Source organism: Aromatoleum aromaticum EbN1, from assembly GCF_000025965.1.
Classification (GTDB): domain Bacteria; phylum Pseudomonadota; class Gammaproteobacteria; order Burkholderiales; family Rhodocyclaceae; genus Aromatoleum; species Aromatoleum aromaticum.
Window position 1 is genome coordinate 1929397 of the sequence record NC_006513.1, and the last position, 55960, is coordinate 1985356.

Here is a 55960-nt window from a genome sequence, read left to right on the forward strand (position 1 = left end):
TTGCCCGTTTCTATTTGTCAAAATATACACAAGCTTCATGGCGGTGATAGGTACATTTAGAGCCTCACGAATAACGCCGGATTCAGCGGCTAAGACTCCAAATTTCAATGCTTTATATAATGATAACTTTTTACCATCATGACTATCTGTTTTGCCGGCTGCCATTATGAACCACTGGGAAACGAACTCTTGACTAGGCACATTCCCACAAATGGCAAGATTTTCTAGAGCCGCCATATATTCGCGCGCATTTTCTTTTTTTGACCATAACTGAAAAATATCAGGCTGGCACAAATCCTCCGTAGTCGCGGAATTTTGCAGAATACTCTCCTTGAATTTCAAGGGGGTAGATGTGTCAATTTTTTTTCTCTTAAATATCGAAAACAAAATAGCCCTCGCAATGCATTGGAAAGAAAACTAGGAGGTTCTGAAATGTTACGGATCGCCATTTAAAGAATAGCGTTCATCCACCGCTGGCAGAGGACGGGGTCAAACTCGGGGCCCCGGAATCGGCTTCGCGAGCAGCGCATTCTGCCCGCCGCTGGCGAAGTCCGCCAGCTACCGGAAGACGCTGCGCACGTTTACGCCAAAGGCGGCGGCCACGCTTTGCACCGTCTGCCCCTCGCGGACCGCCTTGATGGCCTATTGGCGCATCACCTGAAGCGAGTGGTGGTCGATTGCCCGGCCGTCCGAGTTCCGTTTGCATTTCATGCACGGATTATCTCATGCCGTGACAATACTTACGAGAAGGTTGGTAATAGCCATCATTTAGCTCATTCCATGGCGAATGTTTGTAATGTTCGGAAAACCCCGAATAGGCACAGCTTCGATGTTGATAAAGCATTTTGCAACGGGCGAAATAATCTCGAGAAGCGTCTTGTCGAGGTCGCTGAGACTCTCTTTTACGCGAAGTAGCTGCCAGCGATTCATTACGAATGCCGCAAAATCGGCTAGCTGAATTGGGTGAACCAAGTGCGAACTGGCGAACAGAATTACCCCGGCGCAGAAGGTCGGCGCCAGACCTGGAATTACGATTGATTTTCCACTGGCAAGTCGCCCTTCGTCCACCACGACACAGGCCGTCGCGGACTCACCGTCAATCGCTTTGAGATGCATGCGAACCCGCAGCAGTGCAAAGATCAATGCAAGGTCTTCGTGATTGGAAAATTTCAATGGGCCGAAAGTCTCTGGCCAAACGGCACGACCCAGTATGTCAGAAGCGTTGTCGGGGTCGAAGGTCTGCACAAGCACTTGAAATCGGTACGTCGCAAATATATAGGACATGAACCGAAATATACCCAGGCGCTGCTGTAAGTTTAGCTTTTGGAACTCTCCTTTTCCTGCCCATATCTCCGTGAAGTGAAACTCGGGTTCGTTGAGCCCAAGCTGTTCAAGAAAGGACAATGCATTCGGCAGTTGATCCATTACCTCGGACGTTAGGTGAGGTGGAACGATTACCGCAACCCAAGACTTGCGCTGCTCATTCAGTCCGGGAGTCTTCAAGCCTGGCGATCCCGTGTCGTCAATGAAGACGCCATAGTGGCGGCCAGATCTGAGTTCGGCTGCAAAATTGACAGTTGGATGTTGTGGCGAATTCATTACGGCTAACGAATAGCGCTGATCCGCAGCTGAAGGCATGTGGGATGAGTGCAGGCGATCATGGCAACATTTGAGTAGGCAGAATGGGCTGGCGGGTCGATAGACGGAATCGGTCTATTGCACTGGCCGAACGTCATGCGATCCTGTGCTTTAAGGCATGGAAATGTCATCGAAGACGACGCTAGCCGACGTTCCTGTGCGGTGTCAAACGAGCAGGTCAATATTTCCCTTATGTCGCGCAACTCGTTCATGGCCAATGAGCAATCCGTCACGCTGGCGCGTACGAGCCGCGTGTGTTGGCGCGAGTCACCTGGGAGCGCTGTGGGGCGAGGTCAATCGTGTCACAGGCAGTTGGGCCGGCCGCCGCGGGCCGGTAGTTGCGGGCAGGTGCGCGGTCGGTGATTCAGTAGAGCAGGTATGAGGCGCGCTCCGCACCCCACACCGCCTCGTCGGCCGCCGCCAGCGCATTGAGGTCGCCCGGCGCCGCAGCCGGGTCATCCACCCACTCCCGCAGCAGCGCACTCCCGTTAATGAGGTCGATCGCGAGGCGATCGTGCTCGTATTCGTATGCGAAGTCGCGCCACAGCGGGTAATCCGGCTGCAGCAGACGCAGCGCCTTGAATGCGAGCGCCTGCACGCGCCACGGGCGGAACGCGCCGTGGTCGTAATGTGCGGCGTCCTCGACGTGGATCTGCAGGCCGTTGCACAGCAGGCCGGCGTGCTTGTGGAAGGTCGGCTCGAACCAGCATTCACGCAGCACGCAGCCGGCGAGCCAGTCGGGCGCGAGCGCGCGCATCGCGGCGAGCAGCGCGCGGGCGTCGATGTCCGGCGCGCCGAAGAGTTCGAGCGGGCGCGTCGTGCCGCGGCCTTCCGACAGCGTCGTGCCTTCGAGCATCACCGTGCCGGCGTACGCGCGCGCCATCGACAGGTTCGGCGCGTTCGGGCTCGGGTTGATCCAGCTGCGCTCGCCCGCCGGCCAGCCGTAGCCGGGCGCTGCGTCCGGCTCCCAGCCTTGCATCGGGATCACTTGGCAATCGACGTCGAGTCGCAGCGTCGCGATGAACCAGCGCGCGAGCTCGCCCATCGTCAGGCCGTGGCGCATCGGCAGCGGCCCGGCACCGACGAAGCTTTCCCAGCCCGCTCGCAGCAGCAGGCCTTCGACCGGCCGGCCGGCAGGATTCGGGCGATCGAGCACCCACACCGTCTTGCCGTGCTCGGCCGCGGCTTCGAGCACGTAGCGCAGCGTCGTGATGAACGTGTAGATGCGGCAGCCGAGGTCCTGCAGGTCGACGAGCAGCACGTCGAAGCTGTCCATCATCGCGTCGGTCGGTCGGCGTACCTCGCCGTACAGGCTGAACACCGGGATGTGATGCAGCGGGTCGATGAAATCAGGCGACTCGACCATGTTGTCCTGCTTGTCGCCGCGCAGCCCGTGCTGCGGCCCGAAGGCGGCGGTCAGCTGCAGGTCCGGCAACGCGGCGAGCGCGTCGAGCGAATGGACGAGGCTGCGGGTCACGGAAGCGGGATGCGCGAGCAGCGCGACACGGCGTCCGGCGAGCGGGCGGCGCAGCGCCGCGGTGTCGAGCAGGCGGTCGAGGCCGAACTGAATCGAGGAGGTCATGAGGTCCTTTGCCGAAGCCGCGGAATCTTTGCGACGTATCCGGTCGTGAGCGCGAAGCCGTCGCGGAGGTGAAAGTCGGGGGCCGGGCCGGGGTGGCGCAGGGCCCAGTACGAGCGCTTGCCGTCGATGTCTTCGATGACCGCCGTCAGCCCGAGTTGCAGGTCGTCGAGGCTGCCCGCAGGCAGCGCGGCGGCGTGAAGGCGGACGTCGACATCGAGGCGTCTGCCGGCGGCGTGCGTGACGATGCGCGGCGCGACTGCCGCCAGTGCGGGCGCAGCTTCGTCGTCGTGCTCGCGGTAGGCGCGAAACGCATACGCTGCCCATTCGCCGGACGGCGAAAAATTGAATTCACGGTAAGCGCCGGTGCCGGGCGCAGCAACGAAAAATTCGAAGCACGTGTGCGCCCACAGTCCGTCTGCACGGCTGGCCGGACGCGGCGACGGAATGCGCAGTCGCGCCAAGTCACCGTGCAGCCGGTAGCGCAGGCCGAGCGTGCCGCCGGGGGCGACGTCGACCCGCACTTCGAGCGCTTCGACCGCCGGGCACGGCGTCCGCGGATGAGGGAGCAGCGCAATGGAATCGCTGGCGCCGATCATCGCGGGAGTCAGTCGAGCGCCAGCGCGACCGAGAGATAGACCTGACGCGTCGCCGGATTGATCATGTGCCTGCCCTGCAGCATCTGTTCGCTGCCGTTCGCGATCTCCTGGTGGCGCCGCCCGAGATTGAGCGCGCTCAGCGCGAATCGCAGCGGTTTTCCGCCGAATCGCGTCTCGTAGCTGAGGTTCGCATCCACTGTGGTATAGGACCGCGCGAGGTAGCGAAAGCGCGGCACGTAGCCTTCGCTGCCGGCGAGCGGGCCCATGCGCAGTACGCTGATCATGCTTTTCCAGCCCGCGCCGTAATCCTGCAGCCAGCTCAGGCTGACGGTGTAGGGTGCCGTACGGGCTTCGAGGCCGCGGTTCCCCGCGTCGCGGTCGATGAGGCTGTGCGCGAGACGCAGTTCGGTTCCGCTGCGCGGGCGTGCGACGAGCTGGTATTCGATGCCGCGCAGCGTGACCGGCCGGTTGAGGTTCTCGTAGCGTGTCGAGCCGAGAAAGCCGGCGAGGACCGGCGCCGGCCGCAGGTCGGGCTGTGGCACGCGCACGACGAAGTCGTGGATGCGCTCGTTGAAGAGACGCACGTCGAGGGTCGTGTTCCACGCCGCAAAGCGGCCGAAGTAACCGAATTCGACGGTATCGATGCGCGCCTGCCGCAGATCCCGATGCGGCAGGAACGGGCGGGCCAGGAGTTCTCCGCTGGCCGGGTCGATGGCGCGGATGTCGCCATCGCGTTCGAAGAGATTGTGCTGGCGCCAGGCGCGCGAATAGCCGCCGCGCAGCGTGTCGGTGTCGGTCGCCTGCCAGTTGGCGAACGCGCGCGGGCTGAAATGCGCGGGCGCAGTCGAATATTTCTCGTGGGCGCCGCCAAGGTTCAGCGTCAGGCGCGCCAGCGGGCGCCATTCCGCGTTGCCGAACAGGCGGTACAGGCGCTGCGCAGCGGGGTTGCCGGTGGAGAACAGGAACGGCGCGTCGACCTCGTCGCGCCGCGCCCCGATGCCCCACACCGCTTGCATGGTCGGTGCCGGCCTGCTGCGATGTTGCAATTCGAGGTGGTTGCGCACGCTGTGCCGGTTGCGGTCGAGCGGCACGAACGGGTAACCCGGCGCGCTCGCGATCCATTCGTCCCGCACCCGTTCGGGCGCCTCGAAAAACCTCGCCTCTCCCGCTCTTGGTAAAATTACATCCTCCTGAATCTCGCCACAGCCGACATCGATGAAACCGCGCAGCGCCATCAAGACCGACCTGTTTGCCTTTGATGCCCACCGACAGAAGATCGACGCGCTGGGCGACCCGCTGGCCGAGATCGAGTCGCACATCGACTTTGCGGCGTTGGCGGCCGAGGTTGATCGGGTGGCGCCCCGTCCGGTGAGTGCGCAAGGCGGGCGCCCGCCGTACCCGACCGAGACGATGGTGCGCATCCTGGTGGTGAAGCGCCTGTACAACCTCTCGGACGAGCAGATGGAATACCAGTTGCTCGACCGCATGAGCTACAAGCGCTTCTGCGGCCTGGCGAACGCGACGAACGTCCCGGACCGCACCACGGTGTGGACCTTCGAGAACCGGATCGGTGAGGCGGGGGCGAAGGCCTTGTTCGACGGGGTCTCGGCGCAGCTGCTCCAGAAGGGCTTCATCGCGCGCGGCGGTCAGATCATCGACGCCACCTTGGTGCCGGCGCCCAAGCAGCACAACAGGCGCGGCGAGAAGGAACTGATCGAGCAAGGCGCAATGCCCGCCTCGTGGCGCCCGGCGAAGCGGCGCCAGAAGGATCTCGATGCGACCTGGACGAAGAAGCACGGCAAGAGCCACTTCGGCTACAAGCTCTCGATCAACGCAGACAAGAAATACAAGATCATCCGCAGACTCGAGACCGACACGGCCAGCACGCACGACAGCCAGCACTTCGACAACGTCTTCGACACGCGCAACACGAGCCGCGATGTTTATGCCGACCGGGGCTACCCGTCCGAGCAGCGTGAAGCCTGGCTGAAGGAGAACGGGTTTCGGAATCGGATCCAGCGCAAGGGCAAGCGCAACAAGCCGCTGTCCGAGTGCCAGCAACGGCGCAACAAACGCATCGCCAAGACGCGCGCGCGGGTCGAGCACGTATTCGGGGCCATCGAGCAGATGGGTGGCAAGCTGCTGCGTACCATCGGTCAGGAGCGGGCGAACTTTGCGATGACGATGATGGCGGCCTGCTACAACTTGAAGCGGCTGGTCTATTTCAGGAAGGCCGGAATCGAGGCCTTCTGACGCCCGAAATGGGTCGAATCGCCGCTGCCTCAGGCGATTCGAAGCGAAAACGGGGCGACACCGCCGGGAAAAAGCGGTGATTCATCAGAGAAATTGGACCGGATTCGCTCGCGGTCATAGATGCGCGGCAGGATTCATTGAAGACCTCGGGTTATTCGAGGTGCCCGTTCGTGAGTGTGGTAATAATTCAGCATCCATTCCTCGCCGTCGCCCACGGCGTGGCGTCCTTTCAGGTGCAGCGTCGTGGTGTGACTGCGCGTGTCGCGTGGTCCATTGTTGCCGAACACCGACTCGGTGTAGCCCTCGCCGCGCCGTCCGGCACTCGCGCCGGCGCGCAGGGTCACGCTGTCCTGTGACGACAGTTGCCAGTCGCCGCGTAGCGTCGCGATATCCATGTGGTGCGCGTCGTGCACTCCATCAAAGCCGTCGTCGCGCCGTGAAGCGGCGTTGACCCGCAGCGAAACCGGCGAGCCTCCGCTGTTCGTCCAGCTCGCTTCGGCATCGCGCACGCCGCCGCTGCCGACCCGCAGTGCGCCGCCGGTGCCTGCGCCTTCGGCGCTGTGGCGCGTGATGATGTTGATGACACCGAGAAACGCGTTGGCGCCGAAGCTCGCCGCGTTGGTGCCGCGCACGATCTCGATGCGGTCGATTTCGTCGAGGGTCAGCGGCAGCGCGCTCCAGTCGACACCGCCGAACGCGCTCGGCGTGATCACCGAGCGTCCGTCGATCAGCACCTGCATTTCGGTCGGGAAATCGTTCGACAGGCCGTGGTACGTGACCCACTGGGCGTGGCCGCGCTCTTGACCGATCTGCATCCCGGGCACGAGCCGGAACACCCTGGCGAGATCGCGGTAACCGGTGGCGGTGAGCAGTTCGTGGTCGATCACCGTGACGGCGCCGGGCGCCTCGTGCAGCGGCTGGGGCAGCCGCGAGGCGCTGAGCACGTGAGGCAGTTCTTCGAGATACGGCACTTCGCCGGCACCTGCGCACGTCGCGATTGTGCAACTTGCGAACGGCACCCACAGGCATCGGGCAGTACGGGAAATCGTCATCGTGGTCGGGCGGAGGGCTGCGCAGCCGGCGGCAGCACGGCGCGAAGGATACCGCTTCTCCTACGTCGAGGGTATGGCCAGCCGCCTCCGCGTCATGCAGGCGCGAGTGGCCCGACGTGACAAAGACAATGTAAATGTTGATTTCAGAGGCCGGATTCCGCGCGCTGCCCGGAGGCGCATCCAGGGTGCGGTATGCCGCCAGTCCAGGCGTCATTCCGGGAATTCCTTGTAACAGGATGGACTGGAAAACGGGAACGGTGTGTTTCCGGATTCCGTCCGAAAATCGAGTGGCGCGGAGTATTCGGCCGACCCTCGCCGCGCGGAAACCTGTTTATGCAGTCAGGAGGTCATCATGAACATCCGGACCGGTGTTTCGGCAATAGTGCTGGCGATCGCTGCCAGCGGTTGTGCAACGTGGGACGACATGTCGTCGCGCGAAAGGAGTGCCGTGATCGGGGCGGGCGTCGGCGGCACGGCCGGCGCTGTCGTGAGTGACGGCGGAGTGCTCGGCACGGTCGGAGGCGCGGCGATCGGCGGCGTGATCGGCGACCAGATCGGCAAGCGGCGCCATCCTTGAGGTGTTTACAGCTTGCGGGAAGGTGGTTCCTCCGCCGAACCGCGGGTGTCCGGCGACAGGCACTCACGGTTCGATATTTTCGACGATGGCGTGTTGTATAGTCGGGCGCCATTGCTTCCGCATGACACACCATGATCGAACTCCTCACCGACCCGCAGCTGATATTCGCTTTCCTCACCCTCACTGTTCTCGAGCTGGTGCTCGGGATCGACAACATCATCTTCATCTCGATCCTCGTCGACAAGCTCCCGCCCGAGCGACGTGCTTTTGCCCGGCGGCTCGGCCTGTTCCTCGCGATGTTCATGCGCCTCGCGCTGCTGTCGCTCCTCGCCTGGCTCGCCAGCCTGAACAGGGCGCTGTTCGAGGTGTTCGGGCACGGATTCTCGGCGCGCGACCTGATCCTGTTGCTCGGCGGCCTGTTCCTCGTGTGGAAGAGCACCGGCGAGATCCACCAGTTGATGGAAGGGGAGGAAGGCGAAGCGTCGAGCGCCGTCAAGGCGACGTTCGCGGCAGTGATCACGCAGATCATCGTCATCGACTTGGTGTTCTCGCTCGACTCGATCATCACCGCGATCGGCATGGTGGACAACCTCGCCGTGATGATCGCGGCGGTCGTCGCCTCGGTCGGGCTGATGATGGTCGCCTCCGGGCCGATCGGCGACTTCGTCTCGGCGCACCCGACGGTGAAGATGCTGGCGCTGTCGTTCCTGATGGTCATCGGCGTCGTGCTGCTCGCCGAAGGCTTCGGCCATCACGTGCCGAAAGGCTACATTTATTCGGCGATGGCGTTCTCGGTCGTCGTCGAGATGCTCAACATCCGCATGCGCAAGCGTGCCGCTCACCCGGTGGACCTGCGCGAACCGTATGTTGCCGAGAAGGTGGCCGCCAAACGCGCCTGAAGAGACGGGTCGCGCGCCGGGGAAGCTCTCCCCGGCGCGGTTCGGGCTGCCGCTACCGGCTTTTGTCTGTCCCGCCCCCTTCGCGCTCCTCGCGGGCGACTGCCGACAGCTCGCGCAGATACCACGCCGCGTACGCGAATCCGGCGGCCGAGACCAGCGCCGTGAACAGCAGCGTGCGGTCGAATGGCAGTCCCGCCGCGAGATTGGCGACGACGACATAGCCGAGGTAGCACGCGGCGACGAGGCCGGCGAGGATGCGGGTGAGGGCGAAGATCTTGCGCTGGCGCAGCGTCGGAGTGGCTCGGGACATGACGATATCGTCGAATTGCGGGAGGGCTGCATCATCGCAGATTTCCGTCTGATCGCGCCAATCTGCTGCGATCCGGTAATTACTTGATAGAATTGGGCTTGTCCCGCCCGGCCGCTCGGCTCGGCGGCTTTGTTTTTTGCGAACCGATCATGGCCGATATTCCCGCCGCCACGCCTTCAGCAACCCCGTTCCCCCCTGAATTGCTGCGCGACGTCGAGCGCCGCCGCACTTTCGGCATCATCTCCCACCCCGACGCCGGCAAGACGACGCTGACCGAGAAGCTCTTGCTGTTCGGCGGCGCGATCCAGCTCGCCGGCACCGTCAAGGCGAGGAAGAGCGCGCGCCATGCGACTTCCGACTGGATGGAAGTGGAAAAGCAGCGCGGCATCTCGGTGAGCAGCTCGGTGATGCAGTTCGAGTACGCGGGGCACACCATCAACCTGCTCGACACGCCGGGCCACCAGGACTTCTCCGAGGACACTTACCGCGTGCTGACCGCGGTCGACGCCGCGGTGATGGTCATCGACGCGGCGAAAGGCGTCGAAACGCAGACGATCAAGCTGCTCGAAGTGTGCCGACTGCGCAACACGCCGATCATCACCTTCATCAACAAGATGGACCGTGAAGTGCGCGAATCCTTCGATCTGCTGCAGGAGATCGAGGAGGTGCTGAAAATCGACTGCGCGCCGATCACTTGGCCGATCGGCATGGGCAAGACGTTCCGCGGCGTCTATCACCTGCTCGAAGACCGCGTGCTGCGCTTCACACCGGGCGAGGAAAAGCGCAGCGAGGCCGAAGTCATCAAGGGCATCGCGAACGCGCAGCTCGACGAGCTGTTCCCGCTCGAAGTCGGCAAGCTGCGCGAGGAAGTCGACCTTATCCAGGGCGCGTCGAACCCGTTCTCGCTCGGCGACTTCCTCGCCGGCAAGCAGACGCCGGTGTTCTTCGGCTCCGGCATCAACAACTTCGGCGTGCAGGAGATCCTGCAGGCACTGCTCGACTGGGCGCCGCCGCCGCAGCCGCGAGTGGCAGGTGTCACTGTGGCGGACACCCGCCTCGTGATGCCGGCCGAAGCGCCGTTTTCGGGCTTCGTGTTCAAGATCCAGGCCAACATGGACCCGAAGCACCGCGACCGCATCGCGTTCTTCCGCATCTGCTCGGGCCGCTACAGCTCGGGCATGAAAGTGAAGCACGTGCGCATGGGGCGCGAGATGAAGCTCGCGAACGCGCTGACTTTCATGGCCAACGAGCGCGTGCTGATGGAAGACGGCGTCGCCGGCGACATCATCGGCATCCACAACCACGGCCAGTTGCACATCGGCGATACGCTGACCGAAGGCGAAAACCTCGGCTACAAGGGCATCCCGTATTTCTCGCCGGAACTCTTCAGCGCCGCGCGCCTGCGCGACCCGCTCAAGTCCAAGCAATTGCAGAAAGGCCTGCAGGAGCTCGGCGAGGAAGGCGCGATCCAGGTGTTCGAGCAGGAAGGCGGCAACATGCTGCTCGGCGCAGTCGGCCAGCTGCAGTTCGAAGTCGTCGCGCAGCGCCTGAAGGACGAGTACAAAGTCGACGCGATCTTCGAATCCGCCGACATTTACACCGCGCGGTGGCTGGTCTTCCCGGACGAGGTCACGCGCCGCAACTTCGAGCGCGAACAGGGGATCCGCGTCGGCAAGGATGTCGACGGCAACCCGGTGTATCTCGCGACGAGCCGCTACAACCTCGAAGTGACGATGGAAAAGTGGCCGAAAGTCGGCTTCCACGCGACGCGGGAACACGGCGAGAAGCTGAGCTGAAATCCGCGGCACGCCGCACGCGCGCTGCATCGCGACTTCTGTCAGCGCCCCGCGCCGAGGCACGCGGCGAGACCGGTCGCGATCTCGCCGGCCATCAGCGCCTGGCGCTGCGGATCGCGCAGCAGCAGCTCCTCGTCGCGGTGCTTGATGACCCCGGCTTCGAACAGCACCGCCGGCTGCCGCGCGCGATACAGTACGACCAGGTTGTCGTAGAAATGCACCGCATGTTGCCGGTCCGCATATTCCCGCCGGCGCCCGTTCTTCTCCGTCGGCACGAAACCCGCCCGCTGCAGCCGCGCCCCGATCGTCACCGCGCACAGCACGCTGCGTTCGAGATCCGGATTGCGGCGCGACACGAACAGCGAATGCCCCGCCCAGCGGTCGCTGTAGCGCTGCGTCTCGCCCTGCCATTCCCAGTATTCGAGTTCGGACTCGCCGACCGAATCGTGGTGGATCGACAGGAAGAAATCGGCGGTCGGCACCTGCGCCGGGCGCGCTGCGAGCGATTCGATCGTGCCCTCGGCGTTGACCAGTTCCGTTCTCACGTCCAGTCGTTCGAGCGCCGCGCTCACCTGCAGCGCAAGGTCGCGGTTGAACTCGAACTCCGCGCGCCCCCGCGCGCTCGTAGCGCCGGGTGCTGCGAGCGTGTGGCCGATGTCGACGGCGACAAACGGCGCCTTACCCGTGCCGGCATGCGCCGACAGGGTGATCGCCAGCGCAGCGGCGCCCATCAGGCCCGTCATGCTCGCGACCGGGAGCGCCTCACGCCGGTACGCGGTCATGAGGCCAAGCGAGCAGCCGGCGCGTATGAGCGGGGCGGTGACCCGGCGCAGGGGGATTGTTCTCCAAGTGAGAGAACGAACTTTGGATTGCTTTTCTCACGTGTCCCCCAGGGAAATTCCTTTGCTGTCCGGCAGCCTATCGAGGATAGCTGCACGCGGAGATCTGCCGATATCCGAGCGGCGGTTAATCTCAGGGGCGTGAGGAACACTTCCTGAGTGAAGACGATTCATCATCGCCCCGGATTACCCCATTCGAGGGCGAGTGACGTCAGGCTTTCCCGGCTTGGCAGGCCGTCGCAGCGCGGTCGATCATCTCCTCGACGGCGCCCCCTGCAAACCTCGCCGCCTGTCCGAGCGTGAGCTTGCCGTCGTCGAAGAGCCTGATCGCCAGCGATGTCCGTACCCCGCTTTCCAGCAACGCCTCATCGAAGGGTACCGCGACGAAAGCTGGCTTGCCGCGCTTGGTCACGACAGACATCTTGCCTTCCTCTGCAACGCGGACCACTTGCGCAGTGCGCTCGCGAAGATCTCGGGCGGTAAAGGCCTTCATGGACCCTCCTGGTGGACTTGCCATCAAATGATAGTTTCAATCCACACCCCCCGTCACCGAGGGGCGATGCGGCTGCGCCTCGTCGGCGAGCAGGGTCCGGAACTGGTTTCAATCCACGCCCCCCGTCACCGAGGGGCGATGCACCAAGATCAAGACGATCGGCAAGCTGCTGGACGAGTTTCAATCCACGCCCCCCGTCACCGAGGGGCGATGCCGTCGCAAAAGAGGACGACAACGGGCTGTACGTCGTTTCAATCCACGCCCCCCGTCACCGAGGGGCGATGCCAAGCGCGAGTTTTACCGGAGGTACGGCAGCGAAGCGGTTTCAATCCACGCCCCCCGTCACCGAGGGGCGATGCGGTTCGGGTGGTTAGGCATCTCAGCGGTTGGCCGAAGTTTCAATCCACGCCCCCCGTCACCGAGGGGCGATGCCGATCAGTTCGGCGGGGGGTTCATCCGCGAACTAGAGCGTTTCAATCCACGCCCCCCGTCACCGAGGGGCGATGCTTCCTGAGCTTCCCTCCCACACGCTTACGCACGTAGTTTCAATCCACGCCCCCCGTCACCGAGGGGCGATGCTGTTGACGCAGTCCCACTGCACGCCATGCAGCACGTTTCAATCCACGCCCCCCGTCACCGAGGGGCGATGCATGTTCCCCGAGGGGCAGGTGGTCAAGTTCGACCTCGTTTCAATCCACGCCCCCCGTCACCGAGGGGCGATGCCTCACGGATGTCGCGGTAGTCGAACACCGGCAGGGGGTTTCAATCCACGCCCCCCGTCACCGAGGGGCGATGCTCAATGCCGGCTGGGACAACCGCGGCGAACAGCTTGTTTCAATCCACGCCCCCCGTCACCGAGGGGCGATGCGCTGGAACGCCTACCAGCAGATCAAGGACAACCTGTTTCAATCCACGCCCCCCGTCACCGAGGGGCGATGCATCGTTCGAGTTCGTTCTGCGGCGTAGTCATATTGTTTCAATCCACGCCCCCCGTCACCGAGGGGCGATGCCAAGCTGGCGCCCGCCTCTTTGCGCCTCAAGTCGCAAATGTTTCAATCCACGCCCCCCGTCACCGAGGGGCGATGCCTGAGTGATGGCTGACAAAGACAAGAACGAATACCTTGTTTCAATCCACGCCCCCCGTCACCGAGGGGCGATGCCATGCACACGGTATTCACGGCATCCTCCCTGTCTCGTTTCAATCCACGCCCCCCGTCACCGAGGGGCGATGCGCGGCAGGCCGGGCGGTGCGCATCGTCGAGCGGGTTTCAATCCACGCCCCCCGTCACCGAGGGGCGATGCGTCCTGAACCCGGCTGACTGGGCGACGATGGAAACGGTTTCAATCCACGCCCCCCGTCACCGAGGGGCGATGCCGGCGGCAGCAGTAAAAAGTCGAGCACGAATACGACGTTTCAATCCACGCCCCCCGTCACCGAGGGGCGATGCGGCTGCCTCGCCGCGGTGAAGCAGGCGATCAGGGAGTTTCAATCCACGCCCCCCGTCACCGAGGGGCGATGCCCGGACTGCGACGGAAAGGGGCGGACTGAGAAGATGTTTCAATCCACGCCCCCCGTCACCGAGGGGCGATGCCGCGGATCAGCTTGATGTAGGCGTCGGTCCATCCCGTTTCAATCCACGCCCCCCGTCACCGAGGGGCGATGCGCGCCCGGCGAGCTTCGCCGACGCGGCGAACTTCGTTTCAATCCACGCCCCCCGTCACCGAGGGGCGATGCCACGGTCACCAATGCCGGCGTTGCCGGGTAACCACTGTTTCAATCCACGCCCCCCGTCACCGAGGGGCGATGCCGCGAGGCTAAGGCGTATCTCGGCGTGCAGGACGTGTTTCAATCCACGCCCCCCGTCACCGAGGGGCGATGCCTTGGCGCTTACGCCGTGATCGTGATTGCCGTCATGTTTCAATCCACGCCCCCCGTCACCGAGGGGCGATGCGTGGGATCGGGCGCTCGACGACCTGCAACTGATGGTTTCAATCCACGCCCCCCGTCACCGAGGGGCGATGCGCGTCGGTCCATCCGGCGTCGGCGAGCACGAGCTTGTTTCAATCCACGCCCCCCGTCACCGAGGGGCGATGCCACGTGAGTTGTGCGTCGAGTTCGCTTGGCAGGTTGTTTCAATCCACGCCCCCCGTCACCGAGGGGCGATGCCCGGCAGATCGCCGAGCACCGCGCCAAGCTCGAAGTTTCAATCCACGCCCCCCGTCACCGAGGGGCGATGCATTAGTTGCACCGACGCGAGCGCCGAGTCGACGTAGTTTCAATCCACGCCCCCCGTCACCGAGGGGCGATGCACGGCGACCCGCTGCGGCCGGACCTCGATTACCTGTTTCAATCCACGCCCCCCGTCACCGAGGGGCGATGCTTCGAGCAGTCCGGACGACACGCACGACCAGACCGGTTTCAATCCACGCCCCCCGTCACCGAGGGGCGATGCATGCGAGCGCCAGCGCCTTCACGGCCGAAGACGCCGTTTCAATCCACGCCCCCCGTCACCGAGGGGCGATGCTCGACTGCCGAGCACCAGGCGCTGAAGACCGCCCACGACAAGCTGTTTCAATCCACGCCCCCCGTCACCGAGGGGCGATGCCCCGAGATCCTCGCCGCGGACCTGATCGTCAGCCAGTTTCAATCCACGCCCCCCGTCACCGAGGGGCGATGCGGCTGCCCCGTGAGCGTGAAAACCTCGATCCATGCCGTTTCAATCCACGCCCCCCGTCACCGAGGGGCGATGCCTCGCCAGGGCGCGACCGGCCGCCGTGCTCATGTCGTTTCAATCCACGCCCCCCGTCACCGAGGGGCGATGCCTTCGCCGGTGCCTACCAGCGCGACGACACAGGCGTTTCAATCCACGCCCCCCGTCACCGAGGGGCGATGCCATGGCGAGGCGCGCCGCAGCGGGGTCGATGTCGGGGTTTCAATCCACGCCCCCCGTCACCGAGGGGCGATGCGGGTGAGCGCGTCGGCGATGAAAATCGACTCGGGGTTTCAATCCACGCCCCCCGTCACCGAGGGGCGATGCCGCACCTGTTCGTTCCAACCCCTCATGACCCACCTGTTTCAATCCACGCCCCCCGTCACCGAGGGGCGATGCCGTTCGACTTGATGACCGACGCCGCTTATCACGGCGTTTCAATCCACGCCCCCCGTCACCGAGGGGCGATGCCGTCACCACGGTCACGCTCGACCCGGTGCTGCGCGTTTCAATCCACGCCCCCCGTCACCGAGGGGCGATGCGCCCCACACTTGCCCGGCGAGCGCGACGGCCGTATCGTTTCAATCCACGCCCCCCGTCACCGAGGGGCGATGCCGGCGCTGCGCGATGCGTGCTGCGAACTCGCGCTGTTTCAATCCACGCCCCCCGTCACCGAGGGGCGATGCGCCGCAATCCGCAACGGTGCGGAGAACGTCACCGAGTTTCAATCCACGCCCCCCGTCACCGAGGGGCGATGCCGCTCGGCGCTCACGCCTCACCCTCGATCGGCGCGTTTCAATCCACGCCCCCCGTCACCGAGGGGCGATGCGATGGCCCGACGCGTCGGGTGCGGCACGCTGTCGATGTTTCAATCCACGCCCCCCGTCACCGAGGGGCGATGCACGATCGTCGGCCACGACAACCACGGCAACTACACGTTTCAATCCACGCCCCCCGTCACCGAGGGGCGATGCGAAGCCTTTTTGCGGGTCGTGGTTGTACTTGCGCGCGTTTCAATCCACGCCCCCCGTCACCGAGGGGCGATGCGCGGCGTGGTCGTGGGCGGGAGGGTTCGGTCAGGCGTTTCAATCCACGCCCCCCGTCACCGAGGGGCGATGCTTCAGCTTCTCGGCCTGCTCATAGAGATAGGTGTCGTTTCAATCCACGCCCCCCGTCACCGAGGGGCGATGCGCTGGCGACGGGTCGGTGGGAAGGGGGATCACATGTTTCAATCCACGCCCCCCGTCACCGAGGGGCGATGCGTGGCTGGGGCGGATTTTTTGCGGCTGTTGAGAGCGTTTCAATCCACGCCCCCCGTCACCGAGGGGCGATGCACAGTGATCGCCTGCACGTCGACGAAGGTTTTGTTGTTTCAATCCACGCCCCCCGTCACCGAGGGGCGATGCGATCCAGGAGGCAGTTGAGGTCTGGATAGAGGGCGTTTCAATCCACGCCCCCCGTCACCGAGGGGCGATGCCGGAATTGGAGCGATCAGCACCGTAGCGCCCGACAGTTTCAATCCACGCCCCCCGTCACCGAGGGGCGATGCTGGACCAAGATTGGCGGGGGCGATTCGGTTCGGCGGTTTCAATCCACGCCCCCCGTCACCGAGGGGCGATGCGGTCATCAAGGCGGTGGTGCACCGGCAGATCGAGGTTTCAATCCACGCCCCCCGTCACCGAGGGGCGATGCCAGGCGACGATTGATGCCGCAGACGCAGCCCAACAGGTTTCAATCCACGCCCCCCGTCACCGAGGGGCGATGCGCGCACCGATTCCGCGGTCGTCTTGCTGATCGACGCGTTTCAATCCACGCCCCCCGTCACCGAGGGGCGATGCCGATTCTCGGCTGCCTCAAGTTGCGCGGGGCTAAGGTTTCAATCCACGCCCCCCGTCACCGAGGGGCGATGCCCCGGACGTACTGGCTCAGCGGCGCACGGTCGACGTTTCAATCCACGCCCCCCGTCACCGAGGGGCGATGCGGGCATGAGCGACGCCGAGTGGGATTACCTGTACCGTTTCAATCCACGCCCCCCGTCACCGAGGGGCGATGCGGCTCGTCCATGTCCATGCACAGGACGATGTCGGAGTTTCAATCCACGCCCCCCGTCACCGAGGGGCGATGCGGTGAGGTCCAGGATGTGCCGCACGTTGCGCGGTGCGTTTCAATCCACGCCCCCCGTCACCGAGGGGCGATGCTCTCGTCCGTGGTGTCGAGCCGGTACAGCAAGAGGTTTCAATCCACGCCCCCCGTCACCGAGGGGCGATGCCGCATCAAAACGGCGCTGCTGTCGCGGCTGTCGGAAATCGTTTCAATCCACGCCCCCCGTCACCGAGGGGCGATGCTCGATAAGTACGACAAGGCGACGAAGCAGCGCAAGTTTCAATCCACGCCCCCCGTCACCGAGGGGCGATGCGCATCTTTGTTACCACTAAGAGCGAGGACAGAAAGTTTCAATCCACGCCCCCCGTCACCGAGGGGCGATGCGGCTCTGCATGTGCGAGGACTGCGCTCCGTCGTTCGAGTTTCAATCCACGCCCCCCGTCACCGAGGGGCGATGCGGCGCCGAATGGTCGCCTACACCGCCGACTGGATCGTTTCAATCCACGCCCCCCGTCACCGAGGGGCGATGCGATGCTGCCCAGTGAAGAGACAAGCGCGACCGAGGTTTCAATCCACGCCCCCCGTCACCGAGGGGCGATGCTGAGGTTCAGACTGCTGACCGAGTCCTGTGCGTGGTTTCAATCCACGCCCCCCGTCACCGAGGGGCGATGCTCCCGTCGAACCTTGATGGCCTGATCCTAGCAGCGTGTCGGACTATCCCCTGTAAAATGACGCGTCGCCCCTGGAACCCGAGAGCATGAGCCGCTTCCGCCCGATCGATCGCCAAACGGACTACCTGCTACCACCGTCGGTGCAGGACTGGCTGCCCGAATCGCACTTGGCGCGCTACGTGGTCGATGTGGTGGAAGGGCTGGACCTGTCGGCATTGGAGCGCGCCTACGCGGGTCGCGGTAGCGATGCCTACCACCCGGCGCTGCTGCTGTCGCTGCTGATCTACGGCTACGCGACGGGAACCCATTCGAGCCGCAAGATCGAGCGGGCCACGTACGACTCGCTGGCCTTCCGCTTCATCGCGTGCGACCAGCATCCGGACCACGACACGCTGGCGACGTTCCGCCGCCGTTTCGGCGATCAGTTCGCCGATGCCTTCGTGCAGGTGCTGCAAGTCGCCCGCGAGAACCAGCTCTCGCGCTTTGGCACCGTGAGCCTGGACGGTACCAAGATCCACGCCAACGCCAGCCGACACAGCGCGCTCTCGTATGGGCACGCCGAGAAGATCGAGGCCCAGCTCAAGGCCGAAGTGCAGGAGATGCTCGCGCTGGCCGAAGCGGCCGATCGGAGCTGCGTGCCCGAGGGCGTGGATCTGCCCGCGGAGATCCAGCGCCGAGAAGACCGGCTGGCCGCCATCGCGGCCGCCAAGGCCAAGATCGAAGCGCGCGCCAAGGAGCGCTTCGAGCGCGAACAGGCCGAGTTTGATGCCAAGCTGGCCAAGCGTCAGGCCAAGGCGGCGGCCACCGGCAAGAAGCCCGGCGGCAAGCCGCCGACCCCGCCTGCCCCCGGTCCGCGCGCGGACGACCAGCTCAATCTGACCGACGAAGACTCGCGCATCATGAAAGTGACCGGCGGCGGCTTCGAGCAGTGCTACAACGCGCAGGCGCTGGTCGATACGGAGTCGATGCTGGTGATGGTGCCCCACCTCACCCAGGCGGGCAACGACAAGGAGCAGGTCGAGCCGATGCTGGCCCGCATCGCGGCCCTGCCCGAAGGGCTCAATCAGCCCGACCAACTGCTGGCCGACACCGGTTTCTTCAGCGAGCGCAACGTCGAGCGCTGCCAGGCCGCCGGGATCGAACCGCTGATCGCGGTCGGGCGCGACGAGCACCATCCGGATTGGCGCCGCCGCTTCGAAGAGCCCGCCCCGCTCGAGCAGCCCGCCAGCCCCGTCGAACAGATGAAGCACGCCCTCAAGACCCGGGCCGGCCGCGCCGCCTACGCGCTCCGGAAACAGACCGTGGAACCGGTGTTCGGCATCATCAAGTCGGTGATGGGATTTCGCCAGTTCCTGCTGCGCGGGCTCGACAACGTGCGCGCCGAGTGGACCCTGGTGTGCTTGGCGTGGAACTTGAAGCGCATGGCCGTATTGCGTCCGCAGTGAGAAAAAAGGACAGGGGCATTGCGATTTCGGACAGGAAACCGCTGATTGGAACCTGAAATGCCGACCGTTTCTCACATTGTGAAATCAAGCCCCCGGATACAGCGCCGGCGGTGCTCAAGTCCGACACGCTGCTAGACCTGTTTCAATCCACGCCCCCCGTCACCGAGGGGCGATGCGGATATGACCTTCGGCTCGATGGTCGGATTCATGGTGTTTCAATCCACGCCCCCCGTCACCGAGGGGCGATGCATGATGTTGTCCTTGTTCATGGTCGGCGACTTATTGTTTCAATCCACGCCCCCCGTCACCGAGGGGCGATGCCCTCCTGGTGCGGGAGCAGGTCAGTTGTCGTCGCGTTTCAATCCACGCCCCCCGTCACCGAGGGGCGATGCGAGGAGAGATCGCCGGCTGCATCCCCATCAACGAGTTTCAATCCACGCCCCCCGTCACCGAGGGGCGATGCTCCCCACGATCTTGCCCATGCACTCGTTCTGGCTGTTTCAATCCACGCCCCCCGTCACCGAGGGGCGATGCCCGCCCCCACTGCCGCACCGCCTCGACGAATTCGCCGTTTCAATCCACGCCCCCCGTCACCGAGGGGCGATGCGGCGTCATCGCCTTGCTCGGTAGCGAACAAAAGCGTTTCAATCCACGCCCCCCGTCACCGAGGGGCGATGCGAACCCGGTCACGGGGACGATCCGCTGGTCATCGTCGTTTCAATCCACGCCCCCCGTCACCGAGGGGCGATGCGATCGAGTGCGTGTTCCGCTACCGCACGCGGACTGTTTCAATCCACGCCCCCCGTCACCGAGGGGCGATGCGGCGAACGTTTCCGCCTGCAGGGTCATATCGGAGGTTTCAATCCACGCCCCCCGTCACCGAGGGGCGATGCACTCTCCGGCACGGCGATCGATTGGGCCGCCAACGCGTTTCAATCCACGCCCCCCGTCACCGAGGGGCGATGCCGCACGATCAATGGCGTGAGCTTCAACGGCACGGCGTTTCAATCCACGCCCCCCGTCACCGAGGGGCGATGCTAGGTCGGGTTGCCGGCGTGACCGATGCGGAACCAGTTTCAATCCACGCCCCCCGTCACCGAGGGGCGATGCCCGACTACGCCGGAGCGTGGCAAGCGCTCGGAACGTTTCAATCCACGCCCCCCGTCACCGAGGGGCGATGCGTCGATTTCTGCCACCTCAACGGGCTCACCGGTGTTTCAATCCACGCCCCCCGTCACCGAGGGGCGATGCGCAGCGTGATCAGCCGACACGCTGGGTCGTCAATGTTTCAATCCACGCCCCCCGTCACCGAGGGGCGATGCGGTCGACGAGTTCGGTGTCAGCCATCTCCTGGCTGTTTCAATCCACGCCCCCCGTCACCGAGGGGCGATGCATAGCAGTCTCTATGCCGACGTACTGGTCAATCTGTTTCAATCCACGCCCCCCGTCACCGAGGGGCGATGCCAGCGATGCCGCACTTCAGCATGCTGTCGAGCACGTTTCAATCCACGCCCCCCGTCACCGAGGGGCGATGCAAAGGCCGGCACCTCAACCACCGCGCCCCAGGCAGTTTCAATCCACGCCCCCCGTCACCGAGGGGCGATGCCGCCAGCCCGTCGTCGAATACATCGAGGTCGAATGAGTTTCAATCCACGCCCCCCGTCACCGAGGGGCGATGCCAGAGCGCGACGGATGCGACTTCGGGCCGATTACTGTTTCAATCCACGCCCCCCGTCACCGAGGGGCGATGCGTTGAGTTGGGCGCGAGCATTAGGGATTTGTGATGTTTCAATCCACGCCCCCCGTCACCGAGGGGCGATGCGTTTTGTGGATGCGCAGCATTGCTTGCTGCCCATGTTTCAATCCACGCCCCCCGTCACCGAGGGGCGATGCTGGTTTCCCGCCTTCACGTCTGCCAGGAATTTAGAGTTTCAATCCACGCCCCCCGTCACCGAGGGGCGATGCTCAGCACGCCGATCGGCATGTCCTCCGTCGGATAGTTTCAATCCACGCCCCCCGTCACCGAGGGGCGATGCGGACTGCAAGGCGATGCTGCTGCGCGCCGGCATCGTTTCAATCCACGCCCCCCGTCACCGAGGGGCGATGCCAGGAACTGGCGCCGTGAGGCCGCACTTCTGGATTGTCACTGCCGGATGTAAGTTGATACGGGCTGCCGATTGAAAGTTGATACACCGAGTTGAGAAGATCGGGCCATTTGGAGCCCGGGTGATCACAGACGAGGTGTATGTGGAAATCGAACTGTTGAGGCGTCACGGGTTGAGCCTTCGGCGGATCGCCGCCGAGGTGGGGTGTGCGGTGAACACGGTGCGTGCGCACCTGGCGTCGCCGGGGCTGCCGCGCTACGCGCGCAAGGTCCAGCGGGTGACGAAGCTGGCGCCCTTCGAGGCGTACTTGCGCGAACGCCAGGCGGCGGCGCATCCGCACTGGATTCCGGCCTCGGTCCTGATGCGTGAGATCGTGGCGCAGGGCTATCAGGGTGGCGCCAGCCAGCTGCGCGCGTTCATGCACATGCTCAAGCCGGCGCAGCCATCGGAGCCGGTGGTGCGCTTCGAGACGGCGCCGGGCCACCAGATGCAGGTCGACTGGGTGGAGTTTCGCAAGGGCGCGCAGCCGCTGTACGCGTTCTGCGCCACGCTCGGCTACAGCCGCATGAGCTACGTCGAGTTTGTCACCGACATGAAGGTGACGACGCTGATCGGCTGCCACGAGCGCAGCTTCGCGGCGTTCGGGGGCGTGGTGCGCCAGGTGCTGTACGACAACATGAAGACCGTGGTGCTCGAGCGCGATGTCGACGGCGAAGGCGCGCACCGCTACCACGCCGGCTTTCTGGACTACGCCCGTCACGCCGGGTTCGTGATCAAGCTGTGCCGCCCCTATCGGGCACGGACCAAGGGCAAGGTGGAGCGCTTCAACGGCTATCTGCGGCGCTCGTTCTACGTGCCGCTGGTGGCGCAGTTCAAGCAGGCCGGTCTGGTGCTCGACGCCGCCACGGCCACGGTGCAGGTGCGCCGCTGGCTCGACGAAGTCGCCAACGTGCGCGTGCATGGCACCACCGGCGAGCAACCGGTAGCGCGGCTGGCGGCCGAACGGGCTGCGCTGCAGGCGCTGGCACCGCCGTGGCGGGGCGACATCGAGGGCGCCCGGCCGCAGGCTGAGGCGGCACACGACGAGGGCCCCGTGCGCCCGCCCGCCGTGCGTGCGCACCTCGAAACGGCGCAACCCGCCCAGCATCCGCTGGCCGTCTACGACGCGTTGCTGCAGACGCTGCAACAGGCGCAGGAGATCGGCGCATGAACCTGCAATACGAACGGATCCAGGCGCTGTGCCAGACGCTGAGCCTGCCGCTCACCGCCCAAGGCTATGCCGCAGCGGCCCAGCAGGCGGCCACCGATCAACTGGCCTACAGCGACTTCCTCGAACAGTTGCTGCGGGCCGAGGCGGCCGGTCGTCAGAGCCGCAAGCAAAGCATGCTCACGCGCCTGGCGGGCTTCCCCGCGATCAAGACGCTGGAGGATTTCGACTATGGCTTTGCCAGCGGGCTCAAGCGCAGCCAGATCGAGGAGTTGGCCAGCCTCGCCTTCGTCGAGCGTGCCGAGAACGTTGTGCTGGTGGGCCCCAGCGGGGTGGGCAAGACCCATCTGGCCATCGCGCTGGGCTACCGCGCCACGCAGGCCGGCATCAAGACGCGCTTCACCACCGCCGCCGACCTGCTGCTGACGCTGGTCCTGGCGCATGAGCGCAACCAGCTCAAGAACGTGATGCAGCGGGCGATCAACGCCTACCGGCTGTTGATCGTCGACGAGATCGGCTACCTGCCGATGACGCGCGAGCAGGCCAACCTGTTCTTCCAGGTGATCGCGGCGCGCTACGAGCGGGGCAGCCTGATCGTGACCAGCAATCTGTCGTTCGGGCAGTGGGACAGCACCTTCGCCCAGGATGCGACGCTCACGGCGGCGCTACTGGATCGGCTGCTGCATCACGCGCACATCGTGCCGATCAGCGGCGAGAGCTACCGGCTGAAACACCAGCGCAAGGCCGGGATGGTGCAAGCGCTGGCGGTCGCCGGCTGAGGGCCGCGCGACGGAGCGCCCCTGCGGTCGGGCCTTCGGCCCTCCCTTCGGGGCGCTCCGTCGCACATGTCAATGGGATAGAGGTGTATCAGTTTTAAATCGGCAACCGCCGGGAAAGCGTGTCAGTTTTAAATCGGCATTGACATGGATGGTTTCAATCCACGCCCCCCGTCACCGAGGGGCGATGCCAGCGAGGGCGGGCTGGTGGTGTTTGCGGAAACCGAGGTTTCAATCCACGCCCCCCGTCACCGAGGGGCGATGCCGCATCTCGTGCCCGCAGAGCGTGCAGCGGAGCAGTTTCAATCCACGCCCCCCGTCACCGAGGGGCGATGCGTCGGCGACTGCCTGGCCATCACCATGCAGGCGATGTTTCAATCCACGCCCCCCGTCACCGAGGGGCGATGCAACGCGACCTTGAACAGCGCGAAGCCCTTGCGATGGTTTCAATCCACGCCCCCCGTCACCGAGGGGCGATGCAACGACTTGTTCGCGGCGATCCGCTGCGTCTCGATGTTTCAATCCACGCCCCCCGTCACCGAGGGGCGATGCCAACCACTGGCACCGACGGAGGGCCGCACAAGATGTTTCAATCCACGCCCCCCGTCACCGAGGGGCGATGCGCAATCCGATCGTCGATCGGGCCACGGGAGAGGTGTTTCAATCCACGCCCCCCGTCACCGAGGGGCGATGCCTCGGCGCGGCCGGCGGCTACTACAAGCACCTGATGTTTCAATCCACGCCCCCCGTCACCGAGGGGCGATGCTCTTGCAGATGTGCACGGTCGAGGTCGAACGTGTCGTTTCAATCCACGCCCCCCGTCACCGAGGGGCGATGCGATTGAGTCGGCGGGGTGGATAAGCCACACTAACTAGTTTCAATCCACGCCCCCCGTCACCGAGGGGCGATGCGGATGGGATCGATATTGGTGCAGGGTGGCCTGCGTGTTTCAATCCACGCCCCCCGTCACCGAGGGGCGATGCTTCGGCGTGGCATGGCAACTAAAGCGCGTACTGGGTTTCAATCCACGCCCCCCGTCACCGAGGGGCGATGCGCGGCGTTGTTGCCGATCGTCTTCGTTACGTTCTGGTTTCAATCCACGCCCCCCGTCACCGAGGGGCGATGCTCTTCGCACGTAATGTATTGATCCGCCGACGAATTAAGAACGTGTTACGAGAACCTCTGTGCGAAGAAGTTCGTCGGGGTGATTTCATTTGGACAATCCGGAGTAATAACGAGTAAAAGCAAAGGCCTCCGCTCTGCGCGAACCTATAGGGAATGTCCCGGTTGCTTGAGGTTCGCGCAAGCGAATCCTACAACACCAACGGTCCTTCGAAGTCGGTGGTGCGGAAAATGCCGTGTTCCCGAACTTCCGTGCCGCGACTATCGGGCAATCGGTAAAGGCGCAGGTTATCTTGGGTGAGGTCGATTTCGTCGAGCAGTCGGCGCTCCAGTTCTTCGAATTGCACCACACTGATCTGGAACTCGAAGACCGATTTCTGAACGCGCTGCCCGACACCTTCACAGATCCTGGCGATACGCCGCAGTCGCCGGCGGCCGGCGCGGGTTTCAGTGTTGACATCGTAGCAAACGATAACGAGCATCGGTTCATCTCACGAGGAAGGGCAGATACGTATCCATCTCTCCGCGAACTGTCCGGGCCATTAGACGAGCCTGAACGAGTGGGACGACGCCGAGCGGAATGGCTTGGGCGAGCAGTGGGTGAGTGAGTTCTTCCTGTTTGCGCTCCTGCCACGCCACCACCACCGCTTTGCGCGCATCGCCTTCGAGCAGGACGGCTCCGCCTGCGCGCTCAACGAAGTCGTCACCCGCAATCTGGCCACGATTGATGAGGGTGAGCGCGAGGCGGTCGGCGAACGGGCGGAACTCTTCCATTAGATCCAGGGCCAGGGCCGCGCGGCCGGGACGCAGTACGTGCAGAAAGCCGACTTGGGGGTCGAGTCCCGCCGCTTCCACTGCCGAACGGCAGTCATTCATCAGCATTGAGTAGAGAAAGGACAGCAGCGCGTTCATGCGATCGCGTGGCGGGCGGCGACTGCGCCCATCCATCTGAAAGACCGGGCGGGCGTCCTCTCGGACAAGTAGGTTGAGAGCGGCGAAATACTGGCGTGCGGCTTCGCCCTCGACGCCGCGCAAAATGTCTGCGTCACCGGAGCCTGGGACGCTGCGCAGTGCGGCCGCGAGGTCTTCCGCTGCGCGGGTGATGCGCGCGGATTCCTCCTCATTGCGCGCGTCGCGTGCGCCCCGCAACAACATCTGACGCGCGTTGCGAATCTTCCCGGCGATGCAGCTGCGGGCAAACTGCAGCGCGAAGTCGGTGTCGGCTGACTGGATGTGCTGGGCGCGGCGCAGTAGCACGTTGCCCGATACCGGACCTTCCAGCCGTGCTTTGAAGCGACCATTTCCATCCAGCAGCACGAGCCCGATGCCGTCGCCGGCGAGCCGATGCATCAGCGGCGTGGACAGCATCACGTTGCCCATGCAGACCACGCCGCCAAGATGATGCAGCGGCACACGCAGCCGGGTTTCCCGTTCCACCTCGACGCGCAGGGTGTCGTTGTCGAGATGGAGATAGCTCTCCGGGGTGGTGACGTAGAGCGTGTTGAGCAGTTGCATGGTCAGGCATCCAGATCGAAAAGATGGCGCGCGAAGTCGGCCTGGGTATCGCGCGCGGCCAGCGCGCCGGGCTGGCACAGTTCGCGCAGCGAACAGCCCGGGCAACGTTCGTTATTCACCGGCGGCGGGGTGCGTCCGGCGGCGAGCATGTTGCGGATCGCGGCCGCAGTGGCTTCGACTTCCGCGCGCAATTCCGGCGTGATCGGCACCACGCGCCGGCGTTTCGAACTCGCATAGAACAGCGCCCCCTCGGGCACCGGCCGACCGGTCATTTCCTCCAGGCACAGGGCCTGCCCGGCGAGTTGGAGATCGTCGCAGGCGGCGATCTCTGCTTTCTTGTTGCGCGCGCCGTGCTTGTACTCGACCGGGTAAGGCGTGCCGTCGGCAAGGAACTCCACGACGTCCGCCTTGCCAATCAAACCAAGGCGGTCACTGAACACCGGCAGTGCCCGCTCCACCCGTAGCCCTGCGCGCACCTCTACGCCGGGCTGATCGACCTGCGCATGAACTGCCTGACCGCGCAGCGTATGAATGTTTTCCTCGAAGGCCTGTTCGAGATGGATCAACGCGCATTGGCGCGGACAATAGCGCCAGTGCTGCAGCGCGGAGAGAGGAATGGGGTCGGGGGTGTCCATGACGAAGGTGCTTTCAGGCGTTAAACTGGAATCAACATTTCGACGAGGTCAAACATGTCCTTTACCCTGGAGTCCGTCACGGCAGAAGCCCTGAAGCTGACACCCGACGAGCGGGCGGAACTGATCGAAACACTGCTTGCCAGCGTCGAGCCGACCATGCCGCTGCACCCCGAATGGGAGGCTGAAATCGAGCGCCGCGTCGCCGACATGGATGCGGGGCGCACAACGCCGATTCCGGGCGAAGAGGTGTTCGCCAAGGTTCGCGCATTGATCGCCGCGCACGACCAAAAGGCGTGAGATACGTTTTCACGCCTGCGGCACAGCAGGAACTGATCGATGCTGTCAGGTGGTACTTGGGCGAGGCTGGAACTGTCACCGCCGAGCGCTTCGAATCGGCGGTATACAGTGCCGTACGATTCCTCGCCCGCATGCCTCGTTTGGGAACCTCGGCCTATCGACGGTTCCGGCTCTGGAGCGTGAAGGATTTTCCTTACACGCTCGTGTATCGGATCGAGGCGGAAGGGATCAGCGTGATCGCGCTTGCGCATCAGAGCCGGGCGCCGGGGTATTGGCGGAAGCGTTGAGGAAGGAAACCCGGAACTCTGCACGATTGGATCGTGCCGAGCGGCCCATATCCGGCGTTCCATATTCAGAACCCGTCGATCTCCTCAGCCTCCAATCCGTCCAGCCGTGAGAGGTTAATGGTGCCATCCGGGCTCACCTTCAGCAATCTGTGGACTTTGGCCGACGAATACTGTCCCGCCTTGCAGTTGTGCTTCCACCAGACCACTTTCAGCACCTCCATGCTGCCGTCCGGGCGCGCCGATGAGGCATCGTTTTCAAAGAGCTTGGGTAGGATCGTTTTGATTGTCTCGGCATCCGCATCGCTGAATCCGGTGCGCTCGGCAAGTTGGGGATTGATGCTGCCAAAGCATTCGTAGATGCCGCTGTCGACGCGATGCTTCATGCCCATGGTGTCAGAACCGCGCTTGCTCCCGTCACCTTCGCCGCTCACGCTCTTGGTGATCTGCGTGCTGGTTATGCTGACAGGCTCCTTGCTGAAGGCGGACTGGATTGTCAGCGGGCCGCGAATCGGGATCGAGACACCGTTGGCATCGTCGCCTTTCCCGAAGGCGAACACCTGACCAAACGCACGGACATCGAACCATTTCTCGCAGGCCTTTTTCGCAGTTTCTTCCCTCTTCGCTCCTTTCTTGAATGCTTCTTTGCCAAGGCCGTTCTTTTCGGATTCGGCCCGCGTCCGGAGGCTGGGTTCGCCGTCTATCTTGCGGTCGTCGGATTGCACGAAAATCGCATGCCCGGTTTCCTGCAGACGATCCCGAAGCTTGCGCTTCAAGCACACGTCGGTTATTTCCCCCAGACCGCCGTAATCGGTGCGTGGCCGGTTTCCATTGAGCGGGTCGCCGTTCGGGTTCGCGTGCTTGACGCGGATTACGACAGCGAAGTCGATCTTGTTTTGCAGTGAGGTCATGGTCGGTTCCTTTTGCTTCAGTCGTTGGTATCGCTATTGTTGTCGGCAGGCTCGACGCTGTTTGGGCGCAGCGCCTGGCGCTGGCAGTGATAGCCGAGCAGGAATTCGCCGGAGAGCTGGCTGTCTTGGGTAAAGCTGTGACTTGGGAATGAGGCCGTCACGTCATCAAGGAGTTTGTCCATTTCGAACAGAAAACCGGTGCGTTGGGCTCGTAGACGTGTTTTGTACGGGGCCAACGACAACTCGATCGTCTTCCATGTTGAATATGGACGATCCGCAAAACGCTGCATCAGCCGCGCGGCTGTCGTGTCTCGCTTCTCGCCGGCGACATGCAATGCCCGTCCTTCGATGTGCTCTGCGATGGCCAACAAGCGACCGTAGAGATAGTCGCGACTTGTTCGGTCCTGTTCCAAGGCCATTTGGTAGCTCCCTTCAGTGTGATATCCCTTGAAAAGTGCGCAGGCAATGCCGAGGCACTTTTCCCATTCCCAGTTTTCGAGGCCGACGCGATTGCTTGCTCTTCGCACCGTGGATTCGACGAGATCCCGCGGAATCGGCTGCGAATCGACGATGCAGGGCAGCACGCGTTCGACGGTTGCCTTGCGAAGCTTGTCGTCGAGGCGTCGGCCATAGGCGGCTTCCGCAATGTCACGCGGTGCGGGTGCGCCGACAAACCGGCTTTCCTTGCCGAAGTTCTGCGACCAAGCGCAGTTCGTATGCCAGTATTCGATGCGCTCGATAAACTCGGAGCCTTTCAGCTCTCTATAGAATGTGATGGCCATACGCCCGGGGGTTGCAGAGTCCAGACCCATCACAACTACGTCGCTGGTTGGATCAAGCTTTGCCCGGTATCCGGCAATGGCTCTCTTGAGGCGCAGCGCAAACGCTTGCGCAGTGTCGGCTGGTGGCGGCTCGGAGTCCAAGAGATCCAGTCTTCCGAAGAGTTCAAGTGTGTTGGCAAACGGATCGGGAACCAGGGTACCGTTGATCGCCCAGCTAACGACCGCCTGGTCGCCGTTCCGGTATCCCTGCCGGGCAATGAGCCATCGTAATGCGTTGTGAGCCTTTTGACTTGTCTCAAATCCAACGCTGCAAGCCTGCTTTCCATACTCATTTTTGCCGTCTGTAAATCTGCCTCTGAACGTGTAGCCCTCCGCGTCGTTAACAGAAATCAACTTTGCTCCATCGCCGGGGTGACGAAGAAACCGAGAATGATTGCGCCCAATTCGTGCGGTCGCTCCCGTAACGATGCATATATTATTTTCGTGGTTTTGGGCGCGATCAAATGAGATCCATGCATCGATAAGGTCATCATCCTCCCAAGTTCCTGAGCAAAACTCGCCAGGAGTCTCGACTCTCCAGCGTAAGAAAACCTTTTCGTCTTTAACTTTAGTCTTCTTGCCATGCGCATCTTCGATTGCTACCGGAAAAATCTTATGAGCATTTAGATCTGACCATAATAGACCCTTGCGCAAGTAGGCATAGATTGCCCGCGCTTTTGGATGCGAGAACTCAGAGGAGCACCATTGCTCCAGTTGTTTTTCATAGTCGGAGTATCTATTAGCTTCCAGCCCTGGATAATCGGCAGCGCAATACCCGATTTCCTCGCAGAGGGGGTGAGCTGCGACGCCCGCGGTTCTGCCTGCAGATGCTTCGGTTGCTGGAATAAGGGTTGGCGACTGTAATCGATCAAGTTTCTGTGCCCGCCTAAAGTTTCCTTCAGCATCAATCGCAACTTCAACATGAGCTCTTTTTACAAGATGTGCTATCGGCCATGGCTGTGGCCCAGTGAGTTCTGGTGCATTTGCACATCGTTCATATGTCTCATACAGCTTCTGAATCCAACTCATGCGAGCCCCTCCAGTTCTGCCGCCGCCTCGTCGGCCGATTGCAGGTTCTGGCCGAATCCGAAGGGCTTCACACTCATGGAACGGACAAACTTCCGCACCGGGCAATCTTCCGGGCGATCGAACCGGATGAATCCGTTTCTCATCACAGGTCGCCAAAAGCGCGCATGTAGCTTTTGGTCTCCTGTTTCGTCCGGGTAGTCGAAGCCGTGGAACATCAATCCGAATGCCAGTTCGCTCCCTTCGTCATGTGCGCCAGCGCCTCCGCCGAACTCGCAAGGCTCGATGTATCCTTGGCAGTCACGGGTACCGAGGAATATGTCCTGGCGGCCGCCGCGTTCCAGCATGCGTCGTGCAATGGCGTAATGCTTGCCGTCGATTCGGTCCGCCTGAAGTTCAGGCCGATGCTCGTTCCACTCGAAATGCGCCCGTACCTGATACTCCACGTCGGCCAGAAACGTGTAGATCGCCAGTGAATTGCCGCCGCCGAATTCAAGCGGTTTCGTGCCCTTGGTCTGGGTGCGAACGCGTTTCATCACTCGCACCTCGTCGATAACCCAGATCAGCGTCGGCTTCCAGTAAATCGATTTGGCGATACCCTTCAACGCCTCATAGGTCGGAACGTGGTAAGAACATTTTTCCCCGCCAACCTTGGTCAGCGGATCGGTGAAAAGGGCGTGGCGGCCCCAGACCTTGAACTCGATGCTGTTTCGCGTGGATCTAGTCATAAAGCACCTCCATTCTTGAAACCGGTTCGGTGGCAAGGCCGAATTCGTTGCTGTAGTAGCGCTCGTCCAGGCACAGAATGCGGGTGCCCGGCTTGACCTCGCGCACCGCGCTGGCCTCGGACAATTGCCGCAAAACATGAGGAAAAACATTGACGGTGTACTGCTGCGCGGTGCGAAGCAGATCGATTTCCAATTGAACATCGAAAGCCGCGTGCAGATCGGCGATCAGTGTGCGTCCGCCCGCCCCGTATGGAACGATCACCCCTTGTGTAGGTGCATCGATGGCCTTGAACGCTCTTGCGGCTGTCATGAAGGATTGTTGGAGCAGAAGATCGGGTACGCCACCGGTTTTGCGATGATGCTCGGACAGGGCCTGAGAGTTGGATGAGAGCAGGTTCAACAGGGTATCGTCGTAACCGAGGTCCTTGGCAGCGACCGGGTAATCCATCTCCTTCTGCCGGTCAAAGAAGTAGTACTGGTAGTAGTCGGTCAACGCTTCCGGGCCGATCAGATTGTCGTGATAGCGGTCGGGGTGTGTGGCGTAGTCGTCGAGGACGCGCTCGGCCTTGTCCCGGCCTGTCGAAATATCCGGCAGTTTCTCAAGGTGTTCGTCCTGAGGATTGACGATATGCACGACACCGGGCTCGGGGCGGCCATTGCGGTTGCATCGCCCAGCCGCCTGCGCAATGGAATCAAGCCCTGCCGTGAAGCGGATCACCACGCCGAAATCGACGTCTACGCCTGCTTCAATCAGTTGCGTGCTTACACAGAGCACTGGGAGTCCGGCGCCGAGCCGCTGCCGGACCCTGCCGAGTTCCTGTTTGCGGTGGGCCGGGCACATGTCGGTGCTCAGATGCAGCGTTTCTTCATCGTCTAGTTGCTCTCGGCATGATTGGTAGACCTGCTTTGCCGCATCCTTGGTATTGACGATCACTAGGCAGCTCGCTGCGCGCCGCATTTCCTCCAACGCAAGTTGAGCGATTTCGGAGTAGGTCCAACCACCCGGTTTTCGGCGATCGCGCAATTCGACGCGCTTCAGATCGTCAAACAGCTTCCGCACGTCAGGCATGATCTCGTGCTGCCGATGCAGCCGAATCGCGCCCTTGTCCGCGGAAACCTGGTGCAGGAGCGGCTGTGTCGCAGTGCACAGCACTACCGTGCTATTGCATTGCTCGGCAAGGAAGTTGATCGCGTTGTTAAAAAGGTGGATGCACTTGATCGGCAGGGTCTGGATCTCATCAAAGATCAGCACCGCATTCGCCAGTTGGTGCATTCGTCGCGCACCACGGGTGCCCGCACCGAATAACGCCTCGAGGAACTGAACCATGGTCGTGTATACGACCGGGGCGTCCCAGTTCTCACAAAGGATTTTTTCACGCCAGGTTTGTTGTTCCGGGGTAATGCTGGCGTGATGTTCCAGGACGACCTTGCCGTGATCCGCCGGCTCATCCACCGGTTCGAGGATGGAACGGACGACTTGCGCGTTCTGGTCGATGATCGATGTGAACGGGATGACGTAGATGATTCGATCCAAACGACGCTGCTTGGCATGGTGCAGCGCAAAACGGAGGCTTGCCAGCGTCTTGCCGCCACCGGTCGGTACTGTGAGGGTGTAAGTGCCGCGCTCGCGTGAGGCTGCATCCAGGCAATGCTGGGAAATCTCGCGGCGAAGTGCGTCGATCGGACGATCGGACCGTATGACTTGCAGATGCCGCTCCAGCCGATCAATCAGCACAGACCAAGCAACATACTCGCCGTTCGAACGATATTCCCTGACGCGCTTGTGTTCAAAGTCGGCCGTATCTACGCGATCGGCATCGATTAGACAGCTGAAAAGGAAGCGGGTCGCCAGCCCGATTTGTTGTTGAGCCACGCGTTTTTGCGGACTGGCGCGAAGGATTTGCTCGACCACCGCGCGGACACAGGCCGAAAGCTCAGCGTTATCCAGCAATTCTTTGCAGCGGGCGAGGATTTCCGCATCTGCGGAGTGCCTCGCTTCGTCGAGATGCGTTCTTTCCTGCAACTTGCGCATGCGCTTATCGAACGTATCCTCGCCGAATGTTCCGGCGTCGGCGCTGATGCAGTCGATCAGGCCGGAGTGGTGTGAGGCGATGCATATTGCCAATATCTGTGCGCAGAAACGCTCGAGACGGCCTTTCTGACAAAGAGCCTGCCAAACGTACTGCGCGCCCGCGCTGGAGTGATCGACCTTGCCTTTAAGCACGCCGGCGTCGACGTATTCATCATCATCGGTATCGATGAGTCCCAACGCCGATCCGATGTACGCTTGAAATTCCTCGCTGTATTTGCCGAGGTCGTGCAGTAGACCAATCACCTCGCCGGCAGACTCCAGCCCGAGTTTCGCAGCGTATGCGCGGGCAAGCCCTCCAACATTCGAAAGGTGGCCAGATAGCGCTTGTGGTGTGCTATCGGAGGCGCGCCAGTGCGCGATCGGCATGTCAATAGCACGTTTAGTCATAGTCACTTCGCAGGCCACAAAAGCTCGTCACGCTCATGCCCCCGCCGGCGCCCACCCGGCCTTGAAGCTGTGTGTGCCGAGTGGATCAGGGGCATAGCTCCAGTACGTTCAGAGGATCGATATATCCATTTCCGCTCCTCTCGAGCTCATAGTTTGACCCATTCTTCATTCTTTAATGGAATATTTTTGCCGTTTTCGTGGCATCTGCCGCAACCGCCCGCCACAACTCCGTCGGCCCCGATACCTCGCAAGGCGTCCCATGCTTGAGTACGTCCATCATCAATTTCCGGTGATCCTCTTCGGCACTTTCAGCACGTGGCTCCGAGGAGGCCGCCGGGGTCGAGGGTGGCGAGAAAATGCTGCATTGCCAGCACCCCATGGATGCGGACGATGCGATCAGTCTGACTCACGGCAGCATCGCGGATGGGGTTGCGCGATCTCAGCGATCCCCGTGGCATGCGACGGTGACCTATGTCACTCCAATCCGAATATCCCGCAGCTCAGCCTTCCATCTTCCCCAGCCGCCCCGAGATCGATTCCGCGCAGCTGCGCAGTTTCTCGGCCAGCGGGCTGGACCAGTCTGCATCGAAGTTGTCCGCGGCGCCCATTGCGGTGATCGTCAGGGCGACGTGGCCGTTGTGGTCGAAGACCGGGGCGCAGAAGGCGTTGATGCCGGGGATCGGCTGGCCGACGGCGCGGGCGAGGCGCTGGCGGCGGATTTCTTCGAGCTCGTTATCGAACTGGCTTCTCGACAGGCGCAGCGACGGGTCGGCGGCGCAGGCGAGGTGGGCGAGCTCTTCAGCGATCAGCGTTTCGGTCAGGCGCGCCGGCAGGAAGGCGGCGAAGACGCGGCCGGTCGCGGAAGTGACGAGGTTCATCACCGTGCCGACGCGCATGTTGACGTGCACCTGGCGGCTGCATTCCTCGATGCTGACGACCGTCGCGCCCTGGTTGCCCCAGACGGCAATCGCGACGTTCTGGCCGATCTCGTCCGAGAGCTTCGCGGCTTCCGGCGTCGCCACGCGCAGCGGGTTGAGTCCGTGCAGCGCGGACAGGCCCAGCTGCAGCGAGAACGTGCCGAGCCCATAACGCCCGGTCAGCGGGTCCTGTTCGATCAGGCCGAGCTTGCCGAAGCTCACCAGGTAGGGGTGGGCCTTGGCCGGCGGCATGCCGGCATCGCGGGCGAGGTCCTTGAGGATCATCGGCGTACCGTGGCGCACGAGCGCCTGCAGCAGCGCACCGCCGACTTCAATTGACTGGATGCCGCGGCGGTCGCCGTTGCGTTCCGCGGGGCGGGTGGCGATCGGGTCGGTGATTTGCTCGTCTTTCACGATGGTCTCCTGTGCGGCGCGAATCTTAGCAGCGGGGGCGACAAAAACATGCTCTGCGGTAGGGATAAATTTAACAATAGCGAATCGATTGACTAATAACAAATCGTCGTCTACGCTTTGTCCATCCCGCCGCACTTCAAGGAGTCCGTTCATGAACACCAAGGTTTTCGCTTCGCAAGCCGACCTCGAAGAGAAGCAGATCAGCTTCGAGCAGCTCTCCGAGCACGCCTGGGCCTACACCGCCGAAGGCGATCCGAACACCGGCATCATCGTCGGCGACGACGGCGTGATGATCATCGATGCCACCGCGACGCCGGTGATGGCGCAGGGCGTCATCGGCAAGGTGCGCGAGATCACCGACAAGCCGATCAAGTACGTCGTGTTGACGCATTACCACGCCGTGCGCGTGCTCGGCGCGTCCGGCTACAAGAGCGAAGGGCTGGAGCAGATCATCGCCAGCCGCGACACCTATGACCTGATCGTCGAGCGCGGCCAGCAGGACATGGATTCCGAGATCGGCCGCTTCCCGCGGCTCTTCAACGCAGTCGAGAGCGTGCCCGGGCTGACCTGGCCGACGATCACGTTCACCGGCGAGATGAGCCTGTGGCTGGGCAGCCTCGAAGTGAATATCCGGCAGATCGGCCGCGGCCACACGAAAGGCGACACGGTGGTGTGGCTGCCGCAGGACAAAGTGCTGTTCTCCGGCGATCTGGTCGAGTTCGACGCCGCGTGCTACACCGGCGACGCGTATCTCGCCGACTGGCCGGCGACGCTCGACCGGCTTGCCGCGTTCGGCGCCGAAAAGCTCGTGCCCGGCCGCGGTCCGGCGCTGAAGAGCCCGGAGCAGGTCGCGCAGGGCATCGCCTATACGAAAGCTTTCGTGACCGCGCTGTACCGCAGCGCGCAGGAAGCGGTCGCGCTGGGCTACGACCTGAAGGCGACGATGGAGCTGACGCGTCGCAACATGGACCCGCAGTTCGGGCAGGTCTTCATCTACGAGCACTGCCTGCCGTTCGACGTCACCCGCGCGCACGACGAAGCGTCGGGCATCCGCGATCCGCGCGTCTGGACCGCCGAGCGCGACCAGCAGATGTGGCACGCGCTGCAGCAATAGTCCGTACCCCCGACCCCGACAGATGACAGGCCGCTGGCCGCCCGCAGAAGGCGGCGCCGGTCGATGAACAGCAGAGAGAGGAGGAGCACCCGTGCTGAGCACGTACAACTATCCGAAGTTCGAATACCGCAGGCCGCCGGAGCTTGCCGGGCAGCGCGGCGGGCGTTATCCGGTCGTCGTCGTCGGCGCAGGGCCGGTGGGTCTCGCCGCGGCGATCGACCTGGCGCTCCAGGGAGCGCCGGTCGTGCTGCTCGACAATGACGACACGGTGAGCATCGGCTCGCGCGGCGTGTGCTACGCGAAGCGCGCGCTCGAGATCATGGACCGGCTCGGCTGCGCGGAGGAGATGGTGCAGAAAGGCGTGTCGTGGAACGTCGGGCGCACCTTTTTCCGCGAGGAGGAAGTATTCAACTTCAACCTGTGCCCGCAGCCCGACCACCACCGCCCGGGCATGATCAACCTGCAGCAGTACTACCTCGAGGAATACCTCGTGCGTCGCGCGCAGAGCCTGCCGAACATCGACCTGCGCTGGAAGAGCAAGGTCATCGGCGTGGCCGATGACGGCGAGCGCGTCGCGTTGCGTGTCGAGACGCCCGACGGCGCGTATTCGCTCGACGCCGACTGGCTGGTCGTCGCCGACGGCGCGCGCAGCCCGATCCGCCACATGATGGGGCTGGAAGTCGAAGGCAAGATCTTCATGGACCGCTTCCTGATCGCCGACGTCGTCATGAAGGCGGATTACCCGGCGGAACGCTGGTTCTGGTTCGATCCGCCGTTCCACCCGAACCAGTCGGTGCTGCTGCACCGCCAGGCCGACAACGTGTGGCGCATCGACTTCCAGCTCGGCTGGCACGCCGATCCCGAAGAGGAGAAGAAGCCCGAGAACGTGATCCCGCGCATCAAGGCGATGCTCGCAGCGAAGGGTAATGAGGAGCGCGAGTTCGAGCTCGAATGGGTCAGCGTGTATACGTTCCAGTGCCGCCGCATGCACGAGTTCCGCCACGGTCGGCTGCTATTCACCGGGGACGCCGCGCACCAGGTGTCGCCGTTCGGCGCGCGCGGGGCGAACTCGGGCATCCAGGACATCGACAACCTGGTGTGGAAGCTGAAGCTGGTGCTCGACGGCAAGGCGCCGCAGACGCTGCTCGACACGTATTCGGAAGAGCGCGTGGCCGCTGCCGACGAGAACCTGATGAATTCGACGCGCTCGACCGATTTCATCACGCCGAAGAGCGCGGTCAGCAAGACGTTCCGCAACGCCGTGCTGGGGTTGGCGAAGGACTATCCGTTCGCCCGCGCGCTGGTCAATTCCGGCCGCCTGTCGGTGCCCAGTTTCCTCACCGAGTCGCGCCTCAACACGCCCGATGCCGATGCCTTCGCCGGCGTCATGGTGCCGGGCGCGCCGCTCGACGACGCGCCGTGCGAGACGCCGGGGGGCGAGCAGTGGCTGCTGCAGGCCACCGGCAACCGCTTCCAGCTGCTCTACTACATGTCGGACGCAGCCGACATCGCCCCGGCCGAGGCGGCGGCCCTGGCCGCCCTGGGCGACGCGCCGGTGCCGGTCGAAGCTCTGGTCGTCGCCGAGCGCGGCGCCGCCCCGGGCGGCTTGAAGACGCTGATCGACAGCCGCGGGCGCATCCGCGAGCGCTACGATCTGCATCCGGCGACGACGTACCTCGTGCGGCCCGACCAGCATGTCGCGGCACGCTGGCGCACATTCGATGCCGGCCTCGTCCGTGCCGCGCTTGCCCGTGCGACCTGCAACGCCTGAAGGAACGAAACATGAGCCTCAACACCGATTCGAACTTCTTCACTCCCGGCAAGCGCTATTTCCGCACGTTCAGCCCCGGCGACGACTTCTACGAGGCGCTGATCGAGATGCACCGCGACCTCACCGCCGAGCAGAGCGCGATGGTCAATGCGCGTCTGATCCTGCTGCTCGCGAACCATATCGGCGACATCTCGGTGCTGCGCGAAGCGATGAAAATCGCTCGCGACGGCGCGTGACGCGCGCAACGGGAGTGAGTCGGCATCAAATGCATCCCGTTCGCCCGGAGCATCGAATGCATCCCGTTCGCCCGGAGCATCAAACGCATCCCGTTCGCCCTGAGCTTGTCGAAGGGTGGTGGTGGGGCTTCGACAGGCTCAGCCCGAACGGTTTTTGATTGCTGCCGACCCCGAAGGGTATTTGACTGCCGGCTATTCACTGGAGACGAACAATGCTGATCAAGAAAATCCACCACGTCGCGTACCGCTGCCGCGATGCGAAGGAAACCGTCGAGTGGTACGAAAAGCACCTCGGCATGAAGCTCGTGCTTGCGATCGCCGAGGACGAAGTGCCGTCGACGAAAGCGCCGGACCCGTACATGCACATCTTCCTCGACGCCGGCCAGGGCAACGTGCTGGCGTTCTTCGAGCTGCCGACCAAGCCGCCGATGGACCGCGACCGCAACACGCCGGACTGGGTGCAGCACCTGGCGATGGAAGTCGGCTCGGTCGAAGAGTTGCTTGCGGCGAAGGCGCGCCTCGAAGCTGCGGGCATCGAAGTCCTCGGCCCGACCGATCACACGATCTTCAAGTCGATCTACTTCTTCGACCCGAGCGGCCACCGGCTCGAACTCGCGGCGAACACCGCCACGCCGGAAATGCTGCAGAAGCTCGATGCGGTCAAGGGAGACATGATCGAGGAATGGTCGCGGACGAAACGGGCGCCGCAGCACGCGCGCTGGATGCACGACGGCAGCATGACCCAGGAAGGGGACGCACGATGAAGCTCGCAACGCTCAAGCGCGGTGGACGCGACGGCACGCTGGTCGTCGTCAGCCGCGACCTCACCCGCTGCCAGCCGGTCGGCGCCATCGCGAAGACGCTGCAGGCGGCGCTCGACGACTGGGACGCCGTCGTCGACGACCTCGAGCTGGTCTACGACCTGCTCAACCACGGGCGGGCCGGAAAATTCGGTCGGCATGTGCTCCCGTTCGACCCGGCGCAGTGCCATTCGCCGCTGCCGCGCGCGTACCAGTGGGCGGACGGCTCGGCGTACATCAACCACGTCGAACTCGTGCGTCGCGCTCGCGGCGCCGAGCTGCCCGAGTCGTTCCAGACCGATCCGCTGATGTACCAGGGCGGCTCGGACAGCTTCATCGGTCCGCGCGACGACATCGTCGCAGCGAGCGAAGACTGGGGCATCGACTTCGAGGCCGAAGTCGCGGTCGTCACCGGCGACGTGCCCCTCGGCGCCTCGGCCGACGAATGCGCGCTGAAGATCCGCCTGCTGATGCTCGTCAATGACGTCTCATTGCGCAACCTGATTCCGGCCGAGCTCGCGAAAGGCTTCGGTTTCTTTCAGTCGAAGCCGGCCTCGGCGTTCTCGCCGGTCGCGGTCACGCCGGACGAGCTCGACATGGCGTGGCACGACGGGCGCGTGCATCTGCCGCTGCGCGTGACGCACAACGGGCAGTTGTTCGGCTGCCCGAACGCCGGTGTCGACATGACGTTCAGCTTCGCGCAGCTGATTGCCCACGTCGCGAAGACGCGCGAACTCGAAGCCGGCTCGATCATCGGTTCGGGCACCGTGTCGAACAGGCAGGGCGGGCTGCACGGGTCGAGCATCGAAAATGGCGGCGTCGGCTACTGCTGTCTCGCCGAAGTGCGCACTTACGAAACGATCGAAGCCGGCGCGCCGAAGACGCCGTTCATGCGTTTCGGCGATCGCATCCGCATCGAGATGCTGACTGCGCGCGGCGAGGACGTGTTCGGCGCGATCGAGCAGACGGTCGTGCCGCTCGCGCGCTGACGCTCACACGCCCCAGACGACCGGGACGCCGTCCTTCAGCGACGATTGCAGCATGTCGAGCAGCGGCCACGCGCGCTGGGCGAGGCCGACCGGCGCGCCCATGCCGGTCTTGCCCGCGGCGGCGGCGGCCTCCTGTTGTTCCTCGGTCTCCTCGTCATGCGCGGCCTGCCGCGCCTTGTCCTCGTCGATCGCGGCGCGCAGCCGCTCGATCGCGTTGGGGAGTTGTTCGACGGTGACGATGCCTTTGACGTCTTCCGGGTCCTTGCCGAGGATCGCGATCAGCTTCTTCGCGACGTCGGCGAACATGATGACGGGAGCGGCGGCGTCCGATTTGAATGTGTACAGCATCGCGGATCTCCTCAAAGTCCTTTCACTGCGTATATCCCCGGCGCGTTGCGCCAGTAGCCCTTGTAGTCCATGCCGCAGCCGAACAGGAAGCGGTCGGCGACGTCGATCCCGGTAAAATCCGCCCGCATCCCCGGGTAAGCCTTGCGGTCGTGCACCTTGTGCGCAAGCACCGCGGCGCGCACTTCCTTCGCCCCCTCGGCGCGCAGGTAATCGAGGATCGCGTGCAGCGTGTGGCCTTCGTCGAGGATGTCGTCGAGCACCAGCACAGTACGCCCGCGCAGGTCGGAAGTCGGGCGCACGCGCCAGTCGAGCTGCGTGCCCTTCAGCGCATGGCCGTAGCGCGTCGCGTGCAGGTAGCCGACTTCGAGCGGGAAAGGCAACCGCGGCAGGATGCGCCCGGCGAGGATCAGTCCGCCGTTCATCACCGTGTAGACCATCGGATTGCTGCCGGCCATCTGCGCGGTGATTTCCGCCGCCATGCGCGCGAGCGCAGCATCGACCGCGGTCGCGTCCGCGAGGCAATCGGCCTCCTCACGGGCGCGGAGGATTTCGTCCATATCGACCGACATTGCAGCAGCCTCCTGGATCATTGCGAAAACGAAAACGTCGGATCGGCCATCCTAACGGGCGATGGCTGCGGCTTACCGGTTCAGCCCGGGACGGCGGGCGGCTTGTGCACGATGACCCGGTTCGATACGTGAGGCTGCAGCCGGCACTGGAAGTTTCGCGGGCGGGGCCGAAATCGCTACAGGCGAGCGGCGCGCCATCGTTCGAGCGCCCCGAGCGCAGGTGCGAACCGCTGGCCGAGCTTCCTGAAAACGATCCAGCCGAGCCACGCCCGGCGCGCGACGCGCAATGTCGCGCGCGGCCTGACGAGCGCCACGATCAGCGCCACCGAAGACAGCAGCGGGACGTGCTCGCGCGCCCAGCGCACCTGGTCGCGCGCCCGGTCGACGAGGTCGAGCGCGGACTCGATGCCGCGCAGGTGCCCGAGCATTTCCGTGCGCTGCTGGTCCGCCCGGATCTGCAGCCGCTGCTTCTTCAGCGCCAGTTCGACGAGTCTGGGGTTCATTCCTTGTGCCGCACTGCTTCGCGATCGCGCGCGAGTTCCGCGAGGCTGGCCCCGAACAGCCGGGTGCCGCGCCGCAGATCGGCGGCGGCGTTGGAAGCGGTGAACAATCCCGCGCCGAACAGGGCCGCGGTGCCGAGCCCGAGGGCGAGGAGGCGATGCTCTTCCCAGAACAGGACGGTGAGAAAAATCGCCAGGAACACGATGCCGAATCCGACCAGCACCGCGGTGAGCACGATGTTCAGCAGCAGGCCGGCGAGGCGCAGCTTTTCTTCCTGCACCTCGACGACGAGCAGTTCGAGCCGCGACTGGACGATTCCCAGTCCCGAATGCAGGAGGCCGCGCAGGCTGGCGGCCAGACGCGGCCTCGAATCCTCCGGCATCGGGTATCAGCGACGCCCGGCCAGCAGGCCGAGCAGGAATGCGAGACCGGCGGCAGCGCCGACTGATTGCCAGGGATTCTTGTGAACGTAGTCGTCGGTCGCAAAGGCGACTTTCTTCGTCTGTTCGCGCACCGCGAATTCGGCATCCGCGATCCGGTCCTTGGCCGTGACGAGGCGGTCACTCAGCCGAGTGCGCACATCGGTGAGCTTCTCGCCTGCCTGCCCAGTGGTCAGTTTCAGCAGTTCCTCGGCATCCGCGATCACCACCTTGAAGTCTGCGACGAGCTTGTCGCGGGACACTGTATCGGTTGTATTCAGCATGTTGTGATCCCCTTCTCAGGTCATGACATCCGCGCGGGCGCGCGAGCTGAGTACACGCTAGCGCCATTCCCAAATGAAGGCAAATCGCGAGTGAAACGATGCATTCCGGGACCTCTACGATCCCTTCTGCGAGCACCTGATCGTGCGCGACGAGGATGCCCGCCGCATCGTCGGCACCTACCGTATCCTGTCGCCGTCGGCAGCGCGCCACGTCGGCGGTTACTATTCCGAGAACGAGTTCGACAGACGCTCGTGCATCGATGCCGTAGCGCCGGCGCTCATCAAGGGGTATCTGCGCGCCGGACCAGCCTGGGACCCCGATTTCAACACCGCCGACCTGCCGATCCCGCTGCTGATGAACCGCATCGATGGCAGATACGCCCGACACTTCCTGGGACGCACAGACTGAACGCTTCCACCTTTCCCGTCCCGACGAGCCGCCTCGTCCGCGCGTGGCGACTCGTCCGCGTCGGGCTTCATGTCGCCGGCGGTGCGGCGGTCGTCCTGGCGGTGTTTCCGCTGGTCGGTGGCTCGACCCGGCTCGCGCTTCGGCAGCGCTGGTCGCGCCGGATGCTGGCTGTCCTCGGCATCGAGTTGCGCGCCCACGGTGCCGCGATCGAGCCGGGATGCCTGCTCGTCGCGAACCACATCTCCTGGCTCGATATCTTCGTGATCAACGCGCTCGCGCCGTCGGCCTTCGTCTCGAAGGCCGAGGTGCGCGGCTGGCCGCTCTTCGGCTGGCTCGCGGCGAAGAACGAGACGGTGTTCCTGCGCCGGGGCAGCCGCGGCCACGCGAAGATCATCAACGCCGAGATCGGCGCGCTGCTCGACGCCGGGCGCAATGTCGCGATCTTCCCCGAAGGCACGACGACCGACGGTAGCCAGGTCCTGCATTTTCACGCTGCATTGCTGCAACCGGCGATTGCATGCGGCCACGCGGTACAGCCGGTCGCGATCTCTTACCGCCGGCCGGACGGCACGTTCAGCCGCGCGCCGGCCTACGACGGCGATGTGACGCTCGGCCAGTGCCTCGCCGCAATGCTCGCCGAGCCGCGGATCGTCGCCTGCACACTCGCTGCCGAGCCGTTGCCGTCCGGTCCCGGCATGGACCGTCGCAGCCTCGCGCAGGCTGCGCGCGCTGCCGTTGTCATCGGTATCGGGGCGGAATTCGCTCCGATCGAACACTCGCCCCGCGTCGAGGAGCGAAGCCCTGACCGGGTTTCCGGCGGAAGTCCCGCTCAACCCTGAGGCGCGCCGAAACAGAGACGATGGTCTGACTTTTCGATGGGCATCGTGCAGCCGGGGTGTCCGGTCGAGGCCGGCCACCGTGACGTCCCGCGTCGACCCGAGACTTTCGCCCGCGCCGCCTCTATCAGCGCGCCAGCATAATGTCGCTCGCACACACCCGCCCGCTGCGGCGCTCTTTTGGTCCACCGTCCGCGAGAAGGAAAAAGAACATGTCGAAACGCAAGGCCCTGCTGCTCGCCGTCGGCCTGCCCTTGTCCGTCGCCGCGCTGGCCGGCGCGGCCGAGGCGTCGGCTTCCGCGCTGTGCGTCAAGGGCCGGGCGGTCAGCGTGCTGTACGGCGGCGACTGGTATCCCGCCAAGGTACTCGACGGCCCCGACCGCATGAGCACCTGCCTCGTCTCCTATGACGGCTACGGCTCCAACTGGGACGAATGGGTCAGTGCGAAACGCATGCGGCCCGCGGCGGCCAGACAGGCGCAGACCGTTTCGACCGACCCCGCGACAGCGCCGGCAAGCGCCGGGTCGGACGCCGTTCCCGCCGGAAAGTACGGCTGCTACACCTTCGACAACGGCCAGCTCAACTACGCCTATACCGACGTCGTCATTCAGGCGGGCGGCCGCTACGCGGTGGGCGACAAGGGCGGGCGCTATACCCTGTCCGACGGCGGCGCGATGCGCTTCACCGGCACCATGGCAAACGCCACCGGCAAGTTTACGGTGAAGAACGGCGGCAAGCCGCAGATCGATCTCGTGTTCAACGGCGACGCGCGGGCGTCGATGAGCTGCCCGAAGGCGCGCTGAGCGAAGGTCCGACATGCAGCACTTCGCCTCGCGGCGCTTCCTGTTGCCCCTCGACATCGCGACTGCCCTGCCCGTGCCGGCTGGCGCAGGCGCCGAACCCGCTGGGCGTCGAGTGGGCCGGCATCACCGGACGCCTCGAGCTGGTCATGCTTGCGGCCGATGCGTTCGCCGCATCGGATAAATCGTGGTTCGAATCCGGCCAGACAGGCTACCTTCCAGGCGCTTTTTTTACCCGCCCATGAAGCGGGTCGTGCATCGCTAACTGTCGTACCCTACCGGGTGGGAACCGGGGCTTGGGCAGGGCGGTACAGAACCAGTCGATAGGTTCCCAGGCAAATCACCCAATCGAACAATAGTGTCCAGATGTTATGGGATAGGAAGTGAGCGCCCTGCATCATGCGCCCCACCGAAAATACTGTTCCCAGGCTCAAGGCCAGAGCAAGCGCATATCTGGCCGCACGCGGCCGACGGTCACGCAGGAAAAAGAACACGGCGATCAGCGAGAAGCCTGCGGAAGCGTGGCCACCCGGCCAGCAGCGTCCGGGTTTAAGGGTTGGGGTTCTCTCGCTCAACAAGGGAGTGTAGGTTTCCGAGCCGCCAAAATCTCTCAGACTCCAGGGGCAGTGAACTGCCGTCAGTGTCTTCAAGGGCGTAACGATGCTGGTGGAAACGACCAAGGCCAGCACCAGATAGCCGAGCGAGCGGCGCCGGACTTTAAACCTTGTCGGCAACAAGCTCAGCAGGAATCCCGCGATAGCCAGTATCCCGACGGTGATGACCGCTTGCTTTGCGCGGTCGTGAAGCACGTCCTCAAGAAACCAGCTGTGTTTGCCGATGAACCCAGTCTGTGAAGTGTAGAACAGTTTAGAGATCGCAAAATCGATACCGGTCGGGTCGCTTGCCAACAGGAGCAGCATTAACGCGAGCGGAATACCCAGGCCGAGGTAAAAGTTGAACGGCCTGGATATGTCCGAATTGGCAACGGAAGGCATAGCGATATTTTTGGCGACACCCGGACTATGGGCGCCAGTATGGTGGTAGATATTGTCAGCGCTGGCTGAGCTGGGTCGGGTTCTGTCGGCCAGGCTGCCAGCTCAGCAGCCCTTGCGAGTAGTCGTAGCTTGCTCCCTGGTAATAGGCGACATCACGTCGAACCAGCGGATCTTCGAGCCCGGCATTCGACTCATGGGTCATTTGAAGCGCGTCGTCGTGACGGCGCACCGCGCGACGAGGGCTCAGAATCGCCAGATCCTTTCCATCGAACAGCCCCAGGTTTTGGTAGTTGCCGATCAACGCGCGGCCTGGCGCAGCGTCGTCCCGCAGCACGTTGCGTCCGAAGAAGGTTGAGACGTAATCCATGTTGAGGAGGCCAAGCAGGGTCGGTGCGAGATCGATTTGACTGGCCAAACCCGAGAACTCACGGGGCTCGACGAACTTCGGTGCGTAGATGAGTAGCGGGATGTGGTAATTGGCCACGGGCAGGTCTTCCGTTCCGGCGCTTCCGGCTGTGTGGTCAGCGACGAAGATGAAAACGGTCTGATCGAACCAGGGTTTCCCGCGTGCCTGGTCGAGGAACCGGCCAATGGCGTAGTCGGTATATTTCACCGCCCCTGCGCGACCGTCTCCCGAGGGAATGTCTATACGCCCTTCCGGATAGGTGTACGGCCGATGGTTGGACGTCGTCATCAGTTGCAGGAAAAATGGCTTTCCGGCGGAATGATCCGAATCCGCCTCTTTGATCGCTTGGGTATACAAGTCTTCATCGGACATGCCCCAGGCGTTCTTGAAATGGATATCCGCTTCGGCGACGCTGCTCTGATCGACGATGCGATAGCCATTGCCGCCGAAGAAGGCATTCATGTTGTCGAAATAACCGCGCCCACCGTATAAGAAGACACTGTCGTAGCCCTGCGCATTGAATTGTTGTCCCAGGCTGGCAAAACCACTTTCCCGGCCAATTCGCTTGACGATAGAACGTCCGGGAGTTGGCGGGATCGCGAGCGTGATGGCTTCGAGCCCGCGATCGGTACGCGTACCGGTGGCGTAAAAATTATTGAAGAACAGGCTTTGCTTGCGCAATTTGTCCAGGTTCGGCGTCAGGTTGCGTGTGTCACCAAAGCTGCCCATGTATTTGGCACTCAAGCTTTCGATGGTCACCAGCACGACGTTCAGCGCCACAGGTATGCCTGGGTTGTCGATAGCCCGGCGTATATCCAGGGGATCGGTGCCGATGAAGCGGCCGTTGGGTTCGCTCACCTCCTGGCGAAGCTGGTCGGCCACCTCGGGCAGGGGCAGCGTCGCATAAAACCCGGGATATTCCAGTTCGTTGTTGCGGAACGCCGCGAAGAACTGGTAGGGGCCATTGGCAGCCAGCTCCCGTTGATAGGCATTGCCGCCGATACCGCGGGGAAATTCCTGGCTGACCCCCAGCCCGATCATCACTGCAATGATCGACAACCCGCTCAGCTTCTGCCAGGTGTGACGCCATGGCAGCAGGGGCGCGCGCACGGCGGCGTCGATAATATTTCGCAGCAACGCCGCACCCGCGACCGCCATCAGTGCCAGCAACGCCAGCAGCGGATAAACGGGATAGGACTCGAGAATGTTGTTGACCACTTCATCCGAATAAACCAGGTAGTCCACCGCGATGAAATTGAAACGTACGCCGAACTCATCCCAGAATAGCCATTCAGCCACGGCAGTGAACAACATGGCGAACAGGCTGATGGCCACCAATACATGCAGGAACTGAAGGTGCCAATGCGTCTGCCAGATACGCCGCGGGCACAGCAACAGATAAAGCGACAACGGCAACGCCGCGAAAGTCAGAAAGGCGAGATCATAGATGATGCCTATGCCATAGACGGCGAACAGTTGGCTAACGCTGACGCCGGCATCATTGAAATGGCCGACGAGGAGCACGCTGCGGGTCAGCAAGAACAACGCCAGCCAAATAGTGAGAATTAGCGAGAGGTAGCGGAGCTGAGCAGATCGGGGCCAGAGCATTGTATGATTTGTTGTGGATGAACGGGCCGCAGTCTGCCGACGAACGCGTGAGCTGTTCGTAAAAGCGCTGTGAAAAAAACATCATTCCTCCTGTCGTGAGCCCGCCTATGCGCATTCTCGTTATCGAAGACAATCGTGACATTCTCGTCAACGTGCTCGACTATCTGCAGCTCAAGGGCTACATCGTCGACTGTGCCCAGGACGGGTTGAGCGGTTTGCACCTGGCGGTGACCGAGCAGTACGACTTGATCGTCCTGGACATCATGCTGCCGGGTGTCGACGGCTATCAGGTGTGCAAGCGTCTTCGCGAGGATGCGGGGCGTGACACGCCCATCATCATGCTCACGGCGAGGGATGCCCTGGATGATCGTTTGCGGGGCCTGAATGCCGGGGCTGACGACTACTTGATCAAACCCTTCGCTCTGTCGGAACTGGTTGCACGCATCGAGGCAATCCTTCGGCGAAGCCAGGGGAGCCGCACGCGACTTCTACAGGTCGGTGATCTTTCCCTTGACGTGGATACGCTGCAGGCCACCCGTGGCGGGCGGGCGCTCAAGCTCAACCCGATCGGCTTGAAGCTGCTCGAAATCCTCATGCGAAGAAGCCCGGCTGTGGTTCGTCGAGATACGCTCGAGGAAGCCCTATGGGGGGAGAACCTGCCGGAAAGCGACAGTCTGCGCAGCCATATCCATCAGCTGCGCCAAGTCCTCGACAAACCTTTCGCAAAGCCGCTGCTGCATACCATTCACAGCGTTGGTTATCGCCTGTCGGAGAGATCCGATGCTGTCTAAACAACCCTTTGCACGCCGTATCGTCATTGCTTTCACGCTAATGACCCTGGTTGTAAGCGGAATATTTTCGCTAGGTATCGTTGGCATCGTCCATTCCATCGAGCGGCATCTTGTTTCCGAGGAGCTCAATCGCGAAATGAACCTCGTGCTTCACGATGTCGGACAGGGGCTGCCTCCCCGACTCGATTCCAGCACGCGTTTTTTTGCCACGACTTTTTCCGAATCCCGAATTCCGGAGCTGTTCTCGGAAACCCCGCCAGGTTTCGCCGAGGTGGTGGACGGCGAAGACGCCTTTTATGTCTACACGCGCGAGATCAGGGACCAGCGTTATCTGCTTGTGCAGGAGCAACACGAGTTCGAAGCGCGGGAGCAGGCCTTGTTCGATGTAGTGCTGGCCGGTTTTCTGCTTAGCGTCGCGGGAGCTTGGCTGCTCGGCCGATTGATGGCGCGCAAGGTCATGGCGCCAGTGACAAGGCTGGCTCAGCAAGTCCAGCATCGGGACCAGCTTCATCCGGCCGCACCTCCTTTGGCGGCGGAATACTCCGACGACGAGATTGGGCATCTTGCCTCCGCGTTCGACAGCGCGCTCGGGGAATTGCGACTTTCGTTGGAGCGCGAGCGCCTATTCACCAGTGATGTCAGCCATGAACTGCGCACTCCCTTGATGATCGTCGCGACCTCCTGCGAGCTCCTGGAAGCCGTATCCCTGCCTCCCCGCGAAAGGGATCTGGTAGCACGCATCGGCCGCGCGGCCGAGGAGATGGGTGATCTGGTCCAGACTTTCCTGACGCTGGTGCGAATGAGGCCTGAAGAAGTTTCTCTGGGCGGAGAGGCTTCATTGGCGAGCGTTGCTGCAGAGCAAGGCGAGCGCTGGGGGACACCGATGCGCGACAAGGGTCTCCAGTTCGAGTTTCTTGAGGAGGGTAACGACGGGGCGTGTTACAACCGCACCTTTCTGCGCACCGTAATGTCCAATTTGCTGCGTAATGCGCTGCATTACACAGATTCTGGCACGGTGCGTCTGGTTCTGCAGAAAGGCGGGTTCCGCGTCGAGGATACCGGCCTGGGAATTCCACTGGATCAACAGGATCGTATTTTCGAGCCGTTCGTGCGCGGCGAACGTGCGCGGGGCGAAGGTTTGGGCTTAGGACTCTCGCTGGTCAGACGAGTTTGCGCACATCAAGGATGGACGATCAGCATAAGTGACCTCTTGCCCCGAGGGAGTTGTTTCCTCGTCGTGCTGGATCATGCGCCCTGAAAATTTTCACAGGACAGGCCCGGCTTCGCTCAGGACAGGCTTGTCGAAGGGCCATCACAGGGCTTTCGACAGGCTCAGCCCGAACGGTATTTCGTTGCCGCGTTAATAGCCTGCATGGCCGTATCGTCCAGACACTACGACGAATCAGGCCCACCTGAACCTCTTTTGTGAATATGGCGAATGAGCCAACCGCGTCGACGATGGCTGGTGGTGTGAGGCAATCTCCTTCCTGCTCGGTGAACCCCGTTGACCGGGCTTGGAATATCGGCAGATCTGCGCGTATGCCGTTTCCGGCGGTAACGTGGAAGTCCCCGCGAGCCGTCAGAAGCTGAAATCGTAATCGACAGCCAGGGGCGCGTGGTCGCTGAAGCGCTCCGCTTTGTAGACCGCGGCCGACTTCGCAGTCGCGGCGATGCCCGGCGTCGCGATCTGGTAGTCGAGGCGCCAGCCGACGTTCTTCGCCCACGCCTGGCCACGGTTCGACCACCACGTGTAGCCTTCGCCGCCGGCGTCGGGGTACAGCCGGCGATAGACGTCGACCCACGCTTGCTCCTCGAGCACGCGGCTGAACCAGGCGCGCTCTTCGGGGAGGAAGCCGGAATTCTTCTGATTCGATTTCCAGTTCTTCAAGTCGATTTCCCGATGCGCGATGTTCCAGTCGCCGCAGACGATGATCTCGCGACCGCAGTTGCGCAGCGTCGCGAGATGCGGCAGGAAGCGCTCCATGAAGCCGAACTTGACCTGCTGCCGCTCCTCCGAGCTGGAACCCGACGGCAGGTACAGCGACACGACCGACAACGGGCCGAAATCGAGCTGCAGGAAACGGCCTTCGGCGTCGATATCGGCAATGCCGAGCCCTTCGACGATGCGGTCGGGCGGTCGCCGCGCGTAGAGCCCGACGCCGCTGTAACCTTTCTTTTCGGCGTGGTGGAAGTGGCCGATGTAGCCATTGGGGGTGCGCACCGCGCCGGTGAGATCGCCGGCCTGCGCCTTGAGCTCCTGCACGCAGACGGCATCGGCGTTTTGCGTGGCGAGCCAGTCGAGAAAGCCTTTGCCGACTGCCGAGCGGACGCCGTTGAGGTTGAGGGTGATGACGCGTAACATTCTGCAGAATAAGCCCAAACGGAAGCAAAACGTGGATTTTAGCCGGGATTTCATTGCATTGGCCTGCGCCAAAGGGGTGCTGCGCTTCGGTTCGTTCGTGACCAAGGCCGGGCGCAATTCGCCGTATTTCTTCAACGCCGGCCTGTTCGACGACGGCGCGTCGTTCCGCGAGCTGTGCGGTTTCTATGCGCGCGCGATCCGGGCTGCCGGGCTGCCGTGCGACATGCTCTTCGGCCCGGCATACAAGGGCATTCCGCTCGTCGCCGGAGTCGCGATCCGGTTGGCCGAAGACGGCGTTAACCTGCCTTTCGCGTTCAACCGCAAGGAAGCGAAAGACCACGGCGAAGGCGGCACGCTGGTCGGCGCGCCGCTCGCGGGCCGCGTGCTGATTCTCGACGACGTGATCTCCGCCGGCACGTCGGTGCGCGAGTCGGTCGAACTGATCCGCGCCGGTGGCGCCGTCCCGGCCGGCGTCGTGATCGCGCTAGACCGCATGGAGCGCGGCAAGGGCGTCGAGTCGGCGGTCGAGGAAGTGCGCGCAAGCTTCGGTATTCCGGTGATCGCCGTGGCGACGCTCGACGACCTCATCGGCTACCTCGGCGACAGCCCGGAACTCGTCGCGAATCTCGACGCGGTGCAGGCCTATCGCGACACGTATGGCATTTGTTCGCCGCGCTGAGCTGCTGTGCGCAGTGCTTTTGGCGCTGCCGCCCGCAGTCGCGGCGCAGAGCGAACGCACGATCTACTGCTGCGAGGACGCGAACGGCAGGCCGGTGTGCGGAGACGTGCTGCCGACCGTCTGCTACGGCCGCGCCTATCGTGAAATCAGTCCGCAGGGCACGGTGCGCCGACACGTCGCGGCGCCCCTGACGAGCCGCGAGATCGCGCAGCGCGACGCCGAGAGGCAGCGCCGCAAGGACGAAGAAGCACGCCTGCTCAAGCAGCGGCGGCTCGACCAGGCGCTGCTCGAGACCTACACCAGCCTCGAAGATATCGACAACCGCCAGGACCGCGCGATTGCGGACATTCGCCGCGAGATCGAAGCCGCGCGTGCTCGCGAAACCGAGCTGCTGGGCGAGCGCAGGCGCCTTGCCGAAGAGGCTGCGCCTTACCGTGACAAGGATCTGCCGCGCAATATCGCGGTCGCACAGCAGAGCGTCGACGGCGAGCTCGCAGCCCAAAAAAGCATCATCGATGCGAAGATTCGCGAAACCGAGGCCGTGCAGGGGCGTTTTGCCGCCGATCGGCGTCGCTACGCTGAGCTGATCGCGGCCGGAGAAGGGCGCCCCTGAACGTTCTCCGCGGCGGGTCGCACGACGCTCGGTTCGCTGCGCGCCGGCCTTCCGGCGTGGGCCATGTCATGTGACGGTTTTGAGGAAAACTCATGAGCCAGCCCGTTGAAAAGTTGGTGCGCGCGGCCTGCCCGCACGATTGCCCCGATACCTGCGCAATGGAAGTGACGGTCGCCGACGGCCGGGCGGTGAAGATCCGCGGCGCCGACGACCTGCCGTTCACGAATGGCGCGCTATGCCCGAAAGTCGCCCGCTACCTCGAGCGGGTGTATTCGGACCAGCGCCTGCTGCACCCGATGAAGCGCGTCGGGCGCAAAGGCGAAGGCCGCTTCGAGCGCATCGGCTGGGACGAGGCGCTCGACACGATCGCAGCAAAGTTCGGCGCGATCGCCGCCGACGATGCGCGCGGCATCCTGCCATACAGCTATGGCGGCACGCTCGGCTTCGTGCAAGGCGGCAGCATGGATTTCCGCCTTTTCCATCGCCTCGGTGCGTCGCTGCTCGATCGCACGATTTGCTCGTCGGCGGGCGTCGCCGGCTGGAAGGCGACGATCGGAGCGATGGTCGGCACGGACCCGGAAGCGCTCGTCGACGCGAAGCTGATCCTGATCTGGGGCGCGAACCCGGTGGTGTCGAACCTGCACGGCTGGCGCTACCTCCAGGAGGCGAAGCGGCGCGGCGCGAAGCTCGTCTGCATCGACCCGCGGCGCACGCAGACCGCGGAAAAGTGCGCCGAGCATCTCGCGCCGTGGCCCGGCACTGACGGCGCGCTCGCGCTGGCGATGATGCAGGTTCTGATCGAGGACGACCTGATCGACCGCGACTACATCGCGGCGCACACCCTCGGCTTCGACGGGCTCGCCGAACGCGTGAAGCCCTGCACGCCCGAATGGGCTGCGCCGCTGACCGGCCTTTCGGCCGATGCGATCCGCTGCCTCGCGCGCGAGTACGGCAGTGTCAAGCCGGCGGCGATCCGTCTCAATTACGGGCTCAACCGCTGTGGCGGCGGCGGCATGGCGATCCGCAACATCGCGTGTCTGCCAGCGCTGACCGGCGCGTGGCGCCATCCTGCCGGCGGCGCGGTGCTGTCGACGTCCGGCAATTTCCCGGTCGACCAGCACGCGCTCGAGAGGCCGGACCTGTACCCGCACACGCCGGGCCGTCCGCCACGCACGATCAACATGACGACGATCGGCGACGCACTGCTCACCGCGGACGACCCGCCGATCCGCGCGATCTACGTCTATAACTCGAACCCGCTCGCGGTCGCGCCCGACAACCGCACCGTGCGCGAGGGGTTCGCGCGCGAGGACCTGTTCTGCGTCGTGCACGAACTTTTCCAGACCGACACCGCGGACTACGCCGACATCCTGCTGCCGGCGACGAGCCAGCTCGAGCACCGCGACCTGCACAAGTCGTACGGCCACCTGTACGCGGTCGACAACCAGCCGGCGATCGCGCCGCTTGGCGAGGCGAAACCGAACAGCGAAGTGTTCCGCCTGCTCGCCGCGCGGCTCGGCTTCACCGACCCGGCGCTCGCCGAGTCCGACGACGAGATTGTCGCGGCGGCGTTCACGCGCCGCGACAACCGTGTATATGGGTTCGAGCGCAGCCTCGCCGGGCAGGGCTGGGCGCGCCTGAACCTGCCGCGGCCGTTCGCACCGTTCGCGAAAGGCGATTTCCTCACGCCGTCGGGCAAATGCGAATTTTTCTCCGCCAGCCTTGCCCGCCAAGGGCACGATCCGCTGCCGGCGTGGGTGCCGCCGCACGAGTCGCCGGTCAGCAACCCCGCGCTCGCAGCGCGCTATCCGCTGGCGCTGATTTCGCCGCCGGCGCGTAACTTCCTCAACACCAGCTTCGCGAACCTGCCGCGCTTCATTGGCGAGGAACGCGGTCCGTCGCTCGAGATCCACCCCGCTGACGCGGCAGCGCGCGGCATCGTCGAAGGCGACCGGCTGCGCATCTTCAACGACCGTGGCGCCTTCCACGCGCGCGCGGTGCCGACCGATCGCGTGCGACCCGGCCTCGTCGTCGCACCGTCAGTGTGGTGGCGCAAGCTGTCCGGCGATGGCGAAAACGTGAACGCGGTGACATCAAAGGCGCTGACCGACATGGGCGGCGGCCCGACGTTCTATGACTGTCTCGTCGAGGTCGCGAAGGAGACGCACGATGACTGAAACGCAGGTTCTCGATGCCGTCGCGCGGTTGATCGCCGGTGCCCCTCGCATCCTGTTCATCACCGGCGCCGGCATCTCGGCCGATTCGGGCCTGCCGACCTACCGCGGCATCGGCGGGCTCTACCACGAGCGCCTGACCGACGACGGGCTGACGATCGAAGAGGCGCTGTCGGGCGAGATGATGGAGGCGCACCCCGAGGTCGCGTGGAAATACATCGCCGAGATCGAAGCCAACTGCCGCGGCGCCGCGCCGAACATCGCGCACCGCATCATCGCCGCGCTGGAGCACGAACGCCCCGGCGTATGGGTGCTGACGCAGAACGTCGACGGCCTGCACCGCGCGGCCGGATCGCGCAACCTCATCGAGATCCACGGCAGCGTGCATCGCCTGCGCTGCACGGAATGCAAGCACGCGCGCTCGGTGCCCGACTATTCCGGGCTGCGGATTCCGCCCGGCTGCCCGGTGTGCGGCGGGGTGTTGCGGCCGGACATCGTGCTGTTCGGCGAAATGCTGCCGGAAACTGGCCTGCGCCGGCTGGAGGCGCTGCTCGACGACGGCGTCGACCTCGTCGTGTCGATCGGCACCACCAGCGTCTTCCCGTACATCTCGGGGCCGATCTGGTGGGCCGATCAGGCCGGCGTGCCGAGCGTCGAGATCAACCCCGGCGAAACCGGAGTCAGCGGGATCGTCACGCACCGCCTGCGCCTGCGCGCGGCCGAGGCGATGCCGAAACTGTGGCGGCGGCTGCATCCGGAGCGGCCGCTGGAGGATTGATCGCCACCTGCTTCCGTGATGGGCAGGTCTGTGCAACAATTTGTACATGTGCAATTCTATGAACAGGTACAACAATGCGAGCCATTACCTATACCGATGCGCGCAACAACCTCGCGTCCGAGCTTGACCGGGTGGTTAACGACTGCGACGTGACGATCATCACCCGCCAGAAGGCCGAGGCGACCGTACTGATGTCGATGCGCGAATACGAGTCGTTGATCGAAACCGCTCATCTACTACGCAATCCGAAGAACGCGATGCGGCTGATGAAGGCCGTCGATGACATCGAGAACCGGCGCAATCTGATCGAGCGGGACCTGATCGAGGAATGAGGATTATCTTCCATCCCCAGGCCTGGGACGATTACCTCTACTGGCAGCAGACCGACAAGCAGATCCTCAAGCGGGTCAATGCGCTGATCCGCGATATCCAACGCGATCCGTTCGACGGCATCGGCAAGCCCGAACCGTTGAAATTCAACCTCACCGCCTACTGGTCGCGGCGCATCGACGACGAGCACCGCATCGTCTACAAAGTGCTGGACGACGAAGTCATCATTGCGCAGGCGCGCGGGCACTACGAATAAGGCGCCCGTGATTGCAGCCGCCGGCCCAGCGCCTTCCACCGCACACCCCATTTCGGCACAATCCGCCGATGCCCGACTACCGCCGCAACCGGGTTCCCGGCGGAACCTACTTCTTCACCGTCAACCTGCTCGAACGCAGCCGCAGCACGCTGGTCACGCATGTCGATGCGCTACGCGAGGCGGTACGGAAAGTTCGTGCCCACCGTCCCTTCCACATCGACGCCTGGGTCGTCTTGCCCGACCACATGCACGCCGTGTGGACCCTGCCGCCCGATGACAGCGACTACCCGGCGCGCTGGAAGGCCATCAAGATCGCCTTCGCCAAGACGCTACCGAAGACCGAAGAGCTGTCCGCGGTGCGGGCCGCCAGGGGCGAACGGGGCATCTGGCAACGGCGCTTCTGGTAACACACCATCCGCGACGAACGGGACTATGCCGCGCACGTGGATTACGTGCACATCAATCCGGTCAAGCATGGGTTGGTCAGCAGCGTGCGGAATTGGCCCCATTCATCGTTTCACCACTGCGTGGCACGGGGTGTGTATGCCCCCGATTGGGCCGGGGATGGCATGGTCGACATGGCCGCCGGGGAACGGCGTGCGTGAAGGGACGGCATCATGGGGACAAGGCGCGCTCCGCCCCGAATGTAGGGCGGATGAGCCGCGCAGCGGCGTTATCCGCCGCATGGGGCAAGGGGATTGGCATGGGTTGGGGCAGAAGTACCATACGGCGGAAGGCGCCTGCGGCTTTTCCGTTCTACGCACGCTGCAAATACACACATAACCTATGTGTTCCTTCTTATCGCATTTGCATAATCTCAAGGCGTTGGCAAGTACGCCGGACAGTTACCAATTACACTGTGCGCGGCCGAGCAACGGGTGCGTCCAGGGCTCCCGCAGCTACGCGCTCATCATTACTCGTCGTCATCCTCATCCTCTTCAGGCACTTGGAAGCCGAGCAGTGCGGCCCGAAACTCATCGGATGTTGCTGCCAGCAGCCGCTTGGTCTTGATGCTCGTCTTGATGGACTTATCGAGCCGGATGAGATTGAGCACCATGTGGCGCACCAGCGCCAGGTTATGGGCAATGTGGCCGATGCGGCCCCTTGCGTAGTCGTCACCGAACTGAACATCCAGACACCAGTGCAGCCGATTCTCGACTTCCCAATGACTTCTGATCGCCAGTGCGATTCGCTCGGCATCGCCCGGCAGACTGCTGATGTAGTACGCGCGCTCGGTACTGGTGCGCTCGCCCACCGTTCGCACGCGCTCGACGACGGCAAAGCTGGCCACGTCCTTCCAGGCAGCAGCCTTGTAGAGCCGATCGGTCGCGTCATACGCCGTACAGCGTCGCACTTCGATCCGTCCGTGGCCCGTGCTCGTGCTCTCGTGCGTCGAGCTCGGCGTCAGCGGGCTGCGCGGATCGATGTCCGCGAAGATGATCGAGTCAAGCAGCTTCGGATGGTTGTCCTTCACGCACAGCACGTAGTGTGCACCCCGCTCACGGATGGCGCGCGCGATCTTGGTCTGCGTGCCCATCGCATCGATGGTGACGATGCAGCCGTCGATGTCGAGCACCTTGAGCAGTTCGGGGTGCGGATTCCGACCCAACGTGACCGCTGACTCCGAAATAGTGTGACCGGTGAATCCGCGGTCGTGACCGCGGATTCCGATTTGATCGTGACCGATTTC

Annotated in this window: 51 protein-coding genes, 3 pseudogenes and 3 CRISPR repeat arrays (2 of these 57 running past the window's edge); of the genes and pseudogenes, 27 read left to right on the forward strand and 27 right to left on the reverse strand. The window is 63.5% G+C overall.

What is annotated here, in order from left to right; genetic code table 11:
- The 6 genes and pseudogenes from EBN1_RS09095 to EBN1_RS09120 form a co-directional block, all read right to left on the reverse strand.
- A protein-coding gene (locus tag EBN1_RS09095) for a hypothetical protein (protein WP_157866602.1) crosses the window boundary here: on the reverse strand, positions 1-342 show its 5' end (the start). Its footprint begins 348 nt before the window's first position; the window shows 342 of its 690 coding nt (coding positions 1-342); its start codon is at positions 340-342; the stop codon falls past the left edge of the window.
- A 219-nt stretch (positions 343-561) separates the two neighbouring features.
- Positions 562-711, reverse strand: a pseudogene (locus EBN1_RS09100) (helix-turn-helix domain-containing protein); the annotation flags it as partial.
- 57 nt (positions 712-768) lie between these two features.
- The gene (locus EBN1_RS09105) at positions 769-1638 is read right to left on the reverse strand and encodes a hypothetical protein (RefSeq protein ID WP_157866603.1); all 870 of its coding nucleotides are present in this window, start codon (positions 1636-1638) and stop codon (positions 769-771) included.
- A 364-nt stretch (positions 1639-2002) separates the two neighbouring features.
- Positions 2003-3220 (reverse strand): exo-beta-N-acetylmuramidase NamZ family protein, encoded by a 1218-nt coding sequence (locus EBN1_RS09110; RefSeq protein ID WP_011237658.1) that lies wholly within the window; start codon positions 3218-3220, stop codon positions 2003-2005.
- Entirely contained in the window at positions 3217-3816 is a 600-nt protein-coding gene (locus tag EBN1_RS09115; RefSeq protein ID WP_049780238.1) for a DOMON-like domain-containing protein, read from the reverse strand. The genes EBN1_RS09110 and EBN1_RS09115 overlap by 4 nt, the downstream gene beginning before the upstream one ends.
- Positions 3817-3824: 8 nt before the next feature.
- Positions 3825-5051, reverse strand: a complete 1227-nt coding sequence (locus EBN1_RS09120) for a TonB-dependent receptor plug domain-containing protein (protein ID WP_049780239.1) — start codon at positions 5049-5051, stop codon at positions 3825-3827.
- Here EBN1_RS09120 and EBN1_RS09125 point away from each other — a divergent pair.
- On the forward strand, positions 5032-6069 hold the full coding sequence (locus EBN1_RS09125; protein WP_011236702.1) for an IS5-like element ISAzo11 family transposase: 1038 nt from the start codon (positions 5032-5034) through the stop codon (positions 6067-6069). The genes EBN1_RS09120 and EBN1_RS09125 overlap by 20 nt on opposite strands.
- A 134-nt stretch (positions 6070-6203) precedes the next feature.
- On the opposite strand, the gene EBN1_RS09130 is transcribed toward EBN1_RS09125, so the two are convergent.
- Complete coding sequence (locus EBN1_RS09130; protein ID WP_011237660.1) at positions 6204-7040, reverse strand: TonB-dependent receptor plug domain-containing protein; 837 nt, start codon at positions 7038-7040, stop codon at positions 6204-6206.
- 433 nt (positions 7041-7473) lie between these two features.
- Between EBN1_RS09130 and EBN1_RS09135 the strand changes: the two genes are divergently transcribed.
- A complete protein-coding gene (locus EBN1_RS09135) occupies positions 7474-7698 on the forward strand; it encodes a glycine zipper 2TM domain-containing protein (RefSeq protein ID WP_041646097.1) in 225 nt (74 codons plus the stop codon).
- 131 nt (positions 7699-7829) lie between these two features.
- Positions 7830-8597, forward strand: coding sequence for a TerC family protein (locus EBN1_RS09140; protein WP_011237662.1), 768 nt, complete (start codon positions 7830-7832; stop codon positions 8595-8597).
- 52 nt (positions 8598-8649) lie between these two features.
- Here EBN1_RS09140 and EBN1_RS09145 read toward each other — a convergent pair whose 3' ends face one another.
- Complete coding sequence (locus EBN1_RS09145; RefSeq protein ID WP_041646099.1) at positions 8650-8907, reverse strand: hypothetical protein; 258 nt, start codon at positions 8905-8907, stop codon at positions 8650-8652.
- A 149-nt stretch (positions 8908-9056) separates the two neighbouring features.
- On the opposite strand from EBN1_RS09145, the gene EBN1_RS09150 reads away from it, so the two are divergent.
- Positions 9057-10703, forward strand: coding sequence for a peptide chain release factor 3 (locus tag EBN1_RS09150; protein WP_011237663.1), 1647 nt, complete (start codon positions 9057-9059; stop codon positions 10701-10703).
- 41 nt (positions 10704-10744) lie between these two features.
- On the opposite strand, the gene EBN1_RS09155 is transcribed toward EBN1_RS09150, so the two are convergent.
- Positions 10745-11485, reverse strand: coding sequence for an N-acetylmuramoyl-L-alanine amidase (locus EBN1_RS09155; RefSeq protein ID WP_241762836.1), 741 nt, complete (start codon positions 11483-11485; stop codon positions 10745-10747).
- A gap of 268 nt (positions 11486-11753) precedes the next feature.
- A complete protein-coding gene (locus tag EBN1_RS09160) occupies positions 11754-12035 on the reverse strand; it encodes a type II toxin-antitoxin system prevent-host-death family antitoxin (protein WP_049780240.1) in 282 nt (93 codons plus the stop codon).
- A 33-nt stretch (positions 12036-12068) separates the two neighbouring features.
- Positions 12069-17521: a CRISPR direct-repeat array (repeat unit 37 nt; unit sequence GTTTCAATCCACGCCCCCCGTCACCGAGGGGCGATGC).
- An 85-nt stretch (positions 17522-17606) separates the two neighbouring features.
- Between EBN1_RS09160 and EBN1_RS09165 the strand changes: the two genes are divergently transcribed.
- The 3 genes from EBN1_RS09165 (at position 17607) to istB (ending at position 23056) form a co-directional block, all read left to right on the forward strand.
- A complete protein-coding gene (locus tag EBN1_RS09165) occupies positions 17607-18965 on the forward strand; it encodes an IS1182-like element ISAzo1 family transposase (RefSeq protein ID WP_011236184.1) in 1359 nt (452 codons plus the stop codon).
- A 139-nt stretch (positions 18966-19104) separates the two neighbouring features.
- Positions 19105-21072: direct repeats of the CRISPR family, unit length 37 nt; unit sequence GTTTCAATCCACGCCCCCCGTCACCGAGGGGCGATGC.
- Between the two features lie 119 nt (positions 21073-21191).
- Positions 21192-22280 (forward strand): IS21-like element ISAzo17 family transposase, encoded by a 1089-nt coding sequence (istA, locus tag EBN1_RS09170; protein WP_011236249.1) that lies wholly within the window; start codon positions 21192-21194, stop codon positions 22278-22280.
- The gene (istB, locus tag EBN1_RS09175; protein ID WP_011236051.1) at positions 22277-23056 is read left to right on the forward strand and encodes an IS21-like element ISAzo17 family helper ATPase IstB; all 780 of its coding nucleotides are present in this window, start codon (positions 22277-22279) and stop codon (positions 23054-23056) included. Before istA ends, istB begins: the two co-directional genes overlap by 4 nt.
- Before the next feature lie 151 nt (positions 23057-23207).
- A CRISPR array of direct repeats spans positions 23208-24179; the repeat unit is 37 nt; unit sequence GTTTCAATCCACGCCCCCCGTCACCGAGGGGCGATGC.
- A gap of 187 nt (positions 24180-24366) precedes the next feature.
- On the opposite strand, the gene cas2 is transcribed toward istB, so the two are convergent.
- The 3 genes from cas2 to cas4 are packed head-to-tail and all read right to left on the reverse strand — an operon-like array spanning position 24367 to position 26325.
- Complete coding sequence (gene cas2 / locus EBN1_RS09180) at positions 24367-24657, reverse strand: CRISPR-associated endonuclease Cas2 (RefSeq protein WP_041646101.1); 291 nt, start codon at positions 24655-24657, stop codon at positions 24367-24369.
- Positions 24658-24661: 4 nt separating this feature from the next.
- Positions 24662-25690 carry a type I-C CRISPR-associated endonuclease Cas1c gene (gene cas1c / locus EBN1_RS09185; protein WP_011237667.1) on the reverse strand — a complete coding sequence of 343 codons (1029 nt, stop codon included), beginning with the start codon at positions 25688-25690 and terminating at the stop codon, positions 24662-24664.
- Between the two features lie 2 nt (positions 25691-25692).
- Positions 25693-26325, reverse strand: a complete 633-nt coding sequence (gene cas4 / locus EBN1_RS09190; protein ID WP_011237668.1) for a CRISPR-associated protein Cas4 — start codon at positions 26323-26325, stop codon at positions 25693-25695.
- Between the two features lie 54 nt (positions 26326-26379).
- Between cas4 and EBN1_RS09195 the strand changes: the two genes are divergently transcribed.
- Together EBN1_RS09195 and EBN1_RS09200 are read left to right on the forward strand one after the other, a co-directional pair.
- A complete protein-coding gene (locus tag EBN1_RS09195; protein WP_041646102.1) occupies positions 26380-26622 on the forward strand; it encodes an addiction module protein in 243 nt (80 codons plus the stop codon).
- The gene (locus EBN1_RS09200) at positions 26619-26909 is read left to right on the forward strand and encodes a type II toxin-antitoxin system RelE/ParE family toxin (protein WP_041646104.1); all 291 of its coding nucleotides are present in this window, start codon (positions 26619-26621) and stop codon (positions 26907-26909) included. The genes EBN1_RS09195 and EBN1_RS09200 overlap by 4 nt, the downstream gene beginning before the upstream one ends.
- 65 nt (positions 26910-26974) lie before the next feature.
- Here the strand turns inward: EBN1_RS09200 and cas7c are convergent, their stop codons facing one another.
- From cas7c to EBN1_RS09225, 5 genes are all read right to left on the reverse strand, one after another.
- Positions 26975-27817 (reverse strand): type I-C CRISPR-associated protein Cas7/Csd2, encoded by an 843-nt coding sequence (gene cas7c / locus EBN1_RS09205; RefSeq protein WP_011237670.1) that lies wholly within the window; start codon positions 27815-27817, stop codon positions 26975-26977.
- A gap of 17 nt (positions 27818-27834) precedes the next feature.
- Positions 27835-29667 (reverse strand): type I-C CRISPR-associated protein Cas8c/Csd1, encoded by a 1833-nt coding sequence (cas8c, locus tag EBN1_RS09210; RefSeq protein ID WP_011237671.1) that lies wholly within the window; start codon positions 29665-29667, stop codon positions 27835-27837.
- Complete coding sequence (gene cas5c, locus EBN1_RS09215) at positions 29664-30392, reverse strand: type I-C CRISPR-associated protein Cas5c (RefSeq protein ID WP_011237672.1); 729 nt, start codon at positions 30390-30392, stop codon at positions 29664-29666. The genes cas8c and cas5c overlap by 4 nt, the downstream gene beginning before the upstream one ends.
- Positions 30385-32871, reverse strand: a complete 2487-nt coding sequence (locus EBN1_RS09220) for a CRISPR-associated helicase/endonuclease Cas3 (RefSeq protein ID WP_011237673.1) — start codon at positions 32869-32871, stop codon at positions 30385-30387. The genes cas5c and EBN1_RS09220 overlap by 8 nt, the downstream gene beginning before the upstream one ends.
- 500 nt (positions 32872-33371) lie before the next feature.
- A complete protein-coding gene (locus EBN1_RS09225; RefSeq protein ID WP_011237675.1) occupies positions 33372-34202 on the reverse strand; it encodes an IclR family transcriptional regulator in 831 nt (276 codons plus the stop codon).
- 151 nt (positions 34203-34353) lie between these two features.
- Between EBN1_RS09225 and EBN1_RS09230 the strand changes: the two genes are divergently transcribed.
- The 5 genes from EBN1_RS09230 (at position 34354) to EBN1_RS09250 (ending at position 39112) form a co-directional block, all read left to right on the forward strand.
- A complete protein-coding gene (locus EBN1_RS09230) occupies positions 34354-35316 on the forward strand; it encodes an MBL fold metallo-hydrolase (RefSeq protein WP_011237676.1) in 963 nt (320 codons plus the stop codon).
- 91 nt (positions 35317-35407) lie between these two features.
- Positions 35408-37087, forward strand: coding sequence for an FAD-dependent oxidoreductase (locus EBN1_RS09235; protein ID WP_011237677.1), 1680 nt, complete (start codon positions 35408-35410; stop codon positions 37085-37087).
- 11 nt (positions 37088-37098) lie between these two features.
- Positions 37099-37323, forward strand: coding sequence for a DUF2783 domain-containing protein (locus EBN1_RS09240; protein WP_011237678.1), 225 nt, complete (start codon positions 37099-37101; stop codon positions 37321-37323).
- A 212-nt stretch (positions 37324-37535) separates the two neighbouring features.
- Positions 37536-38087, forward strand: a complete 552-nt coding sequence (locus EBN1_RS09245; protein WP_011237679.1) for a VOC family protein — start codon at positions 37536-37538, stop codon at positions 38085-38087.
- Positions 38084-39112 carry a fumarylacetoacetate hydrolase family protein gene (locus tag EBN1_RS09250; protein ID WP_011237680.1) on the forward strand — a complete coding sequence of 343 codons (1029 nt, stop codon included), beginning with the start codon at positions 38084-38086 and terminating at the stop codon, positions 39110-39112. Before EBN1_RS09245 ends, EBN1_RS09250 begins: the two co-directional genes overlap by 4 nt.
- A gap of 3 nt (positions 39113-39115) precedes the next feature.
- Here EBN1_RS09250 and EBN1_RS09255 read toward each other — a convergent pair whose 3' ends face one another.
- The 5 genes from EBN1_RS09255 to EBN1_RS09275 form a co-directional block, all read right to left on the reverse strand.
- Entirely contained in the window at positions 39116-39460 is a 345-nt protein-coding gene (locus tag EBN1_RS09255) for a DUF1840 domain-containing protein (RefSeq protein ID WP_041646106.1), read from the reverse strand.
- 11 nt (positions 39461-39471) lie between these two features.
- Positions 39472-40029, reverse strand: coding sequence for a hypoxanthine-guanine phosphoribosyltransferase (locus EBN1_RS09260; protein WP_011237681.1), 558 nt, complete (start codon positions 40027-40029; stop codon positions 39472-39474).
- Positions 40030-40205: 176 nt separating this feature from the next.
- Positions 40206-40532 carry a YqjK-like family protein gene (locus EBN1_RS09265; RefSeq protein ID WP_011237682.1) on the reverse strand — a complete coding sequence of 109 codons (327 nt, stop codon included), beginning with the start codon at positions 40530-40532 and terminating at the stop codon, positions 40206-40208.
- Entirely contained in the window at positions 40529-40912 is a 384-nt protein-coding gene (locus tag EBN1_RS09270; protein ID WP_011237683.1) for a phage holin family protein, read from the reverse strand. The genes EBN1_RS09265 and EBN1_RS09270 overlap by 4 nt, the downstream gene beginning before the upstream one ends.
- Before the next feature lie 6 nt (positions 40913-40918).
- A complete protein-coding gene (locus EBN1_RS09275) occupies positions 40919-41233 on the reverse strand; it encodes an ElaB/YgaM/YqjD family protein (RefSeq protein WP_041646107.1) in 315 nt (104 codons plus the stop codon).
- 106 nt (positions 41234-41339) lie between these two features.
- On the opposite strand from EBN1_RS09275, the pseudogene EBN1_RS09280 reads away from it, so the two are divergent.
- The 3 genes and pseudogenes from EBN1_RS09280 to EBN1_RS09290 form a co-directional block, all read left to right on the forward strand.
- Positions 41340-41642, forward strand: a pseudogene (locus EBN1_RS09280) (GNAT family N-acetyltransferase); the annotation flags it as partial.
- A 101-nt stretch (positions 41643-41743) separates the two neighbouring features.
- Positions 41744-42481 carry a lysophospholipid acyltransferase family protein gene (locus EBN1_RS09285; RefSeq protein ID WP_241762837.1) on the forward strand — a complete coding sequence of 246 codons (738 nt, stop codon included), beginning with the start codon at positions 41744-41746 and terminating at the stop codon, positions 42479-42481.
- A gap of 209 nt (positions 42482-42690) precedes the next feature.
- Positions 42691-43281: an agenet domain-containing protein gene (locus EBN1_RS09290; RefSeq protein ID WP_049780241.1), complete on the forward strand. Its 591-nt coding sequence runs from the start codon at positions 42691-42693 to the stop codon at positions 43279-43281.
- A gap of 272 nt (positions 43282-43553) precedes the next feature.
- Here EBN1_RS09290 and EBN1_RS09295 read toward each other — a convergent pair whose 3' ends face one another.
- Together EBN1_RS09295 and EBN1_RS09300 are read right to left on the reverse strand one after the other, a co-directional pair.
- Entirely contained in the window at positions 43554-44273 is a 720-nt protein-coding gene (locus tag EBN1_RS09295; RefSeq protein WP_011237687.1) for a phosphatase PAP2 family protein, read from the reverse strand.
- A 55-nt stretch (positions 44274-44328) separates the two neighbouring features.
- The gene (locus tag EBN1_RS09300; protein WP_197531861.1) at positions 44329-46218 is read right to left on the reverse strand and encodes an LTA synthase family protein; all 1890 of its coding nucleotides are present in this window, start codon (positions 46216-46218) and stop codon (positions 44329-44331) included.
- Positions 46219-46394: 176 nt separating this feature from the next.
- On the opposite strand from EBN1_RS09300, the gene EBN1_RS09305 reads away from it, so the two are divergent.
- A complete protein-coding gene (locus tag EBN1_RS09305) occupies positions 46395-47078 on the forward strand; it encodes a response regulator transcription factor (RefSeq protein ID WP_011237690.1) in 684 nt (227 codons plus the stop codon).
- Positions 47068-48336: a sensor histidine kinase gene (locus EBN1_RS09310; protein WP_011237691.1), complete on the forward strand. Its 1269-nt coding sequence runs from the start codon at positions 47068-47070 to the stop codon at positions 48334-48336. The genes EBN1_RS09305 and EBN1_RS09310 overlap by 11 nt, the downstream gene beginning before the upstream one ends.
- A gap of 321 nt (positions 48337-48657) precedes the next feature.
- On the opposite strand, the gene EBN1_RS09315 is transcribed toward EBN1_RS09310, so the two are convergent.
- Entirely contained in the window at positions 48658-49440 is a 783-nt protein-coding gene (locus tag EBN1_RS09315) for an exodeoxyribonuclease III (RefSeq protein WP_011237692.1), read from the reverse strand.
- Between the two features lie 31 nt (positions 49441-49471).
- On the opposite strand from EBN1_RS09315, the gene pyrE reads away from it, so the two are divergent.
- The 7 genes from pyrE to EBN1_RS09350 all read left to right on the forward strand — a co-directional run bounded on the left by pyrE (position 49472) and on the right by EBN1_RS09350 (position 54677).
- A complete protein-coding gene (gene pyrE, locus EBN1_RS09320; protein ID WP_011237693.1) occupies positions 49472-50119 on the forward strand; it encodes an orotate phosphoribosyltransferase in 648 nt (215 codons plus the stop codon).
- Complete coding sequence (locus tag EBN1_RS09325) at positions 50097-50732, forward strand: DUF4124 domain-containing protein (RefSeq protein WP_011237694.1); 636 nt, start codon at positions 50097-50099, stop codon at positions 50730-50732. The genes pyrE and EBN1_RS09325 overlap by 23 nt, the downstream gene beginning before the upstream one ends.
- Before the next feature lie 92 nt (positions 50733-50824).
- Positions 50825-52909, forward strand: coding sequence for a molybdopterin-containing oxidoreductase family protein (locus EBN1_RS09330; protein ID WP_011237696.1), 2085 nt, complete (start codon positions 50825-50827; stop codon positions 52907-52909).
- A complete protein-coding gene (locus EBN1_RS09335) occupies positions 52902-53684 on the forward strand; it encodes an NAD-dependent deacylase (RefSeq protein WP_011237697.1) in 783 nt (260 codons plus the stop codon). The genes EBN1_RS09330 and EBN1_RS09335 overlap by 8 nt, the downstream gene beginning before the upstream one ends.
- 74 nt (positions 53685-53758) lie before the next feature.
- Positions 53759-54016 carry a type II toxin-antitoxin system Phd/YefM family antitoxin gene (locus EBN1_RS09340; protein ID WP_041646111.1) on the forward strand — a complete coding sequence of 86 codons (258 nt, stop codon included), beginning with the start codon at positions 53759-53761 and terminating at the stop codon, positions 54014-54016.
- Positions 54013-54270 (forward strand): Txe/YoeB family addiction module toxin, encoded by a 258-nt coding sequence (locus EBN1_RS09345; RefSeq protein WP_011237699.1) that lies wholly within the window; start codon positions 54013-54015, stop codon positions 54268-54270. Before EBN1_RS09340 ends, EBN1_RS09345 begins: the two co-directional genes overlap by 4 nt.
- Before the next feature lie 68 nt (positions 54271-54338).
- Complete coding sequence (locus EBN1_RS09350; protein ID WP_011237700.1) at positions 54339-54677, forward strand: REP-associated tyrosine transposase; 339 nt, start codon at positions 54339-54341, stop codon at positions 54675-54677.
- A gap of 506 nt (positions 54678-55183) precedes the next feature.
- Here the strand turns inward: EBN1_RS09350 and EBN1_RS09355 are convergent.
- Positions 55184-55861 (reverse strand): annotated as a pseudogene (locus EBN1_RS09355) (ISAs1-like element ISAzo29 family transposase); the annotation flags it as partial.
- Positions 55862-55903: 42 nt separating this feature from the next.
- Between EBN1_RS09355 and EBN1_RS09360 the strand changes: the two are divergent.
- Positions 55904-55960: the 5' portion of a hypothetical protein gene (locus EBN1_RS09360; RefSeq protein WP_162014362.1), read on the forward strand. Its footprint extends 213 nt past the window's final position; only the first 57 of its 270 coding nucleotides appear in the window; it begins with the start codon at positions 55904-55906; its stop codon lies beyond the right edge, outside the window.

What these genes read in the sequence shown, in the direction of transcription:
- EBN1_RS09105 (WP_157866603.1), bottom strand. Translation starts at nt 1,638, where the DNA reads ATGCCTTCAGCTGCGGATCAGCGCTATTCGTTAGCCGTAATGAATTCG.
- EBN1_RS09110 (WP_011237658.1), bottom strand. Translation starts at nt 3,220, where the DNA reads ATGACCTCCTCGATTCAGTTCGGCCTCGACCGCCTGCTCGACACCGCG.
- EBN1_RS09115 (WP_049780238.1), bottom strand. Translation starts at nt 3,816, where the DNA reads ATGATCGGCGCCAGCGATTCCATTGCGCTGCTCCCTCATCCGCGGACG.
- EBN1_RS09125 (WP_011236702.1), top strand. Translation starts at nt 5,032, where the DNA reads ATGAAACCGCGCAGCGCCATCAAGACCGACCTGTTTGCCTTTGATGCC.
- EBN1_RS09120 (WP_049780239.1), bottom strand. Translation starts at nt 5,051, where the DNA reads ATGGCGCTGCGCGGTTTCATCGATGTCGGCTGTGGCGAGATTCAGGAG.
- EBN1_RS09135 (WP_041646097.1), top strand. Translation starts at nt 7,474, where the DNA reads ATGAACATCCGGACCGGTGTTTCGGCAATAGTGCTGGCGATCGCTGCC.
- EBN1_RS09140 (WP_011237662.1), top strand. Translation starts at nt 7,830, where the DNA reads ATGATCGAACTCCTCACCGACCCGCAGCTGATATTCGCTTTCCTCACC.
- EBN1_RS09145 (WP_041646099.1), bottom strand. Translation starts at nt 8,907, where the DNA reads ATGTCCCGAGCCACTCCGACGCTGCGCCAGCGCAAGATCTTCGCCCTC.
- EBN1_RS09150 (WP_011237663.1), top strand. Translation starts at nt 9,057, where the DNA reads ATGGCCGATATTCCCGCCGCCACGCCTTCAGCAACCCCGTTCCCCCCT.
- EBN1_RS09155 (WP_241762836.1), bottom strand. Translation starts at nt 11,485, where the DNA reads ATGACCGCGTACCGGCGTGAGGCGCTCCCGGTCGCGAGCATGACGGGC.
- EBN1_RS09160 (WP_049780240.1), bottom strand. Translation starts at nt 12,035, where the DNA reads ATGAAGGCCTTTACCGCCCGAGATCTTCGCGAGCGCACTGCGCAAGTG.
- EBN1_RS09165 (WP_011236184.1), top strand. Translation starts at nt 17,607, where the DNA reads ATGAGCCGCTTCCGCCCGATCGATCGCCAAACGGACTACCTGCTACCA.
- istB (WP_011236051.1), top strand. Translation starts at nt 22,277, where the DNA reads ATGAACCTGCAATACGAACGGATCCAGGCGCTGTGCCAGACGCTGAGC.
- cas2 (WP_041646101.1), bottom strand. Translation starts at nt 24,657, where the DNA reads ATGCTCGTTATCGTTTGCTACGATGTCAACACTGAAACCCGCGCCGGC.
- cas1c (WP_011237667.1), bottom strand. Translation starts at nt 25,690, where the DNA reads ATGCAACTGCTCAACACGCTCTACGTCACCACCCCGGAGAGCTATCTC.
- cas4 (WP_011237668.1), bottom strand. Translation starts at nt 26,325, where the DNA reads ATGGACACCCCCGACCCCATTCCTCTCTCCGCGCTGCAGCACTGGCGC.
- EBN1_RS09195 (WP_041646102.1), top strand. Translation starts at nt 26,380, where the DNA reads ATGTCCTTTACCCTGGAGTCCGTCACGGCAGAAGCCCTGAAGCTGACA.
- cas7c (WP_011237670.1), bottom strand. Translation starts at nt 27,817, where the DNA reads ATGACCTCACTGCAAAACAAGATCGACTTCGCTGTCGTAATCCGCGTC.
- cas8c (WP_011237671.1), bottom strand. Translation starts at nt 29,667, where the DNA reads ATGAGTTGGATTCAGAAGCTGTATGAGACATATGAACGATGTGCAAAT.
- cas5c (WP_011237672.1), bottom strand. Translation starts at nt 30,392, where the DNA reads ATGACTAGATCCACGCGAAACAGCATCGAGTTCAAGGTCTGGGGCCGC.
- EBN1_RS09220 (WP_011237673.1), bottom strand. Translation starts at nt 32,871, where the DNA reads ATGACTAAACGTGCTATTGACATGCCGATCGCGCACTGGCGCGCCTCC.
- EBN1_RS09230 (WP_011237676.1), top strand. Translation starts at nt 34,354, where the DNA reads ATGAACACCAAGGTTTTCGCTTCGCAAGCCGACCTCGAAGAGAAGCAG.
- EBN1_RS09240 (WP_011237678.1), top strand. Translation starts at nt 37,099, where the DNA reads ATGAGCCTCAACACCGATTCGAACTTCTTCACTCCCGGCAAGCGCTAT.
- EBN1_RS09245 (WP_011237679.1), top strand. Translation starts at nt 37,536, where the DNA reads ATGCTGATCAAGAAAATCCACCACGTCGCGTACCGCTGCCGCGATGCG.
- EBN1_RS09250 (WP_011237680.1), top strand. Translation starts at nt 38,084, where the DNA reads ATGAAGCTCGCAACGCTCAAGCGCGGTGGACGCGACGGCACGCTGGTC.
- EBN1_RS09255 (WP_041646106.1), bottom strand. Translation starts at nt 39,460, where the DNA reads ATGCTGTACACATTCAAATCGGACGCCGCCGCTCCCGTCATCATGTTC.
- EBN1_RS09260 (WP_011237681.1), bottom strand. Translation starts at nt 40,029, where the DNA reads ATGTCGGTCGATATGGACGAAATCCTCCGCGCCCGTGAGGAGGCCGAT.
- EBN1_RS09265 (WP_011237682.1), bottom strand. Translation starts at nt 40,532, where the DNA reads ATGAACCCCAGACTCGTCGAACTGGCGCTGAAGAAGCAGCGGCTGCAG.
- EBN1_RS09270 (WP_011237683.1), bottom strand. Translation starts at nt 40,912, where the DNA reads ATGCCGGAGGATTCGAGGCCGCGTCTGGCCGCCAGCCTGCGCGGCCTC.
- EBN1_RS09275 (WP_041646107.1), bottom strand. Translation starts at nt 41,233, where the DNA reads ATGCTGAATACAACCGATACAGTGTCCCGCGACAAGCTCGTCGCAGAC.
- EBN1_RS09290 (WP_049780241.1), top strand. Translation starts at nt 42,691, where the DNA reads ATGTCGAAACGCAAGGCCCTGCTGCTCGCCGTCGGCCTGCCCTTGTCC.
- EBN1_RS09295 (WP_011237687.1), bottom strand. Translation starts at nt 44,273, where the DNA reads ATGCCTTCCGTTGCCAATTCGGACATATCCAGGCCGTTCAACTTTTAC.
- EBN1_RS09305 (WP_011237690.1), top strand. Translation starts at nt 46,395, where the DNA reads ATGCGCATTCTCGTTATCGAAGACAATCGTGACATTCTCGTCAACGTG.
- EBN1_RS09310 (WP_011237691.1), top strand. Translation starts at nt 47,068, where the DNA reads ATGCTGTCTAAACAACCCTTTGCACGCCGTATCGTCATTGCTTTCACG.
- EBN1_RS09315 (WP_011237692.1), bottom strand. Translation starts at nt 49,440, where the DNA reads ATGTTACGCGTCATCACCCTCAACCTCAACGGCGTCCGCTCGGCAGTC.
- EBN1_RS09325 (WP_011237694.1), top strand. Translation starts at nt 50,097, where the DNA reads ATGGCATTTGTTCGCCGCGCTGAGCTGCTGTGCGCAGTGCTTTTGGCG.
- EBN1_RS09330 (WP_011237696.1), top strand. Translation starts at nt 50,825, where the DNA reads ATGAGCCAGCCCGTTGAAAAGTTGGTGCGCGCGGCCTGCCCGCACGAT.
- EBN1_RS09335 (WP_011237697.1), top strand. Translation starts at nt 52,902, where the DNA reads ATGACTGAAACGCAGGTTCTCGATGCCGTCGCGCGGTTGATCGCCGGT.
- EBN1_RS09340 (WP_041646111.1), top strand. Translation starts at nt 53,759, where the DNA reads ATGCGAGCCATTACCTATACCGATGCGCGCAACAACCTCGCGTCCGAG.
- EBN1_RS09345 (WP_011237699.1), top strand. Translation starts at nt 54,013, where the DNA reads ATGAGGATTATCTTCCATCCCCAGGCCTGGGACGATTACCTCTACTGG.
- EBN1_RS09350 (WP_011237700.1), top strand. Translation starts at nt 54,339, where the DNA reads ATGCCCGACTACCGCCGCAACCGGGTTCCCGGCGGAACCTACTTCTTC.